General features: G+C 64.7%; 56 protein-coding genes (2 of these 56 running past the window's edge). 34 read left to right on the forward strand and 22 right to left on the reverse strand.

Annotated elements, in window-relative coordinates; all coding sequences use genetic code 11:
* From napA to ABIB99_RS10835, 4 genes are all read left to right on the forward strand, one after another.
* On the forward strand, positions 1–1,550 hold the 3' portion of the coding sequence (napA, locus tag ABIB99_RS10820) for a nitrate reductase catalytic subunit NapA (RefSeq protein ID WP_063981181.1). Its footprint begins 964 nt before the window's first position; only the last 1,550 of its 2,514 coding nucleotides appear in the window; its start codon lies beyond the left edge, outside the window; the stop codon is at positions 1,548–1,550.
* Positions 1,547–2,017, forward strand: coding sequence for a nitrate reductase cytochrome c-type subunit (locus ABIB99_RS10825; RefSeq protein WP_028151035.1), 471 nt, complete (start codon positions 1,547–1,549; stop codon positions 2,015–2,017). The genes napA and ABIB99_RS10825 overlap by 4 nt, the downstream gene beginning before the upstream one ends.
* Positions 2,014–2,667: a NapC/NirT family cytochrome c gene (locus tag ABIB99_RS10830; protein ID WP_063981180.1), complete on the forward strand. Its 654-nt coding sequence runs from the start codon at positions 2,014–2,016 to the stop codon at positions 2,665–2,667. Before ABIB99_RS10825 ends, ABIB99_RS10830 begins: the two co-directional genes overlap by 4 nt.
* 89 nt (positions 2,668–2,756) lie before the next feature.
* Positions 2,757–3,872: an ATP-dependent DNA helicase gene (locus ABIB99_RS10835; protein WP_063981179.1), complete on the forward strand. Its 1,116-nt coding sequence runs from the start codon at positions 2,757–2,759 to the stop codon at positions 3,870–3,872.
* 239 nt (positions 3,873–4,111) lie between these two features.
* Here ABIB99_RS10835 and ABIB99_RS10840 read toward each other — a convergent pair whose 3' ends face one another.
* A complete protein-coding gene (locus ABIB99_RS10840) occupies positions 4,112–5,797 on the reverse strand; it encodes a caspase family protein (RefSeq protein ID WP_063981178.1) in 1,686 nt (561 codons plus the stop codon).
* Between the two features lie 244 nt (positions 5,798–6,041).
* On the opposite strand from ABIB99_RS10840, the gene msrA reads away from it, so the two are divergent.
* The 4 genes from msrA (at position 6,042) to ABIB99_RS10860 (ending at position 7,991) form a co-directional block, all read left to right on the forward strand.
* Positions 6,042–6,746, forward strand: a complete 705-nt coding sequence (gene msrA / locus ABIB99_RS10845) for a peptide-methionine (S)-S-oxide reductase MsrA (protein WP_354175782.1) — start codon at positions 6,042–6,044, stop codon at positions 6,744–6,746.
* Positions 6,747–6,791: 45 nt separating this feature from the next.
* A complete protein-coding gene (gene msrB, locus ABIB99_RS10850; protein WP_063981176.1) occupies positions 6,792–7,211 on the forward strand; it encodes a peptide-methionine (R)-S-oxide reductase MsrB in 420 nt (139 codons plus the stop codon).
* A gap of 107 nt (positions 7,212–7,318) precedes the next feature.
* Positions 7,319–7,483, forward strand: coding sequence for a DUF3309 family protein (locus tag ABIB99_RS10855; RefSeq protein WP_014492503.1), 165 nt, complete (start codon positions 7,319–7,321; stop codon positions 7,481–7,483).
* 214 nt (positions 7,484–7,697) lie between these two features.
* Positions 7,698–7,991 carry a hypothetical protein gene (locus ABIB99_RS10860; RefSeq protein ID WP_063981175.1) on the forward strand — a complete coding sequence of 98 codons (294 nt, stop codon included), beginning with the start codon at positions 7,698–7,700 and terminating at the stop codon, positions 7,989–7,991.
* Positions 7,992–8,123: 132 nt separating this feature from the next.
* Here ABIB99_RS10860 and ABIB99_RS10865 read toward each other — a convergent pair whose 3' ends face one another.
* Together ABIB99_RS10865 and ABIB99_RS10870 are read right to left on the reverse strand one after the other, a co-directional pair.
* A complete protein-coding gene (locus ABIB99_RS10865; RefSeq protein ID WP_084794968.1) occupies positions 8,124–8,666 on the reverse strand; it encodes a DUF4112 domain-containing protein in 543 nt (180 codons plus the stop codon).
* A 67-nt stretch (positions 8,667–8,733) separates the two neighbouring features.
* A complete protein-coding gene (locus tag ABIB99_RS10870) occupies positions 8,734–9,153 on the reverse strand; it encodes a DUF5413 family protein (RefSeq protein WP_063981174.1) in 420 nt (139 codons plus the stop codon).
* Positions 9,154–9,323: 170 nt separating this feature from the next.
* On the opposite strand from ABIB99_RS10870, the gene ABIB99_RS10875 reads away from it, so the two are divergent.
* The 3 genes from ABIB99_RS10875 to ABIB99_RS10885 all read left to right on the forward strand — a co-directional run bounded on the left by ABIB99_RS10875 (position 9,324) and on the right by ABIB99_RS10885 (position 10,330).
* Positions 9,324–9,548, forward strand: a complete 225-nt coding sequence (locus tag ABIB99_RS10875) for a cysteine rich repeat-containing protein (RefSeq protein ID WP_371498100.1) — start codon at positions 9,324–9,326, stop codon at positions 9,546–9,548.
* Between the two features lie 37 nt (positions 9,549–9,585).
* Positions 9,586–9,807: a hypothetical protein gene (locus tag ABIB99_RS10880; RefSeq protein WP_283017548.1), complete on the forward strand. Its 222-nt coding sequence runs from the start codon at positions 9,586–9,588 to the stop codon at positions 9,805–9,807.
* 256 nt (positions 9,808–10,063) lie between these two features.
* Entirely contained in the window at positions 10,064–10,330 is a 267-nt protein-coding gene (locus tag ABIB99_RS10885; protein ID WP_028151045.1) for a hypothetical protein, read from the forward strand.
* A gap of 186 nt (positions 10,331–10,516) precedes the next feature.
* Here ABIB99_RS10885 and ABIB99_RS10890 read toward each other — a convergent pair whose 3' ends face one another.
* Both ABIB99_RS10890 and ABIB99_RS10895 read right to left on the reverse strand, forming a co-directional pair.
* Positions 10,517–12,142, reverse strand: coding sequence for a hypothetical protein (locus ABIB99_RS10890; protein WP_283017549.1), 1,626 nt, complete (start codon positions 12,140–12,142; stop codon positions 10,517–10,519).
* Between the two features lie 36 nt (positions 12,143–12,178).
* The gene (locus tag ABIB99_RS10895) at positions 12,179–13,471 is read right to left on the reverse strand and encodes an adenylosuccinate synthase (RefSeq protein WP_071909800.1); all 1,293 of its coding nucleotides are present in this window, start codon (positions 13,469–13,471) and stop codon (positions 12,179–12,181) included.
* A 366-nt stretch (positions 13,472–13,837) separates the two neighbouring features.
* On the opposite strand from ABIB99_RS10895, the gene ABIB99_RS10900 reads away from it, so the two are divergent.
* On the forward strand, positions 13,838–14,770 hold the full coding sequence (locus tag ABIB99_RS10900; RefSeq protein WP_247302469.1) for a DMT family transporter: 933 nt from the start codon (positions 13,838–13,840) through the stop codon (positions 14,768–14,770).
* A 100-nt stretch (positions 14,771–14,870) separates the two neighbouring features.
* Here the strand turns inward: ABIB99_RS10900 and ABIB99_RS10905 are convergent, their stop codons facing one another.
* On the reverse strand, positions 14,871–15,275 hold the full coding sequence (locus tag ABIB99_RS10905; protein WP_354120237.1) for a DUF1330 domain-containing protein: 405 nt from the start codon (positions 15,273–15,275) through the stop codon (positions 14,871–14,873).
* 105 nt (positions 15,276–15,380) lie between these two features.
* Between ABIB99_RS10905 and ABIB99_RS10910 the strand changes: the two genes are divergently transcribed.
* Both ABIB99_RS10910 and ABIB99_RS10915 read left to right on the forward strand, forming a co-directional pair.
* Positions 15,381–16,316, forward strand: a complete 936-nt coding sequence (locus ABIB99_RS10910) for a DMT family transporter (RefSeq protein ID WP_247302467.1) — start codon at positions 15,381–15,383, stop codon at positions 16,314–16,316.
* Between the two features lie 90 nt (positions 16,317–16,406).
* Positions 16,407–17,384, forward strand: a complete 978-nt coding sequence (locus tag ABIB99_RS10915; protein ID WP_028151050.1) for a Bug family tripartite tricarboxylate transporter substrate binding protein — start codon at positions 16,407–16,409, stop codon at positions 17,382–17,384.
* A 215-nt stretch (positions 17,385–17,599) separates the two neighbouring features.
* Here the strand turns inward: ABIB99_RS10915 and ABIB99_RS10920 are convergent, their stop codons facing one another.
* Positions 17,600–19,285, reverse strand: coding sequence for a methyl-accepting chemotaxis protein (locus tag ABIB99_RS10920; protein ID WP_354175783.1), 1,686 nt, complete (start codon positions 19,283–19,285; stop codon positions 17,600–17,602).
* A 261-nt stretch (positions 19,286–19,546) separates the two neighbouring features.
* Between ABIB99_RS10920 and ABIB99_RS10925 the strand changes: the two genes are divergently transcribed.
* From ABIB99_RS10925 to ABIB99_RS10940, 4 genes are all read left to right on the forward strand, one after another.
* A complete protein-coding gene (locus tag ABIB99_RS10925; RefSeq protein WP_028151051.1) occupies positions 19,547–20,590 on the forward strand; it encodes a C-terminal binding protein in 1,044 nt (347 codons plus the stop codon).
* Positions 20,591–20,677: 87 nt separating this feature from the next.
* Positions 20,678–22,021 (forward strand): ABC transporter substrate-binding protein, encoded by a 1,344-nt coding sequence (locus ABIB99_RS10930; RefSeq protein ID WP_063981165.1) that lies wholly within the window; start codon positions 20,678–20,680, stop codon positions 22,019–22,021.
* A gap of 169 nt (positions 22,022–22,190) precedes the next feature.
* Positions 22,191–23,147, forward strand: a complete 957-nt coding sequence (locus ABIB99_RS10935) for a carbohydrate ABC transporter permease (RefSeq protein WP_354175784.1) — start codon at positions 22,191–22,193, stop codon at positions 23,145–23,147.
* Positions 23,140–24,039, forward strand: a complete 900-nt coding sequence (locus tag ABIB99_RS10940) for a carbohydrate ABC transporter permease (protein WP_063981163.1) — start codon at positions 23,140–23,142, stop codon at positions 24,037–24,039. The genes ABIB99_RS10935 and ABIB99_RS10940 overlap by 8 nt, the downstream gene beginning before the upstream one ends.
* Before the next feature lie 6 nt (positions 24,040–24,045).
* On the opposite strand, the gene ABIB99_RS10945 is transcribed toward ABIB99_RS10940, so the two are convergent.
* Positions 24,046–24,939: a LysR family transcriptional regulator gene (locus tag ABIB99_RS10945; protein ID WP_063986097.1), complete on the reverse strand. Its 894-nt coding sequence runs from the start codon at positions 24,937–24,939 to the stop codon at positions 24,046–24,048.
* Positions 24,940–25,080: 141 nt separating this feature from the next.
* Here ABIB99_RS10945 and ABIB99_RS10950 point away from each other — a divergent pair, with 141 nt between their 5' ends.
* From ABIB99_RS10950 to ABIB99_RS10965, 4 genes are all read left to right on the forward strand, one after another.
* Positions 25,081–26,052, forward strand: coding sequence for an MBL fold metallo-hydrolase (locus tag ABIB99_RS10950; RefSeq protein ID WP_063981162.1), 972 nt, complete (start codon positions 25,081–25,083; stop codon positions 26,050–26,052).
* Between the two features lie 52 nt (positions 26,053–26,104).
* Positions 26,105–27,112, forward strand: a complete 1,008-nt coding sequence (locus ABIB99_RS10955) for an alpha/beta fold hydrolase (RefSeq protein ID WP_354175786.1) — start codon at positions 26,105–26,107, stop codon at positions 27,110–27,112.
* A gap of 19 nt (positions 27,113–27,131) precedes the next feature.
* Complete coding sequence (locus ABIB99_RS10960) at positions 27,132–27,590, forward strand: DUF6130 family protein (RefSeq protein WP_354175788.1); 459 nt, start codon at positions 27,132–27,134, stop codon at positions 27,588–27,590.
* Between the two features lie 80 nt (positions 27,591–27,670).
* Complete coding sequence (locus tag ABIB99_RS10965) at positions 27,671–29,026, forward strand: esterase-like activity of phytase family protein (RefSeq protein ID WP_354175790.1); 1,356 nt, start codon at positions 27,671–27,673, stop codon at positions 29,024–29,026.
* Between the two features lie 255 nt (positions 29,027–29,281).
* Here ABIB99_RS10965 and ABIB99_RS10970 read toward each other — a convergent pair whose 3' ends face one another.
* From ABIB99_RS10970 to ABIB99_RS10995, 6 genes are all read right to left on the reverse strand, one after another.
* Positions 29,282–30,109: a TonB family protein gene (locus tag ABIB99_RS10970; protein ID WP_354175791.1), complete on the reverse strand. Its 828-nt coding sequence runs from the start codon at positions 30,107–30,109 to the stop codon at positions 29,282–29,284.
* Entirely contained in the window at positions 30,109–30,555 is a 447-nt protein-coding gene (gene exbD, locus ABIB99_RS10975; RefSeq protein WP_063981157.1) for a TonB system transport protein ExbD, read from the reverse strand. Before exbD ends, ABIB99_RS10970 begins: the two co-directional genes overlap by 1 nt.
* A 3-nt stretch (positions 30,556–30,558) precedes the next feature.
* A complete protein-coding gene (exbB, locus tag ABIB99_RS10980) occupies positions 30,559–31,335 on the reverse strand; it encodes a tonB-system energizer ExbB (protein WP_063981156.1) in 777 nt (258 codons plus the stop codon).
* Between the two features lie 27 nt (positions 31,336–31,362).
* Positions 31,363–31,878 (reverse strand): heme utilization cystosolic carrier protein HutX, encoded by a 516-nt coding sequence (gene hutX, locus ABIB99_RS10985; protein ID WP_063981155.1) that lies wholly within the window; start codon positions 31,876–31,878, stop codon positions 31,363–31,365.
* A 30-nt stretch (positions 31,879–31,908) separates the two neighbouring features.
* Entirely contained in the window at positions 31,909–32,244 is a 336-nt protein-coding gene (gene hmuQ, locus ABIB99_RS10990) for a heme-degrading protein HmuQ (protein WP_063981154.1), read from the reverse strand.
* Positions 32,245–32,379: 135 nt separating this feature from the next.
* Positions 32,380–34,776, reverse strand: coding sequence for a TonB-dependent hemoglobin/transferrin/lactoferrin family receptor (locus tag ABIB99_RS10995; protein ID WP_354098299.1), 2,397 nt, complete (start codon positions 34,774–34,776; stop codon positions 32,380–32,382).
* Positions 34,777–35,025: 249 nt separating this feature from the next.
* Here ABIB99_RS10995 and ABIB99_RS11000 point away from each other — a divergent pair, with 249 nt between their 5' ends.
* Genes ABIB99_RS11000 through ABIB99_RS11015 form a run of 4 tightly spaced genes read left to right on the forward strand, consistent with a single transcriptional unit; the run spans position 35,026 to position 38,092 of the window.
* The gene (locus tag ABIB99_RS11000) at positions 35,026–35,232 is read left to right on the forward strand and encodes a hemin uptake protein HemP (protein ID WP_063981151.1); all 207 of its coding nucleotides are present in this window, start codon (positions 35,026–35,028) and stop codon (positions 35,230–35,232) included.
* Positions 35,233–35,238: 6 nt separating this feature from the next.
* Positions 35,239–36,189, forward strand: coding sequence for a heme/hemin ABC transporter substrate-binding protein (locus ABIB99_RS11005; RefSeq protein ID WP_063981150.1), 951 nt, complete (start codon positions 35,239–35,241; stop codon positions 36,187–36,189).
* Positions 36,186–37,280, forward strand: a complete 1,095-nt coding sequence (locus tag ABIB99_RS11010; protein WP_354175793.1) for a FecCD family ABC transporter permease — start codon at positions 36,186–36,188, stop codon at positions 37,278–37,280. Before ABIB99_RS11005 ends, ABIB99_RS11010 begins: the two co-directional genes overlap by 4 nt.
* Positions 37,277–38,092, forward strand: a complete 816-nt coding sequence (locus ABIB99_RS11015; RefSeq protein ID WP_063981148.1) for a heme ABC transporter ATP-binding protein — start codon at positions 37,277–37,279, stop codon at positions 38,090–38,092. The genes ABIB99_RS11010 and ABIB99_RS11015 overlap by 4 nt, the downstream gene beginning before the upstream one ends.
* 74 nt (positions 38,093–38,166) lie before the next feature.
* Here ABIB99_RS11015 and ABIB99_RS11020 read toward each other — a convergent pair whose 3' ends face one another.
* Positions 38,167–39,843: a mucoidy inhibitor MuiA family protein gene (locus ABIB99_RS11020; protein WP_063981147.1), complete on the reverse strand. Its 1,677-nt coding sequence runs from the start codon at positions 39,841–39,843 to the stop codon at positions 38,167–38,169.
* A gap of 185 nt (positions 39,844–40,028) precedes the next feature.
* On the reverse strand, positions 40,029–40,649 hold the full coding sequence (locus ABIB99_RS11025; RefSeq protein ID WP_063986095.1) for a response regulator transcription factor: 621 nt from the start codon (positions 40,647–40,649) through the stop codon (positions 40,029–40,031).
* Between the two features lie 202 nt (positions 40,650–40,851).
* On the opposite strand from ABIB99_RS11025, the gene ABIB99_RS11030 reads away from it, so the two are divergent.
* Positions 40,852–41,889, forward strand: a complete 1,038-nt coding sequence (locus ABIB99_RS11030; protein WP_354175796.1) for an AraC family transcriptional regulator — start codon at positions 40,852–40,854, stop codon at positions 41,887–41,889.
* 2 nt (positions 41,890–41,891) lie between these two features.
* Here the strand turns inward: ABIB99_RS11030 and ABIB99_RS11035 are convergent, their stop codons facing one another.
* Positions 41,892–43,103, reverse strand: coding sequence for an NnrS family protein (locus tag ABIB99_RS11035; RefSeq protein WP_166344379.1), 1,212 nt, complete (start codon positions 43,101–43,103; stop codon positions 41,892–41,894).
* Between the two features lie 140 nt (positions 43,104–43,243).
* Between ABIB99_RS11035 and ABIB99_RS11040 the strand changes: the two genes are divergently transcribed.
* Positions 43,244–43,954 carry a Crp/Fnr family transcriptional regulator gene (locus ABIB99_RS11040; protein ID WP_039153608.1) on the forward strand — a complete coding sequence of 237 codons (711 nt, stop codon included), beginning with the start codon at positions 43,244–43,246 and terminating at the stop codon, positions 43,952–43,954.
* A gap of 86 nt (positions 43,955–44,040) precedes the next feature.
* On the opposite strand, the gene ABIB99_RS11045 is transcribed toward ABIB99_RS11040, so the two are convergent.
* Both ABIB99_RS11045 and hemN read right to left on the reverse strand, forming a co-directional pair.
* On the reverse strand, positions 44,041–44,238 hold the full coding sequence (locus tag ABIB99_RS11045; RefSeq protein ID WP_014492467.1) for a DUF1858 domain-containing protein: 198 nt from the start codon (positions 44,236–44,238) through the stop codon (positions 44,041–44,043).
* 341 nt (positions 44,239–44,579) lie between these two features.
* Positions 44,580–45,932 carry an oxygen-independent coproporphyrinogen III oxidase gene (hemN, locus tag ABIB99_RS11050; RefSeq protein WP_354175798.1) on the reverse strand — a complete coding sequence of 451 codons (1,353 nt, stop codon included), beginning with the start codon at positions 45,930–45,932 and terminating at the stop codon, positions 44,580–44,582.
* A 159-nt stretch (positions 45,933–46,091) separates the two neighbouring features.
* Here hemN and ABIB99_RS11055 point away from each other — a divergent pair, with 159 nt between their 5' ends.
* The 3 genes from ABIB99_RS11055 to ABIB99_RS11065 all read left to right on the forward strand — a co-directional run bounded on the left by ABIB99_RS11055 (position 46,092) and on the right by ABIB99_RS11065 (position 48,564).
* Complete coding sequence (locus tag ABIB99_RS11055; RefSeq protein ID WP_166344383.1) at positions 46,092–46,298, forward strand: hypothetical protein; 207 nt, start codon at positions 46,092–46,094, stop codon at positions 46,296–46,298.
* A 237-nt stretch (positions 46,299–46,535) separates the two neighbouring features.
* Positions 46,536–47,633: a copper-containing nitrite reductase gene (gene nirK / locus ABIB99_RS11060; RefSeq protein ID WP_354175799.1), complete on the forward strand. Its 1,098-nt coding sequence runs from the start codon at positions 46,536–46,538 to the stop codon at positions 47,631–47,633.
* A 52-nt stretch (positions 47,634–47,685) separates the two neighbouring features.
* A complete protein-coding gene (locus ABIB99_RS11065; RefSeq protein WP_354175801.1) occupies positions 47,686–48,564 on the forward strand; it encodes a formylglycine-generating enzyme family protein in 879 nt (292 codons plus the stop codon).
* A 98-nt stretch (positions 48,565–48,662) separates the two neighbouring features.
* On the opposite strand, the gene ABIB99_RS11070 is transcribed toward ABIB99_RS11065, so the two are convergent.
* From ABIB99_RS11070 to ABIB99_RS11080, 3 genes are read right to left on the reverse strand one after another with little or no spacing between them, the layout of a single operon-like run.
* Complete coding sequence (locus ABIB99_RS11070) at positions 48,663–49,298, reverse strand: GNAT family N-acetyltransferase (RefSeq protein ID WP_354175803.1); 636 nt, start codon at positions 49,296–49,298, stop codon at positions 48,663–48,665.
* A 22-nt stretch (positions 49,299–49,320) separates the two neighbouring features.
* A complete protein-coding gene (locus tag ABIB99_RS11075; protein WP_011089829.1) occupies positions 49,321–49,971 on the reverse strand; it encodes a 3-oxoacid CoA-transferase subunit B in 651 nt (216 codons plus the stop codon).
* A gap of 16 nt (positions 49,972–49,987) precedes the next feature.
* Positions 49,988–50,695, reverse strand: coding sequence for a CoA transferase subunit A (locus ABIB99_RS11080; RefSeq protein ID WP_028151658.1), 708 nt, complete (start codon positions 50,693–50,695; stop codon positions 49,988–49,990).
* 272 nt (positions 50,696–50,967) lie between these two features.
* On the opposite strand from ABIB99_RS11080, the gene ABIB99_RS11085 reads away from it, so the two are divergent.
* The 3 genes from ABIB99_RS11085 to ABIB99_RS11095 form a co-directional block, all read left to right on the forward strand.
* A complete protein-coding gene (locus tag ABIB99_RS11085) occupies positions 50,968–52,857 on the forward strand; it encodes an AsmA family protein (protein WP_354176195.1) in 1,890 nt (629 codons plus the stop codon).
* A 208-nt stretch (positions 52,858–53,065) separates the two neighbouring features.
* Positions 53,066–54,451 carry an ABC transporter substrate-binding protein gene (locus ABIB99_RS11090; RefSeq protein WP_071909773.1) on the forward strand — a complete coding sequence of 462 codons (1,386 nt, stop codon included), beginning with the start codon at positions 53,066–53,068 and terminating at the stop codon, positions 54,449–54,451.
* Between the two features lie 97 nt (positions 54,452–54,548).
* On the forward strand, positions 54,549–55,037 hold the 5' portion of the coding sequence (locus tag ABIB99_RS11095) for a carbohydrate ABC transporter permease (protein WP_063981138.1). The gene runs 384 nt beyond the window's last position; only the first 489 of its 873 coding nucleotides appear in the window; the start codon lies at positions 54,549–54,551; its stop codon lies off the right edge, out of view.

The following is a 55,037-nucleotide window of genomic DNA, read 5'->3' on the forward strand; positions in this document are numbered from 1 at the left end:
CCAAGGCCAACGACTCCACCGACATGAGCTATGACGAATTCGTAAAATTCGTCTCGGACTACACGCTGGAGAAAGCTGCCGAGATGTCCGGCGTGCCGATGAACCGGCTCGAAGCGCTCGCCGAGCTCTATGCCGATCCCAAGACAAAGGTGGTCTCGTTCTGGACCATGGGCTTCAACCAGCACACCCGCGGTGTCTGGTGCAACAACCTCGTCTACAACATCCATCTCCTGACCGGAAAGATCTCCTCGCCCGGCAACAGCCCGTTCTCGCTCACCGGCCAGCCTTCGGCCTGCGGCACCGCGCGCGAGGTCGGCACCTTCTCGCACCGCCTGCCCGCCGACATGGTCGTCACCAACAAGGAGCATCGCGACAAGGCCGAGCATCTCTGGCTGCTGCCGGAAGGCACCATTCCCGACAAGAACGGCGCCCACGCCGTGCTGCAGAGCCGGATGCTGAAGGACGGCCTGATCAACGCCTATTGGGTGCAGGTCAACAACAACCTCCAGGCCGGTCCCAACGCCAACGAGGAGACCTATCCGGGCTTCCGCAACCCCGACAATTTCATCGTGGTCTCGGACGCCTATCCGTCGGTGACGGCGCTGGCCGCCGACCTGATCCTGCCGACCGCAATGTGGGTGGAGAAGGAAGGCGCCTACGGCAATGCCGAGCGGCGCACGCAGTTCTGGCACCAGCTCGTCAACGCGCCCGGCGAGGCCAAGTCCGATCTCTGGCAGCTGATGGAGTTCTCCAAGCGCTTCAAGATCGAGGAAGTCTGGCCGGAGGAGTTGATCGCCAAGAAGCCGGAGGTTCGCGGCAAGACGCTGTTCGACGTGCTCTACAAGAATGGCCAGGTCGACAAGTTTCCGACCTCGGAGATAGAGGAAGGCTACGCCAACACGGAATCCAAGGCGTTCGGCTTCTACGTGCAGAAGGGGCTCTTTGAAGAGTACGCCTCGTTCGGCCGCGGCCACGGTCACGACCTCGCGCCGTTCGAGGCCTATCACCGCGAGCGCGGCCTGCGCTGGCCCGTCGTCAACGGCCAGGAAACCAAATGGCGTTTCCGCGAGGGCAGCGATCCCTACGTCAAGCAGGGCACCGACGTGCAGTTCTACGGCTATCCCGACGGCAGGGCGCGCATCTTCGCCCTGCCCTACGAGCCGCCGGCGGAATCACCCGACAACGAATATCCGTTCTGGCTCTCGACTGGCCGCGTGCTGGAGCACTGGCATTCCGGCACCATGACGCGCCGCGTGCCCGAGCTCTACAAGGCGTTCCCCGAGGCCGTCTGCTTCATGCATCCCGACGATGCGTCGGAAGCAAAACTCCGGCGCGGCGACGAGGTGAAGGTGGAATCCCGCCGCGGTTTCATCCGCGCCCGCGTCGAGACGCGCGGCCGCGACCGGCCGCCGCGTGGCCTCGTGTTCGTGCCGTGGTTCGACGAATCCAAGATGATCAACAAGGTGACGCTGGACGCCACCGATCCGATCTCGCTGCAGACCGACTACAAGAAATGCGCCGTGCGCATCGAGCGGGTGAACCTGTCATGATGAAACGATTTGGCATAGCCCTGCTCGCGGTCGCGATCGCCGCGGGCGCGAGCTCTCTCACCGCGCAGACGGTGACGTCAGGCCTGCGGGGCCCGGCCCCCCTCAATGACGAGGGCGCGGCGCCACCGATGCTGCCGAACCGCAATACGTCCGAGAGAGAGGTGCGCAACTACCCGGAGCAGCCGCCGGTGATCCCGCACACCATCGACGGCTACCAGATCGACCTCAACGGCAACAAATGCCTGTCCTGCCATGCGCGGGCACGCATCGCGGAATCGCAGGCGCCGATGGTTTCGATCACGCATTTCATGGACCGCGACGGCCAGTTCCTGGCCTCGATCTCGCCGCGGCGCTTCTTCTGCACGGAATGCCACGTGCCGCAGAACACCGCGACGCCGCCGGTGAGCAACGATTTCATCGACATCGACACGCTGCTCTCGCGCGCCAGCCCCGGTGGCCGCCGATGACGACGGCTGCTGACGAGCCCAAGGGAAAGGTGGAAGCCAAGCGTAGCTTTATCCTGCGCTGCTGGGACTTCGCGCGCGAGCTCTGGCAGGTGCTGATCCGGCCGAGCTCGGTGTTCGGGCTCGGCGTGCTGGTGCTCGCGGGCTTTGCGGCGGGCGTGATCTTCTGGGGCGGTTTCAACACCGCGCTGGAGCTGACCAACACCGAAAAATTCTGCACCGGCTGTCACGAGATGCGCGAAAACGTCTTCGCCGAGCTGAAGTCGACCATCCACTTCACCAACCGCTCCGGCGTGCGCGCGACCTGCCCGGACTGCCACGTCCCGCACAACTGGACCGACAAGATCGCGCGCAAGATGCAGGCCTCCAAGGAGGTCTGGGGCAAGATCTTCGGCACGATCGACACCCGCGAGAAATTCTTGGACCACCGGCTCGAGCTCGCCGCACACGAATGGGCGCGTTTCAAGGCCAACGATTCCCTGGAGTGCCGCAACTGCCACAGCGCCGATTCCATGGACATCACGAAACAGTCGCCACGGGCCTCGGTGGCGCACCAGCGCTTCCTGTTCACGAAGGAAAAGACCTGCATCGACTGCCACAAGGGCATCGCCCACCACCTGCCCGACATGCGCGGCGTTCCCGGCTGGCAATAGGGGCGGCTGGGCCGCTTGAACCCTTGGGCCGAATGGTTAGTTTCGAGGGATGGCGAATCGCCTCGATTCTGCCCTTCCTCAAGACAGACATGGCCACTTTCACCCCGCATCAGGATGCCGCGCTCAAAGCCGTTGCCGACTGGCTCAAGGCAAAACCCGGCCGCAACGGCACGCCGCCGGTGTTCCGCCTGTTTGGCTTTGCCGGCACCGGCAAGACCACGCTGGCGCGGCACATCGCCGAAGGCGTCGACGGCGAGGTGAAGTTCGCCGCCTTCACCGGCAAGGCCGCGCTGGTCATGCGCAACAAGGGTTGCGACGAGGCCTCCACCATCCACTCGCTGATCTACCGCGCCCGCGAATCCGGCGAGGAGCAGCCGAGCTTCGAGCTGTGGGACGACGCGCCGGCCTCCAAGGCCAAGCTGATCGTGATCGACGAATGCTCGATGGTCGATGCCGAGTTGGGCCGCGACCTGATGTCGTTCGATTGCCCGCTGCTGGTGCTCGGCGATCCCGCGCAGCTGCCGCCGATCCAGGGTGGCGGCTTCTTCACCAACACCGAGCCCGACGCGATGCTGACCGAAGTGCATCGCCAGGCCCAGGACGATCCGATCGTGCGGATGTCGATGGATGTCCGCGAGGGCCGCGAGCTCGATATCGGCCGTTACGGCGAGAGCGAGGTGGTGTCGCGGAAAGAGCTCGATCCGGACCGCGTCATGGGCGCCGACCAGGTGCTTGTCGGCCGCAACAACACGCGCCGCGCCTACAACATGCGGGTGCGCCAGCGCCAGAACATCGAGGATGTCTTCCCGGTCGCCGGCGACAAGCTGGTGTGCCTGCGCAACAACCGCAAGAAGGGCCTGTTCAACGGCGGCCTGTGGCGCGTGAAATCACGCAACACCTCGCGCTCGAAATCCCGCATCCTCAGCATGCGGCTGTCGCCGGATGAAGACTTCGGTCACAAGGTGACAAAGGTCTCGGTGCGCGCCGATTGCTTCGAGGGCGGCGTCGAGGCGATCGCCTGGGAGCAGCGCAAGCCGTATGACGAGTTCGACTACGGCTACGTGCTGACCGTGCACAAATCGCAGGGCTCGCAATGGGACGACGTCGTGCTGTTCGACGAGAGCTTCGCGTTCCAGGATAGCCGGGCGCGGTGGCTGTACACGGGGATTACGCGGGCGGCGAAGCGGTTGAGTATCGTTGTGTGACGCTGCCGTAGGGTGGGCAAAGGCGCAACGCGCCGTGCCCACCATCTCTCCACACATTCAATAAGAATGGTGGACACGCTTCCGCCTTCGCTCTTCGAGCTACGGCGGACAAGTCGCTTTGCCCACCCTACGGCACTGTTGTAGCCCGGATGGAGCGAAGCGTAATCCGGGGGTCGGGTCCGCGCTCGCGATTCCCGGATTTCGCTGCGCTCCATCCGGGCTACGGTCTCTGCAACCCCTCACTTCCCCGCCACGAAATAAAAATCCTCGCGTCCCGGCGGCGAGCCGTATGAAAACGGCTGCTGCTCGTGCTTGGTGGCGGACCAGACGTCATCGCGGACGATGTCGAACAGTTTCCGGATCTCGACCTTCGGCACCTTGATCTCGCGGGCGAGCGCGGTGGCGAAGGGGCTGTCGGCGCCGCCATCGCCGTCCAGCGCAGTCTCGCCGTGCTTGGCGGCGTAGACCACCATGAAGCCGGCGCCGGGCTCGATGTTGGAAAAGCCCTTGTCCACCAGCTTGAGCGACAGCGTGCGCTGCATGGCCGGCGCAAAGGGATTGTCGCGGCAGGCATCCAGCATCACCAGACGCACTTTTCTCGCGGCGCCCACCGCTGCGATCACCTGCTCCAGCGCGACCGCCTGGGTCTCGGCGTCCCTGTCGGCGGCAAGTTTGGCGTCCACAGGGACGAGATAGTTCACGCCGCCGATCTCGAAACCGTGGCCGGCGTAATAGACCACCGCCCAATCCGCATTCTCCGCCTCAGTGGCAAACGTCTGCAGCGCTTCGAAGAACTTGTCGCGGGAGAGGTCGCTGACGGAGATCACGGTCTGGAAGCCGACATCGCGCAGCACGTTTGCAATCATTTTCGCGTCGCGCGGCGGATTGGGCAGGGCGTGGACGTTCTTGTAGGCGCCGTTGCCGATCACGAGCGCCACGCGGCGCCCGGTGGACCCGGCCGGCGCCTGCGGCGTCAGTGCGGCCAAGCGCTCCTGCGCGATGGCGCGGGCGCGCGCGACGTCGGGCTCGTCGAACCTCGTCAGCGAATAGGCCGCCGCGCGGTAGTCGGCGCGGGCCTGGGCGAGATCTTTCCTGCGCTCGTAGATCTGGCCGCGGCCGGAATGGGCGCGCACACTGTTCGGATTGAGCTGGATGACCGTGTTGTAGTCCTTCAGCGCGGCGTCGAGGTCGCCCTTCATCACGTTGACCTCGGCGCGATTGTTGATCGCGAAGGTATTCCTGGGCTGCTTCTGGATCAGGCCGTCGCAGTCGGCGAACGCCTGGTCGTACTTGCCCATCATGCCGTAGGTGATGCAGCGGTTGCCGGCGATCTGCGGCGCGGCCGGGTCGATCTTCTCGGCTGCCGCAAAGTCGGCAATCGCGCCGTCGAAATCCTTGTTCAGCGTGCGCATGCGGGCCCGATTGGTCCAGCCGAGCAGGAACGTGGGCGTGTATTTGATTGACAGGTTGAAGTCGTCGAGCGCGCTTTGCAGCGCGCCCCGGCGCAGATGGATGGTGCCGCGATTGTTGTAGGCATAGCCGAAATTCGCGCGCTTCTGGATGGCGAGATTGTAGTCGACCATGGCGAGATCGTCCTCGCCCTTGCGCTCATGGGAGAGCCCGCGCAGGTTGATGGCGCCGACATTGTCCGGATCGAGATCGATGGCGGACGACAGCGCCTCGATGGCGCGGTCATAGTCGCGCTTGTTGATCAGCGCATTGCCACGCACGACGAGCGCGAGCGACTTGTCCTTGCCGCCGAGCTTATCGGCCTTCAACAGATTGTCGCAGGCCGTCGCGCGGGCCTGGGCCTCCGCCTGGCGGTCGCGACAGGTGGCGAGGTCCTCGCCGGCTTGCGGCTCGGCCGCGGCGATCGCGGCATTTGAGATCAGGATGGCGAGGGTCAGGGGAATGACACGCAGCATGTTGTCAGGTCAGCTCCAGCCACCACATGATTGAGTCGAGCGCGATCGCGCGCGTTCATCTAGCCCGGAGTTCCCGGCCTCGCCAAGCCGCGCCGTCTGAGGCTATTTTTCACAGACTCGTGTCCGTTTCCCCGTAACAATCGCCGTCTGCGCCCGTATCTCAGATGTCCGAAAACGCGGCCAAACAGGCTGTTCGCCCGTCCCCGGCCGCCCTACACTGTCAGACCTTCCGAAGAGGATCGCCATGCGCCGCACCGCCCTCGCCTCGCTGCTCGCCGCCACCACCGCACTGACGCTGGCCTTCGCCGTGCCGTCCAGGGCCGCGGAGGATGCCGTCGTGATCCCCGCGCCCACCGCGGATGCGTCGCCCGCAACCGGGATCCAGACCGCCGTCATCGCGGGCGGCTGCTTCTGGGGCGTCCAGGGCGTCTTCCAGCACACCGCCGGCGTCGTCAATGCAGTCTCCGGCTATGCCGGCGGCACCAAGGCGACCGCCGATTACCAGACGGTCTCGAGCGGCCGGACCGGCCATGCCGAGTCGGTCGAGATCAAGTTCGACCCGAAGAAGATCTCCTACGGCAAGATCCTCCAGATCTACTTCTCGGTGGCGCACGACCCGACCCAGCTCAACCGGCAGGGCCCCGACTCCGGCACGCAATATCGCTCGGCGATCTTCACCACCTCCGATGAGCAGAAGAAGGTGGCGGACGCCTATATCGCCCAGCTCAACGGCGCCAAAGTATTCAGCAAGCCGATCGTGACCAAGGTCGGCGCGCTGGAAGCGTTCTACCCGGCGGAGGCCTATCACCAGGACTATCTGACGCTGCACCCGAACCAGCCCTACATCGCCTACAACGACATTCCGAAGGTCGAGAACCTGAAAAAGCTGTTCGCGGATAACTACATTGAAAAGCCGACGCTGGTGAGCGCCAGCAAGGCCACCAACTGATCGCAAGATCACCGAAAACAAGTTCACCAAACAAACGGGAGACCCATGCCCGACACCAAGACGAAAACCACCGACGACAAGGTCATCAAGAGCGAAGAGCAGTGGCGGAGCGAATTGTCGCCGATGCAGTACGCGGTGCTGCGCGAGAAGGCGACCGAGCGTCCCTTCTCCGGCGAATATGAGCACGACCACCGCGCCGGCACCTATGTCTGCGCCGGCTGCGGCAATGTGCTGTTCGAGTCCGATGCCAAGTTCGATTCCGGCTGCGGGTGGCCGAGCTTCACCCAGCCCGCGGTCGAGAGCCATGTCGACGAGGAGCACGATGCCAGCCACGGCATGGTCCGCACCGAGGTGCTGTGCTCCAAGTGCAGCGGCCATCTCGGCCACGTCTTCCCCGACGGGCCCGGCCCGACCGGCCTGCGCTACTGCATCAACTCGGCCGCGCTGAAGCTCGAGCCCAAATAACATTGCGCGCCGCCCGGTTCCGTCATGGAACCCGGCGGCGCGATGTGCTTTTCTCTTCCGGCGGTGCGGCCGATGCGCGCAATCCGGCAGCCGCCAGGGAGGATGCCATGACGCTTGGGACCATCCTGATCATCCTGGTGATCATCTATCTGCTGGGCGGCATGTCCGGCCGGTTCGGTGGTTACGGCTATGGCATGGGCCATTCCGGCATGGGGATCGGCGGCGTCGTGCTGGTGGTCCTGGTCGTGCTGCTGCTGCTTGGCAAACTGTAAACCATCTAACATATTGAAATTATTTGGTTTACGGCGCTCGCGGAGCTGCCATGCGCGGATTCATCATCTCCCATCGCGGGGGTCGCATTTCTGTCAAAACAGCCTATATTAGAGGGCGAAAATGACATGTGCGGCGGGCCCACTCGATGGTGGCCCCTGCCTTTCAAAACCCCACGCGCTTAAAGCCCCAGACAAGATCACGAGGTCTTTGACCATGCGTCCACTGCGTCCGTTCAACTTCAACACTTCTGCCGAGCTCTTCCCCGCCGCGATCCGCAAGAAGAAGCGTGCAGGCTTCACCTATCGCCGGTTCGGCACCGCGGCCGAAGCCGTGCAGTTCGCGATGGAGCAGTTGCCGACGGATTCGCTGAACGGCGCCTATCTCCAGGTCGAGGAAGCGCGCTTCGACCAGAACGGCATCCGCTCGCTCTACGAGAGCGAAGCCTTCCCGCTGCCCCGCCGCCCCCGGCCGGCGCCAGCCCCCGAGACCGACGCCGACGCGGCGTAAGTTTTCGCTCAACCCGATTTGCGCTGAAAGCGCGATGGCCGAAAGGCCGTCGCGCTTTTTGCGTTTGGAGCGGTGCTCTCTCTCCTCCCTCTCCCCGTTCTTACGGGGAGAAGCGACGCAAGAAGCGCCCCATTAAATCCGCGGCTGCTTGTCGAGCCAGCGGCGCAGCAGGCGGACGTTGCGCATGTTGGCGCGGAACATGACGTCGAAGGCATCGCCCGCGAACGGCACCATGCCGACCACGCCGTCGACCGCGACATTCCCGAGCATGCGCGCGGTGAGATACCACGGCGCGCCCAGCGCGCGGGCCTCGCGCACCAGCCACAGCGAGATCGCGGTGGTGATGATGTCGCCGACGATCGGGATCAGCCCGATCAGGCCGTCGATGCCATAGCGGATATTCGTGCCGGGCAGGATGAAGGCGACATCGAGCAGCTTTGCGATCGCCTCGATCCGCGCCACCCGCTGCTCCCGCGTCAGATTGCCGAACGGGTTTCCCTGGCCGAATTCGAAGCGAAACTCGCGAAACCCCTGCTCCAGTGTTTCGGGACGGATCTCGTGGCCGTCCTGGTCGATGATCGGCCCGCGCGCTTCGGTGTCCGAAAAACTCCCGCGCGCGCGGGACCCGGAACGGGGTCTGTGCGGAGCAAGAATGTCGTCATCGGACATGGTCATGGCCTTTGGAGAACGCACTGGCGTGGCGGAAGTTGCCGCGCCGCGCCCGAACGTCGCGCGTTCAGGTCTAAGCCGCAGCCGGCTGCGGCTCCTCGACATATCTATGCACGAGCCAGGATGAAAGCACCGCCGGCACGAATCCGACGAGGCCGTACAGGATGAATTGCACCGTGCCCGAATCCGGCCCGCGCGAGCTGTAGGTCAGCGACGCCAGCACGAAGGCGAACAGGCCGACCAGGAGCATCCGCAGCACCGGGCCGATCCGGCGGACATGGATCAGGATGTCGTCGACCGCACCGATCATCAGCGAGGGCAGGAAGCCGAACAGATAGCTGTATTGCAGCGATTTGAAGAACACCGCGAACAGCTTTCCGACCTCGCCGAGATTGGTCTGGGCCCAATAACCGGACTGATAGGTCGTCGTCAGCAGCAGCAGGAACCCGCCGACGAACGGACCGACCAGCGCAAACACCAGATAGCGTTTCATCAAGTATCCTCATCCTTCGCCGCTGTTATAGCAGCGACGCGGGAACCTTGAATAGCGGGGCGCCGGCCCGTCCTGACGGGAACAAGCGGCAAGGCGACGAGTTCAGACAGGACTGAAATTCATACCTGCAGTCAGATTGGAGTTTGTCGATGTCCCCGAAATCCGTCCTTATGGCGACGCTGGCCCTGACAGCCCTGAGCGGCATGTCGATCACGCCTGCTCTCGCGCAGGGCCACATGGGTACGCCGCAGGAGCAGAACGCCTGCTCGCGTGACGCCTCGCGGTTCTGCCGGAAGGACCTCGGCAATGACGGCGCTGTGCAGGCGTGCCTGCAGGCCAACCGGGCCAAGCTGTCGAAGTCCTGCAGCAAGGTGTTTCAGAGCCACGGCATGTAAGGCCGGGAACGATCCCCGGCGCACGGAGAGTGAAGCCATGTTGCGCGAGGAACAGCTCTCGATCCTGCGGGACATCAGCCAGTCGGTCGCCTTTGCCGACGACCGGCACGGCAAGATCGGCGAGTTGATCGCCGACGGCTACGTGATGAAGGACGGCGATCTGTTCGAGCTCACTGCGAAAGGCGTCACGGCCGTCGAGGAACACCCCGCAGCGAGCGATGCGGAAGAAGCGAACGCGTCGTCCGATCGGTTGATCTGATCTCGCGCCGCATGCTGCGTGACGGACACGCAACAATTGCGAATTCATTCGAGCGGACCATTGCGGCCGTGTGACAATCGCGCATACTCGAATCGGGCGGCGCAGCACTTTTCGATTCGAACACCACGAGAGATCGAGCGACCACATGCGGGACCAAAGTTCCCGGCGTGAAGGCTGTGACATGCGGCAGATCAAGCCGCGTGCGGCGCCCCAAAACCAAGTGGTTCAAACCACGGAACTCGGGGACGCATTCGTCATGACACGCTACACGACCATCGTTTCGCTCTTCGCTTTCGCAACCACCGCCATCGTACTCCAGACATCGCCCGGCCTCGCCTTCTCGTCCGAAGCACAGCAGATGTGCACAGGTGATGCGATGCGGCTGTGCTCCAGTGAGATTCCCGACATCTCGCGCGTCAGGGCCTGCATGGTGCAGAAGAAGGCGCAGGTCAGCCCTGGCTGCCGCGCCGTGATGGACCGCGAGCACGCGGCCGCGCGCAAGCGGGAGGCGGCGGCGCAGTAGCGCCGGTTCAATCCCGATCGGATCGTTTGAGAGTTCGATTCACCTCTCTCGTCTGGAGAGGTGAAGATCGGTCACGCGCCGGCCCTAGAGCCTTTCCCGTTCCTATGGAATCGGAACGGGGCTCTAGATTCTTGTTTTGACGCGTTTTCTTGACGCGAACCGGTATCCACTTCGCTCGAAAACGCTCTAGTCGCCCCACTGCGCGAACGCATCGTTGAAGGCGCGCTCGCCGGGTGCGCCCTTCTCGATGGCGATGATGGCGCGGCGCTGGTTGGCGTAGACCAGCGGCACGTCGAACCATGAGCGCTCCTTCAGGAGCTGGACGTTGCGGGCGCGGTCGGCGTCGACATTGGAGAGGCCGACCAGGAAGAAGCCGTCGGTGACCTTGACCGCGAGGCCCGCGAGCGGCGTGCCGCGCGCCTGTTCGTTCGACTTCATCAGGATGCCCGGCACGTTGGAGATGCTGCCGCCCGGAAAGTCCGGCGGCAGGATGAAGGTCAATTCCGCGGTGTGGCTCGCCGGCAGCGACGAGTCGGTGTTGCGGCGGAACGACATCGTCATCTTGAACTTGCGGTCGGGGATCTCGATGTCGGCGCGCACGGCGACGTCGGCCTTCTGGTTGCCCGAGGCCTTGATCGGCTCGAGCCGCCACACCACCGAGCCGACATATTGCTTGCCCTTCGGGTCGGACGGATCCTCGTCATAGAGCACGACCTTCTGCGCCACCGGCGCGACCGGCTGGTCGCTGGCCGAAGGCTGGCCGACGCGATCCGGAATCTTGGGCTTGCTCTGCGGCTGGGCCGGATCCTTCGGCGCCTCCACCACCTGGGTCGGCGAGGACTTGAACAGGCCGCTCACGGTCTGGATCAGGGGCTTGCCCCAGAGGATCCCGGCGCCGACCAGGATCAGCACGATGCCGACGGCGATCGCGCTCTTGAACGGGAAGGCGGAGCCGGTGCGGGCGCGCTTTTTGGCTTCGCGCTCGGGCGCGACGCGCGGGCGCGACGATGGCGGCTGCGGCGTGTAGCGCTCGGCCTCCTCGATCGACTCGTCGTATGAATAGGGCGCGTCCTGCTCGCCGGCGCGATTTTCGAGGCTCGGCTCCAGCCGGTCGAACTCCGGCGAGGGCGAGGGCACATTGGCGTAGGTGCGACGCGCGGCGCGGTTGGCCTGCGCGGCAGCGCTGCCGAGATCGTTCACGTCGGCGGTGATGTCGCGAAAACCGCGTACGCCCGGTGCCGGCGGCTGAGGCGGTGGCGGCCCGATGTCGGGCGGACGGCGCCCGGGCGGGCGATCGCGTCCGGCCGGGGGAGCAGCCGGCGGCTCCGGCATCGGCGGCGCTGCCGGGGGACCCGGCTGGCGCGGCGCGTCGAAACGCGGGGCCCGCGGCGCACGCGGGGCGTCGCCCTGGTCATCGACATTGAAGGACGGTCGGTCGGCACGCGGCGGCGGCGGAGCCGGACGGGTGCGCGGAGCGGCCGGCTGAGACGGCGGCGGGTTGCCCTCGGCGGCGCGGGTGCTGGCCCGGCGGAAGGCGTCCCCGCTGCCGCCGCTGCGGGCGCCGCCACCGGGACCGGGGCGCGAGGCCTCCCGGGCGCGCTGGGCGGCCTCCGATTCGACCTTCCGGACGGCCTCTTCCAGCGACAGCCGTTCGCGGGTGATCTCGGATTCGGAGAGCGGCGGCTGCACGCTGCGGAGCTGCGCGATCAGGGCCGTGCGCGCACGCTCATAGAGCGCGCGACGGCTTTCGCCGGGAGCGTTGGGGTCCAGGGCGGAAATAGCGCGGGCGATCAGCGGATAGTAATCAGCCATTTCAACTCAACTAGCGCACGTCCCGGTAAGATATCGTTAAGCCTCAAACGGATTTTGCACCAGAATAGTATCCTCGCGTTCCGGGCTGGTGGAAAGCAGTGCGACCGGGCACCCCACCAATTCCTCGATCCGGCGGACATATTTGATGGCCTGGGCCGGCAGGTCCGCCCAGGAGCGGGCGTTGGCGGTCGGCTCCTTCCAGCCCTCGATGGTCTCGTAGATCGGCTCGACCCGGGCCTGGGCGCCCTCGCCGGCCGGGAAGTGGTCGATCTCCTTGCCGTCCAGTCTGTAGCCGGTGCAGACCTCGATCGTGTCGAAGCCGTCGAGGATGTCGAGCTTGGTCAGCGCCAGGCCGTTGATGCCGCAGGTCCGGACCGCCTGGCGGACCAGCACGGCGTCGAACCAGCCGCAGCGGCGCGGACGGCCGGTGTTGGTGCCGAACTCGCGGCCACGCTCGCCGATCTTGCGGCCGGTCTCGTTGTCCTGCTCGGTCGGGAACGGGCCCTGGCCGACCCGGGTCGTATAGGCCTTGCACAGGCCGAGCACATAGCCGACCGCACCGGGGCCGAGGCCCGAGCCGGTCGCGGCCTGCGCCGCCACCGTGTTGGACGAGGTGACGTAGGGATAGGTGCCGTGGTCGACGTCGAGCAGCGCGCCTTGTGCGCCCTCGAACAGCATGCGCTTGCCTTCGCGCCGCTTGATGTCGAGCAGCCGCCACACCGTCTCGGCATAGGGCAGCAGCTCCGGCGCGAGCGCGGTCAATTCCTTCAGGATCACCTTGCCGTCGAACTCCGGCAGGTTGAGGCCGCGGCGCAGCGCATTGTGATGCGCCAGCAGCCGGTCGATCTTGTGCGGGAGGGTGTCGAGATCGGCGAGGTCCATCAGGCGGATGGCGCGGCGGCCGACCTTGTCTTCATAGGCCGGTCCGATGCCGCGGCGGGTGGTGCCGATCGCGGTTGCCGCATTGGCGGATTCGCGGTGCGCGTCGAGCTCACGGTGCAGCGGCAGGATCAGGGTGACGTTCTCGGCGACGCGCAGATTGTCCGGAGAGATCGCGACGCCCTGCGAGCGCAGCTTGGTGACCTCGTCGAGGAAGGCCTGCGGATCGAACACCACGCCGTTGCCGATCACCGACAGCTTCTGGTCGCGCAGCACGCCGGAGGGCAGCAGCGCGAGCTTGTAGGTCTTGCCGTTGATGACCAGCGTGTGGCCGGCGTTATGACCGCCCTGGAAGCGGACGACGATGTCCGCCTGCTCCGACAACCAGTCGACGATCTTGCCCTTCCCTTCGTCGCCCCACTGGGCTCCGACGACGACAACGTTGGCCATTCGCGGGTAATCCTCTGAAGATTTTAGATGCGCCAGCCCAGCTGACGGCCGGAGCCGTTCGCACGCGAGGCAGCCAACCGGATAAAGGAAGCAGCCTCTCTAGGCAAGCAAGAACGGGGCTTTTTCGGGGCTCAAGACGCACTTTAACCCTTTGATATCCCCGTAAAATCCAGAAGCCTTCCATGGCCATTTCGTAAGCTTCGGCCAAAGCGCGAGGCTGATCCGCCGCTGCATGGTCGCGATGCGTCCGCCCCCCGTTGATGCCACTTCGATTTCCGTGTCTTTGGGCATGCCGGGCTATCAGCCGGCCCGAGCTTGCCGGGCCGGTGCCTCGGCGTACTCCACGCGGGGGCCATAACAACCACAATGTCCGCCACCGGCCAGACCACGAGCACCGAATCATCCAGTCACGGCTGGATCGCCAACCAGCCATATCTGCTCCTCAGCATCACCGCGCTGTGCTGGGCCGGCAACGCCATTGTCGGGCGGCTGGCCGCCGGCCACATCCCGCCGGTGACGCTGTCGTTCCTGCGCTGGACCTTCGCCTTCCTGCTGGTGCTGCCGTTCGCCTGGAAACATCTCGCCCAGGACTGGCCCGCGATCCGCAGCAGGCTCGGCCTGATGATCGTGCTGTCGATCACCGGCATCGGCGCCTTCAACACGCTGCAATATTGGGCGCTGGAACATACCCAGGCACTCAACACGCTGCTGCTGCAGTCGGCCGCGCCGCTGGTCGTGGCGCTGTGGTCGCTGGCGATCCTCGGCGTCCGCCTCACCGCGGCACAGGCGTTCGGCGTGGCTCTCTCGATGTGCGGCGTGCTGACGATCCTGCTGCATGGCGATTTCACCACGCTGTCGAACATCGCGTTCAACAAGGGCGACCTCATCTTCATCGTCGCGCTGATCATCTTCGCGCTGTATTCGGTGCTGACCCTGAAGCGGCCGCCGATGCACGGCCTGTCGTTCCTCGCCTTCACCTTCGGCGCCGGCGCCGCCTGTCTCATCCCGCTCGAGATCTGGGAATTGTCCGCGCGTCCGGTGATGAAGCTCGACGGGCCGAACCTGCTGACGTTATTCTATGTCGCGGTGTTCCCGTCGACGCTCGCCTATCTCTGCTTCAATCGCGGCGTGCGCCTGATCGGCGCCAACCGCGCCGCGCCGTTCTTCCACGTCGTGCCGGTGTTCGGCTCGATCATGGCGATGGCGTTCCTCGGCGAACACCCGCAGGCGTTCCACTTCATCGGCTTCGCGCTGGTGCTGGCCGGCGTGTTCGTGGCGTCAAGGAAGCAGGCGACGTAACTCAACATCGTAGGGTGGGCAAAGCGAAGCGTGCCCACCATGCCAGTTGAAACGGGAAGGATGGTGGGCACGGCGCGCGAAGAGCGCGCCTTTGCCCACCCTACGAATCTCGGTGTGAACTCATCCTGAACTTGCTGTACGCTTCGTTCGTCGCGATGATCACGTGCTCGGCGCAGCCGTTGACGCGATGCGGATCGGCCTGTGTCTCGTAAGCCTCCGACGTCATCATGTCGATGAAAGCCGCAACCGTTGGGTAATAGACCAGCGCAACGAAATCCCAGTCGTTGCCAGCGTGCGGGCCGAGCGCGACCGCCTTCGCTTCGCCGGTCCACAGCAGCGTGCCGCCGCGTGCCCTGATCATGGGCACCGTGATCGCACTGTAACGAAGATAGGCGTCCCAGCCCGAACCGTCGCCGTCGCGCGAGCGCTGGTGAAAACGCATCAGGTTCAGCATCACCACCGGTGCATTTGCATCGAGCCGCTCCAGGCCCTCGATGTTCAACATATTAACCGCCAATGACACCTCCTCAAGCCATGCCTGCATTGTAGCCTTGCGGCCGCGAGACTTGTGTCACAACAAGAATCCGGCGCAAGGTCGCATCCAACGCCAATGACGATTGCTTCGCCCGCGCCAAAGGCCTCGAATCCGGCCAGTTGGCTCAACAACCAGCCTTACCTGCTGCTCAGCCTGAGCTCGCTGTTCTGGGCCGGCAACATCGTGCTCGCGCGCCATGTCGGCGCGCATGTGCCGCCGCTGACGGTGACCACCATCCGCTGGTTCGGCGTGTTCCTGATCCTGTTGCCGTTCGCCTGGCCGCATCTGAAGCGCGACTGGCCGAATTTGCGCAAAAGCCTGCCGCTGATGCTGTTCCTGTCGCTGGTCGGCTTTGCCTTCAACAACGCGATCTCCTACTGGGCGATGCAATACACGGAGGCGCTGAACGCGCTGCTGATCCAGTCGGCCGGACCGCTGTTCGTGGCGCTGTGGTCGCTGGTGCTGTTCGGCGTGCGGCTGACGGGTGCGCAGCTCGCCGGCATCGCGATCTCGCTTCTCGGCGTGCTGATCATCATCCTGCGCGGCGATCTCGCCGCGCTCGCGAGCATCAGCTTCAACAGGGGCGACATCATGTTCGCCTCCTCGCTGGTGGCGTTCGGGCTCTACTCCGCCTTCATCCCGCGGCGGCCGAAGATCCACCAGCTCTCCTTTCTCTCCTTCACCACCTTTTGCGGCGCGACGATGCTGCTGCCCGCCGCGATCTGGGAAGCCCTAAGCGGCCGTGTCCTGCAACTCGACGGGGTGACGCTGGCGACGCTGGGTTACATCCTGATCTTTCCCTCGACGCTGGCCTATCTCTTCTTCAACCGCGGCGTGGCGCTGATCGGCCCGAACCGCGCCGCGCCGTTCTTCCATCTGGTCCCGGTGTTCGGCTCGGCGATGGCGATCGTCCTGCTCGGCGAAAAACTCCAGCCGTTTCATTTGATCGGCTATGCGCTCGTGCTCGCCGGCGTCGTGTTCGCCTCACGCCAGGGTTCTGCGGTGAAATAATTCCGCGAGGTGGGCGACAAACTCCCGTCTTCCGATTTTTGCGAAGAGAAGCTAGGTTCCCCGCCAACGAAAAAGAGGGAACGTCCAGACATGCTGTCACCACTGATCCGCGCCCTGCGCGCTGCCGGCGCAGCCGCGCTTTGTCTCGCCGCCGCATCCGCCGCGCAGGCCGACAATTATCCGAGCCGCAACATCACGCTGGTGCTGCCGTTCGCGGCCGGCAGCGGCACCGACACCACGACGCGGCTGATCTCGCAGCATTTGTCGCAGGCGCTCGGCGTCGGCATCGTGATCGAGAACAAGGCCGGCGCCAACGGCATGATCGCCGCGACCTATGTCGCGCGCGCCGCCCCCGACGGCTACACGCTGCTGGTGACGACCAACACCACGCATTCGGCCAATCCCTATCTGCTCAAGAGCCTGACCTACGACCCCGTCAAGGACTTCACCCCGATCGCGCGCACCGGCGACCTGCCCTTCATGCTGGTGATTCACCCGGAGGTGCCGGCCAAGACCGTCGGCGAGCTCGTCGCCTACGGCAAGGCCAATCCGGGCAAGCTGAGCTACGCGTCGGGCTCGTCCTCGGCGATCGTGTCGGGTGCGACCTTTGCGCACAATGCCGGGCTCGATCTCCTGCACGTGCCCTACAAGAGCTCGCCGCCGGCGCTCAACGACGTCATGGGCGGCCGCGTCTCGATGATGTTCGTCGACATCCTGACCGGCCTGCCCCACGTCAACGGCAACGCGCTGCGCGCGCTCGCCGTCACCACCAAGGACCGCTCGCCGCTGGTGCCGAACCTGCCCTCGATGCAGGAGGCCGGCGTGCCGGATTTCGACATCTCGTCGTGGCAGGGCTATTTCGGCCCCGCCGGCATGCCCAAGGAGATCGTGACCAGACTCAACGCCGAGATCAGGAAGATCGTCGAGAAGCCGGAGATCAAGGCCCAGCTCGCCACGCTCGGCATGGACGCCTTCTCCGGCACGCCGGAGCAGCTCGGCACGTTCGTGAACGAGCAGCTCGTGCTGTGGGAGAAGCTGATCACCAACGCGAAGATCGAGAAGCAGTAGGGAGTCTAGGAAGGTGTCATCGCCCGCCTTGTGCGCAATTGCGCACTGGGGCGGGCGATCCAGTATTCCGAGACGTTGGTGATTGACCCGATGGGCCGCGGCGTACTAGATGCCCCGCCTTCGCGGGGCATGACAGCCGAACAGTTGAAAAAGAAAAAAGGTGGGCACGGCGCTTGCGCGCCTTTGCCCACCCTACGAATTCCGTGCGTTCGGCCTTACGCCGCGCGGACCTTGGCGAGGAAGCCGTCGACGGCGCTGCGCAGCGCGCCGGACTGGCTGTCCAGCTCGCGGGCGTTGGTGAGCACGTCGGTGGCGGCAGTTCCGGTTGCTTCCGCGGCCGAGGTGACGCTGCCGATATTGGCGTTGATCTCGTTCGAACCGGCCGCGACCGACTGGATGTTGCGGGCGATCTCGCGGGTCGCTTCGCCCTGCTGCTCGATCGAGGCGGAAATGCCGGCGGTGATCTCGCTCATCTCGGCGATGGTCTGGGTGATACCGGAGATCGCCGTGACCGCGTCGCTGGTCGAGGTCTGCATCGCCGCGACCTGGGCGGAGATTTCCTCGGTCGCCTTCGCGGTCTGATTCGCCAGCGCCTTGACCTCGGAGGCCACCACCGCGAAGCCGCGGCCGGACTCGCCGGCGCGCGCCGCTTCGATGGTGGCGTTGAGCGCGAGCAGGTTGGTCTGCGCCGCGATCGAGTGGATCAGCTTGACGACCTCGCCGATCTTCTCGGCGCCGGTCGAGAGCACCTGCACGGTGGCGTTGGTGCGCTCGGCATCGCTGACGGCCCGGCTCGCGACTTCGGTCGAACGCGTGACCTGGCGGGAGATCTCCGCAACCGAGCTCGACAATTCTTCGGCGGCCGCGGCAACCGTGCCGACATTGCCGGAGGCTTTTTGCGAGGCGGCGCCGACCGTCGCCGCACGCGACGAGGCGTCGCTGGCCGTCGCGGTCATCGACTGCGCGGTGCTCTGCATGCCGGCGGCGGCCGAGGAGACCGAGCGGACGATGCCGTTGACGCTGCGCTCGAAATCGCTGGCGATGCCCTCCATCGCGTTGCGACGTTCCGCCGCGGCACGCTCCTTGGCATCGGCCTCGGTCTTCTCGAGGCCGCGGATGCGGACCGCGTTGTCCTTGAAGATCTGGACGGTCGAAGCCATCGCGCCGACCTCGTCGCCGCGACCAACCCCGGGAATCTCACCCTCGAGCTTGCCGTCGGCGAGATCCTTCATGCGGGCGCCGAGCAGCTCCAGCGGGCGGCTGATGCCGCGGCTGATCAGCCAGGCAACGCCGCCGGCGACGATGACGATGCCGAGCATGGCAAGACCTAGCAGCCAGTAGACCGGGCCCATCTTGGCGTCGATGTCGCTGAGATAGGCGCCGGTGCCGAGATACATGTCGAAGCCGGGCACCGCGACGGCGTAACCGATCTTGCTGATCGGCGTCTCCTGGCCGGGCTTCACGTAATCATAATAGAGCAGGATCGAGCCGTTGGCCTTGACGCCGTCCATCAGCTCGACGGAGAGCTTGCGGCCGTTGGTCACGACATCCATGCGGTTGCTGCCGATCTGCTTCGGATCGGGCGCGAGCTGGGTGATGCCGTCATAGGACGTGCCGAACAGATAGCCCGAGCCGTTGTCGTAGGTCATCGCGTTGCCGTAGCGGCGAAGGTCGGCCAGCGCCGCATCCTTGGTCAGCTCGCCGGCATCGACGCGCTTCTTCAGCGCCGCGGCGTAGTTGCGACCGAGGTCGACGATCGATTTGGCCTGGTCGATGCGCGCATTGACCATCTCGCGCTTCATCAGATAGCCGGCGAGAACACCGGAGACGCAAAGGCCCAACAGGGTGACGCCGACAAGGATACCGAGCTTCGGGGCGATCTTCAGATTGCTCAACTTCACGGGACAGCTCCGGCAATAATGGGATACGGGCGCGCAAGGGAATCGATAAATTTGATTCAACTTTTAGTGTGTGACCTCTTATCAACCTGTTACGGGCGGCTCCGTAGAAGCCCGGACGGAAGGCCGAAACAGTCGAATAAATCGCCGCAGCGGCAACCGACGATTGTACGCGACCGCTCCGATTTCGCGTAAAAGACGCAAAGGCCCGCCCACAAGGTGCGGGTCACAACAAGAACCGACAGACCAAATCGGGAGCAGGAAATGCCGAAATACAGGGTGGTGACGCCGAAGGGCGCGAGCTTCACGGTCGCAGGCAGCGACTATTCCTTCGAGCGAGAGGCGCTCGATCCGATCGATGCCGAGATCGTCGAAGCCCCCGCCAATGAGGCCGAGTTCATCGCCGCCGCGAAAAACGCCGATGCCATCTACGCCAAGGGCATCCCCATCACCAAGTCGATCATCGACGCACTTGATAGCTGCAAGGTGATCACGCTCGGCTCGGTCGGCGTCGACAGCGTCGACGTGAAGGCCGCGACCGCCCGCGGCATTCCCGTTACCAACATTCCCGATACCTTCATCGAGGAGGTCGCCGACCACGCCATGATGCTGCTGCTCGCCGGCTTCCGCCGCCTGGTCGAGCAGGACAGGATGGTACGCGACGGGCGCTGGGCCGAAGGCCGGCCAGCGCTGCTGAAGATCCCGCGGCTGATGGGCCAGACGCTCGGCTTCATCTCGTTCGGCCGCGTCGCGCGTGCAGTTGCGAAGCGCGCCGCCCCGTTCGGCCTGCGCATGATGGCCTACGATCCCTTCATCCAGGAAACGCTGATGTACGACCATGGCGTGATCCCGGCGACGCTGAACGAGGTGCTGTCGCAATCCGACTTCGTCTCGATGCACGCCCCTGCAAGGCCCGAGGTGCATCACATGCTGACCGAGAAGCACTTCCGGCAGATGAAGAAGGGATCGGTTTTCATCAATACCGGCCGCGGCGCCACCGTCGACGAGGAAAGCCTGATCAAGGCGCTCCAGGAGGGCTGGATTGCCCACGCCGCCCTCGACGTGCTGGAGAAGGAGCCCCCCTCGCACAACAATCCCATCCTCAGCATGGAGAACGTGACGCTGACCGCCCATGTCGCCTCGGCCTCGGCACGGTTCGACGAGGCGCGCAAGCGCCGCGTGGGCTACGAATTGTCACTGGTGCTTCAGGGCATGTGGCCGGTAAGCTGCGTCAATCCGTCGGTGCTGCAGAACACCGCGCTCCGCCGCTGGCAGCCCGTCAGCATGGATCGCGGACCGAACAGCTAGGCGGCCGGCCGCAAAACGCGCCGGGAATCGGAACGGCCCTTCACCGGCGATCAACGCCGGGAAGGGAGACATCATAGGGAGGAACTGATGAGGAACGACATCACCCGTCGTGATGCCTTGGCTCTGGGCCTGTCCGCTACGGCGCTCGCGGCAACCGGTGTTGCAGCGCACGCTCAATCCGCGATCAAGGCCGCGGACGTCCCCGCACCGAAATTGCCGATCGAAAAAGGCGCAACCCTGCGCATGCTGCGGCCGGTGCGCTTCGTCCAGGCCGACGAAGACGTGTTCCGCGCCAATGCGGCAAAATTCACCAAGGAGACCGGGGTCGAGGTCAAGGTCGACTTCGTCGGCTGGGAGGACATCAACCAGCAGACCGCGGTGACCTCGAATTCCGGCGCCGGCCCCGACATCATCATCGGCTTCTCCGACGCGCCGCACATCTATGTCGACAAGCTGATCGAGCTGACCGACGTCGCCGACTATCTCGGCAAGAAGTATGGCGGCTGGCAGAACCTTGCGAAGGCCTACGGCAAAAAGGCCAAGAGTGATACCTGGATCGGGCTCCCGTTCGGGGCCACCGCCGGTCCCCTGATCTATCGCAAGTCCATCCTCAAATCCGTCGGGTTCGACAAGGCGCCGGAGGACCATGCCGGACTCCTCGACCTCTGCAAGAAGCTGCAGAAAGCCGGCAAGCCCGCGGGCTTTGCGCTGGGCAATGCCGTCGGCGACGGCAACGGCTTTGCGGACTGGATGATGTGGTCGCACAATGCCTCGCTGCTGGATGAGGAAGGCAATGTCACCATCAACAGCAAGGAGACCATCGCGGCGCTGAATTTCGTGAAGGAGCTCTACCCGACCTTCATCGCCGGTACGCCGTCCTGGAACGACGTCAGCAACAATCGCGCCTATTCCTCGCAGGAAATCGGGCTGACGGCGAACGGCGTCTCGCTGTATTTTTCGCTGAAGAACGATCCGGCGACCGCGGCGATCGCCGAGGATTCCGAACATCAGCTGCTGCCGAAGGGCCTTGCACCGATCTCGCCGATGTCGGGACTGACGCTGAACGCCATGGTGTTCAAGCACAGCCAGTATCCGAACGCGGCGAAGGCCTTCCTGCAGTTCATGCTGGAGAAGGACCAGTACGAGCCGTGGCTCAACGCCAACAGCGGTTACTGGTCGCAACCGCTTGCGGCCTACGCCGATGCGGCGGTGTGGAAGGGCGATCCCAAGGTCGCGATCTTCAGGGACACCATGAACAGCACGTATTACGCCGGCTTCAAGGGTCCGATTTCGACCGCCACCGGTGCTGTTCGCGCGGACTATGTGACGGTGCAGATGTTCGCCTCGGTCGCGACCGGTGCGGCGACGCCCGAAGCCGCGGCTGCGGAAGCGGAACAGCGCTGCAAGCGGTACTTCCGCAGACAGAGGTAGCGGCCGACGACAACGCGGCCGTCATTGCGAGGAGCGACGCGACGAAGCAATCCGGACTGCAACTGCGGAGACAGACTGGATTGCTTCTGCCTTCGCCAAAGCTACGGCGGACAAGTCGCTTCGCTCGCAATGGCGGTGTGGTAACAGCCTAGAACAGGACAACGACCCGATGTCCGTGACCACCCTCTCCTCCCCCGTACTGGTGCACCGGCAGCAATCCTGGCTGGTGCGGCTGTTCGACTACAAGCCGTTCCTGATCGTGATGTGCCTGGCGCCCGCGATCGGGCTCCTCGCGGTGTTTCTGACCTATCCGCTCGGTCTCGGCATCTGGCTCGCCTTCACCGACACCACGATCGGCCGACGTGGCGTCTTCGTGGGCCTTGAGAATTTCCAGTATCTGCTCACCGATCCCCTCTGGTGGGGCGCGGTGTTCTACAGCGTGTTCTATACGGCGGTCGCGACCTTCGGAAAGTTCGCGCTCGGCTTCTGGCTCGCGCTGCTGCTCAACAACCATTTTCCGTTCAAGAGCCTGCTCCGCGCCATCGTGCTGCTGCCCTGGATCGTGCCGACGGTGCTCTCGGCGCTGGCGTTCTGGTGGATCTACGATCCGCAATTCTCGATCATCTCCTACCTGCTGGTGGACGTGCTGCATTGGCGCACCACCAATATCGACTTCCTCGGCGCGCCCTGGCCGGCGCGCTTCTCGCTGATCGCCGCCAATATCTGGCGCGGCATTCCCTTCGTCGCGATCTCGCTGCTGGCGGGCCTGCAGACCATCTCGCCTTCGCTCTACGAGGCCGCGATGCTCGACGGCGCCAGCGCCTGGCAGCGCTTCCGCTACATCACCTTCCCGATGATGATGCCGATCCTCGCCATCGTCATGACCTTCTCGATCATCTTCACCTTCACCGACTTCCAGCTCGTCTATGCCATCACCCGCGGCGGGCCGGTCAATTCGACCCATCTGCTGGCGACACTGGCCTTCCAGCGCGGCATTGCCGGCGGCGAGCTCGGCGAAGGTGCCGCGATCGCGGTGTCGATGATCCCGTTCCTGGTGTTCGCGACGCTGTTCTCATATTTCGGCCTGGCGCGCCGCAAATGGCAGCAGGGAGAGAGCAATGACTGATACCGTCGCCCAACCTGCCGTGGCCGACGCGAAGGCGGCGCCCGATACCATGGCCTGGGATTCCGGGCTGCGGCGGCTGATGATGATCTACCTGCCGCTCGGCTGCTTCGTGCTGATCCTGCTGTTTCCGTTCTACTGGATGGCGATCACGTCGTTCAAGCCGAACGCCGAGCTGATGAACTTCAAGGATCACAACCCGTTCTGGATCACCTCGCCGACGCTGGCTCACGTCAAGCACCTGCTGTTCGACACCGCCTATCCGCGCTGGCTGTGGACAACGATGATTGTGGCGATCGGGTCGACCACGCTGTCGCTGATCGCGAGCACGCTCGCCGCCTATGCCATCGAGCGGCTGCGCTTCCGCGGCAGCCCCTATGTCGGCCTCGGCATCTATCTCGCCTATCTCGTTCCGCCCTCGATCCTGTTCATCCCGCTCGCCACCGTCGTGGTGCAGTTCGGCCTGTTCGACTCACCGCTGGCGCTGATCCTGGTCTATCCGACCTTCCTGGTGCCGTTCTGCACCTGGCTCCTGATCGGTTATTTCAAGTCGATCCCCTACGAGCTCGAGGAATGCGCGCTGGTCGACGGCGCCACGCGCCTGCAGATCCTGCGGCGGATCACGCTGCCGCTGGCGGTGCCCGGGCTGATCTCGGCCGGCATCTTCTCCTTCACGCTGTCCTGGAACGAGTTCATCTACGCGCTCGCCTTCATCCAGAGCGGCGCCAACAAGACCGTGCCGGTCGCGATCCTGACCGAGCTCGTCACCGGCGACGTCTACCAGTGGGGCGCGCTGATGGCCGGCTCGCTGCTCGGCTCGCTGCCGGTTGCGATCTTCTATTCGCTGTTCGTGGATTATTACGTCTCCTCGTTGACCGGCGCGGTGAAGGAGTAACACGAGCTAAGCGAGCCGCTCCTTAAGGCGCGGCGTGGCCCAGTCGAGAAAAGATCTGAGCTTGAGTGGCTCGGGCTTGCGCTCCGCGTAGACGATATGCACCGGCCATGGCGCCTGTTCGAATGGTTCCAGCATCAAAGCGAGCTTTCCGGCGCGCCGTGCGGCTTCCATCTTGTACGACATGACGCGGGTGATGCCGGCACCCGCGATCGCGGCTTCGACCGCAGCCTCGGAGTCGCTCAAAGTCAATCTCGACCGGATCGGCACCGCTACTTCGCGGCCGTCGATGACGAACTTCCAGTTCCGCTGAGCCGCGAGGCTGTCGATACTGATACAGTCATGAGCAGCCAGATCGGCAGGCACCTTCGGTTGGCCGTGCTTGGCAACATAACTGGGACTCGCACAGAGCACGAACCGTACCGAGCCGACTCGGGTCGCGATCAGGTTGCTGTCCGGGAGGTTGCCGATGCGGACCGAAATGTCGATATTCTCCTCGGCCGTGTTGACAATGCGGTCGGTCAGGACGAGCCGTAGCGCGATGTCTGGAAAGGCATCCATGAATTCGAGCGCGATCGGCAACAGGTGCATGTGTCCGAGCCCCCAGGGCGACGTGACCGCGAGATCTCCTTTCGGAATCCTGTACTCGCCGGAGACCTCGCGCTCCGCGTCGTCTACCTGCCCGATAATGCGCTTGCAGGCTTCGATGTAGGATCGTCCGACATCGGTCAGCTTCATCTGGCGCGAGGATCGCTGAAATAGTTGGGCCTTCAACCGCGCCTCCAGCTCGGCGACCGTGCGGCTGACTGTCGCGACCGGCGTGTTGAGGCGCCGCGAAGCGGCTGAAAAGCTTCCTGTCTCAGTGACCGCGACGATCACCGACATTGCCTCCAACCGGTCCATCGGATACGCTTTCCATATCTTGAGAAGGTGCTTCTCAAGCATACCGTCTGCTCCCTACAGCGACAATCGGCTACGCGGTGGATATGCGCAAAGCCGCCGTGCGTTTTGAATGCCGTCGCCCGGCCGTCAATCGAGGACGCTATGGAGTTAGAGACCAGAGCCCTGCTGTCGCGCCGCAATTTCTGTCTCTGCTGCCTGAGCGGCGCGACGATTGCCGCTACTAACGGTTGGCTTTCGCCGCGGCAGGCCTACGCTGAAGCGCGAGGCCTTGTCAGCCTGATCAAGGACAGTGCGGCGACATCGCCGATCACCACGCACAAACTCCGAGGCAACATAGCCGTGCTCGAAGGCTCCGGCGGAAATGTCGCGGTCCTGACCGGTCCCGACGGCAAGGTTTTAGTCGATGCCGGCATCCGCGTCTCGCGTCCCCAGCTCACCAAAGCGATGGCCGATCTCGGCGCCGATCCCGTCACCCATCTCGTCAACACCCACTGGCATTTCGATCACGCCGATGGCAACGAATGGCTCCATTCCGCTGGCGCCAGGATCATCGCGCAGGAGAACACGCGAAAGTACCTCCTCGAAGTTCAGCGCGTAGAGGACTGGGACTACAATTTCCTTCCGCTCGGCGCGGGCGGAATCCCCAGTGAAGTCTTTGCCGGCAACCACAAGCTCAGGCTCAATGGAAGCTCGATCGACCTGAAATATTACGGGCCCGCGCATACCGATAGCGACATCTCCATCACTTTTGCAGAAGCCAACGTCGTTCATGTCGGCGATACCTTCTGGAACGGCATCTATCCGTTCATCGACTACTCGACCGGCGGCAGCATCAACGGGATGATCGCGGCTTCCGAAGCCAATCTCGCAGCGACCGGACAGGATACGATCGTGATCTCCGGTCACGGCAAGCCGGTCGGCAACAGAGCCGAACTCCAGGCGTTTCGCGACATGCTGATCACGATCCGAGACAACGTCGCCCGTCTCAAGAGCCAGGGACGAACGCGGGACGAAGCCGTGGCCGCCAAACCGACCGCGGCCTTCGATGCGATATGGGGGCAGTTCGTGATCGATCCCGGCTTCTTCACCCGGCTGGTCTACGAAGGCGTTTGAAGCGGCGGACGAAGGACGTCTGCGAGCTATCGATTCTTGACAGGAGATCGACATGAAAAGTGCAGACGTCCCGCCGCCACAGAGCCACATTGATCGTCGTCGCCTGGTCGCCGGACTATCCGGAATGGCCGTTGCCACCGCTTCACCGGATGCATCGGCGAAACCGCAGCGCGACAGCCGCGGCGCCACCGGTTCTTATCCGGTCGTCTACTATCGAACCAAATCCGTCGACGGGATCAAGATCTTCTACCGCGAAGCGGGGCCCAAGGATGCACCGGTGGTGCTGCTGCTGCACGGCTTTCCGACCTCCTCGCACATGTTTCGCAACCTGATCCCGGCTTTGGCGGACCGCTATCACGTGATCGCTCCCGACTATCCCGGCTACGGCCAGAGCGACATGCCGCCGCGCACGTCGTTCAAATACACCTTCGATCGCTTCGGCGAACTCGTTGACGGCCTGCTCGGCCAACTTGGTGTCACCCGCTATGCGATGTACGTGATGGATTACGGCGCCCCGGTCGGCTGGCGGCTGGCGCTCAAGCATCCCGAGCGCGTCAGCGGCCTGATCGTGCAGAACGGCAACGCCTATGACGAAGGGCTGAAGGAGTTCTGGAATCCGATCAAGCAATACTGGGCCGACGGGTCCGATACCAGCCGACAGGCATTGATGAAACTGGTCACGCTGGAAACGACGAAATTCCAATACACCGACGGCATGTCGGATGTAAGTCGGATTTCACCCGACAATTGGGTACAAGATCAGGCGCTGCTCGACCGGCCCGGCAACAGCGATATCCAGATGGACCTGTTCTACGATTACCGGACCAATCTGCCGCTGTATCCCGCAGTGCAAGCCTACTTCCGCAAGCACAAGCCGCCAACGCTGATCGTCTGGGGCAAGAACGATTTTATCTTCCCGGCCGACGGCGCCCATCCCTACAAGCGCGACCTGCCGCAAGTGGAGTTTCACCTGATCAACACCGGTCATTTCGCGCTCGAGGACAGATTCGACGAGATGGTTCCGCTGATCCGCGACTTCCTCGCCCGCAAGATCGCCTGATAACCTGGAAGGAACGAACATGAATGCGGCCCTCGACGTCGTGGCCGCTCTGGCGGTCTCCACAATGTTTGCGGCAGCCGCCGTCGCCCAAAGCGCCCGCGACGTGCGCGGGCCCTCTCCGCTGGTTGCCATCGACAAGCAGGCGCCCGCCCGCCTGATCGTCGATCCACCGCTGGCCGAACAACTGGCGCAGGGCCTCGTCTTCATCCAGTACACCACGGAGAATCTCCGGGTCGTGCCGGTGTTCGGCAAGGGCGCGCTCGACGTGTCGCCGCGCATCGGTCACGTCCACATCACGGTCGACGATGCGCCCTGGCATTTTGTCGATGCCAGCGGCGAGACCGTGATCGTGGTCGGACTGCCTCCGGGCCCGCACAAGGTACTGTTCGAGTTGGCCGATCCCACGCACCGCGTGATCGACAGCAAGACCGTCAGCTTCGAGATTCCGGCGCGCTCTCCGACACCGCCGAAGCAATAGCTGCTGCGGCGTTTAGCCCGCTTTCACAAAACTGCAACATGCGATCCGCATAAGGCGTCGTCCACTAACAGGAGACGCACATGCGCGCGACTTTTCTTGCCTCCGTCGCAACGATCATTCTCACCGCGAGCACCGCGCTTGCACAGAACGAGGGTGAATTCCCGGCGAAGCTCGCCGGCCACGTGGTGATGCCGGCCGCGACCTTCATCGACGCGCCGGCCGACGCGCCTGCCGATCTCAAGACCTCGGGCAAATACACCACCGGCAAGCGCGTCGACGCGCTCGGCACTGTGATGGGCAAGTCCTATGAGCGTGCGACCGGCGTGTCGCTGCCGTTCAAGGGCCAGCCGCTGCAGGGCCATTCCGGCATCAAGCACATGCCCGACGGCAGCTACTGGGTCATCACCGACAACGGCATGGGCGCGCGCGCCAACTCGCCGGATTCGATGCTGTACCTGAATCGCTACAAGATGGATTGGGCGAGCGGCAAGATCGAGCGCCAGGAAACCATCTTCCTGCACGATCCCGACAAGAAGGTGCCGTTCCGCATCGTCCATGAGGACACCCAGAAGCGCTACCTCACCGGCTCCGATTTCGATACCGAGGGTTTCCAGATCATCGGCGACACCTTCTGGATCGGCGACGAGTTCGGCCCCTATATCCTGAAGGCCGACAAATCAGGCAAGATCCTCGGCGTGTTCGAGACGGTTGCCGACGGCAAGCCGGTGCGCTCGCCCGACAACTGGGCCGTGGCGACGCCGGGCGCGCCGGGCGCGACCTACACCAATGTCAACCTGCGCCGCTCCAAGGGCTATGAAGGCTTTGCGTCCTCGAAGGACGGCAAGTTCCTCTACGGCCTGCTCGAGGGCCCGCTGTGGGACGCCGACAAGAAGGACTGGGAAAAGGTCGACGGCAAGGAAGCCTCCCGCATCCTCGAATTCGACGTCGCAGCCGAAAAATTCACCGGCCGCTACTGGCAGTATGTGTTCGAGCAGAACGGCAACGCCATCGGCGACTTCAACATGATCGATCAGGCCTCCGGCCTCATCATCGAGCGCGACAACGGCGAAGGCACGGCCGACAAGGCCTGCCCGCAAGGCACCCGCGGCGAGAACTGCTTCCCCGACATTGCCAAGTTCAAGCGCGTCTACAAGATCGAGCTGACCGACGCCAATGTCGGCAAGCCCGTGCGCAAGATCGGCTATATCGACCTCATGAAGATCCAGGACCCCGACAAGAAGGCCCGCAAGCCGCTCAATGACGGCGTCTACACCTTCCCGTTCTTCACCATCGAGAACGTCGATCGCGTCGACGAGACCCACATCATCGTCGGCAACGACAACAACCTGCCGTTCTCGTCCAGCCGCGATCCCAACAAGGCCGACGACGACGAGTTCATGCTGCTCGAGGTCGCGGATTTCCTGAAGGCGAAGTAAGCCGACGCTCTCTCCTCTCCCTCTCCCCGTTCTTACGGGGAGAGGGAAGGAACCGACAGTGGCGCCTCACCCTCCGTCATTGCGAGCGCAGCGAAGCAATCCAGAGTCTCTCCGCAGAGGCAGTCTGGATTGCTTCGCTGCGCTCGCAATGACGAGGATAGAACTCCATTCCCGCACTCTCGATGAGTGCGCGGAGACCGCCCCTCACCCCTCCCTCTCCCCGTGAGAACGGGGCGAGGGAGCGAGAGAGCAACCTCACCGCACGATAAAGTCCACCGGAACGGTAAAGCTCATCGAGCTGTTCTTGATCTCCGCCGGGATCGGCGGGAACGGCGAGGCCTGGTGGATCATCGACGTGGCCTTGGCATCGAACGCGGCAACGCCAGACGAAGCGATGCGGCTGGACGTGACCTGGCCGTTACGGCCGATCGTGAAACTCACCCGGACCAGCCCGCGCTGACCGTTGCCGCCGGACGGATAGGAGTGAAGGCGCATCAGGTGCGCACGGACGCGCTGATTGTAGGTCGCAACCAGCGATGCGACCGCGCCCGCGCTCATGGCGGACGCTGCAGGTGCCTCCCGCTCGGCGCGCGGTGGCGCGCTGGTGCGAGGCGCGGGGCGCGCCTCCGACGGCTTCTTTGCCTCCGGACGAACTACTTTCGGCTTTTCGGGCGCCGGCTTTTCCTGCGGCACGATTTTCGCGGGCTCCGGCTTGTCCGGCGTCGGCTCGAGCTTCTGCTCCGGCGGCGCCACCACGTCGGGCTTCTCCTGCGGCGGTGTCGGCGCGATGGTCTCCTCAACCGCCTGCCGCTGCATCGGCTCCGGCGGTGAGGCATCGGCCTCCTTCATCACCGGCCCCGGCACCACGTCATCCGGCGTCGCCTGCGGCGCCGACGTGATCGGCGCCATATCGACCATGATCGCCGGCAGGGTGACGCCCTGCTCCGGCTGCGACCGCACCCAATTCATCGCGATCACCGCGGCGATGACATGCAACGCCACGATCACCGCGGCCGAAACGCCCCAACGCGCCGTTTCGCGCTCGCCGAGCGGTTCATGCAGGGCAAAAGCGCTCGCCGACATCAGCTGCGTCCGTCGAGGCCGACCAGGGCGACCTTGAGATAGCCGCCATTGCGCAAGGTGTTCATCACCTCCATCAGGTCGCCATAAGAGACAGCCTTGTCGGCGCGCAGATAGATCCGCTCGTCCTTGCGGCCCTTGGTGGCGGCATCGAGCGCCGTGACGAGGCCTTCGCGTGCCATTGTCTCCTCGCCGACGGCGACGGTGAGATCCGGCTTCACCGTCACGAAGGTGGGCTTGTCCGGCCGCGGCGCCGGCTCGGCGGCGGTGGCCGGCAGCTCGACGCCGATGTCGACGGTGGCGAGCGGGGCCGCCACCATGAAGATGATCAGCAGCACCAGCATCACGTCGATGAACGGCGTGACGTTGATCTCATGGGTGACGTCGAGATCGCCGGGGTCGCCGCGCCTCAGCGGCGATCCCCCGCGTGCGCCGAGCTTCGCGGCCATGGCCTACTCCGCCGCCCGCGCCAGGCGGAACTCTCTGTGGTCGCGCTGGCGGCTGACCAGCAGCATGAGCTGCGCCGAAGCGTCGCCGAGCAACGCCCGGTAATTTGCGATGCCGCGGACAAGCTGATTGTAGATCACCACGGCCGGGATCGCGGCGACGAGTCCGAGCGCAGTCGCAAGCAGCGCCTCGGCGATGCCGGGCGCGACCACCGCAAGGCTCGTGGTGTGGCTCTCGGAGATGCCGATGAAGGAATTCATGATGCCCCAGACCGTGCCGAACAGGCCGACGAACGGCGCGGTGGCGCCGATGGTCGCGAGCACGCCGGTGCCGCGCGCGATCTGCCTGGACATCGCGGCCTCGACCCGTTCCAACCGCAGCGCGACGCGCTCCTGGAGGCCGTCATCGACAATGCCGCCGGAGAGCTCCGCCTCCTTGGCGCAGGACTGGATGAGCTGGGCGACCGCATCATGCGCGTCGCCGGTCCGCTCCGCCGCCTCGGCCAGCTTCATCCTGCCCTCGAGCGCACGCGTCCGCTGCACGGCGAGCGCGCTCTTGCGGCGCAGCTCGATGGTCTTAGCGAGCCACACCGTCCACGTCACCAGCGAGGCGATGGCGAGCCCGACCATCACCGTCTTCACGATGATGTCGGCACCGAGGAACATGCCCCAGGGCGACAGATTGCGCGGCAACAGCGCTTCGTCGATCGCGAAGGCCGGGGCCGGCGCAAGCACCAGCCCAATTGTTAGGATCACATGCCGAAGCCCAAAATTGCTCTGCATCCTGATCTCCCGACAGACAGAAGGAAATTATGCCACGCCTTGCGCCGCGACCCGGTCCGCCAGCTGCCGGAATCGCACGAGCTGGTCCGCCCGCAGCGCCCGGGTCTCGTCGCGGCCGACGAAGACCTTGAACATGATGCCGCCGTCGGCATTGACGAACGCAACGAAGGCCGAGGTCTTGCCCATGAAGGGGCGTTCGACGAAGGCCAAGGCCGCGCAGCGCTCGTGGCGGAGATGGCCGTGCAATCCCTTCGGCTGCATCAGGTTGAAATAGCCGCGGCCGACCTCGCCCGCCGGGACCGCGCCCGTGAACTCGAAGATCGCGTCATCCGTGTGCACGATGAGCGTGACCTCGCCCCACGCGGCGATGTCCTGCATGGCGGCGGCGAAATGCTCGCCGCCACCAACGCGCACCATGGACGACGGCAGCGCCTCGATCACCGCCCGCGGAGTGACCTTGCGCTCGCGCGCAACGTCCTCGATCACCGCACCGGGATTGTCAGCCATGTACGCCTTGAGATCGGCGAGATCGGTGCTCAGCATGTCCGGCTCCCTTTCCTGATCCGCCGCGATCTAGGCGGCCGCGTTCGTCTTGCGCTCGGTCATGATGACCTCGAACCCTTCGAACTTGGGATGGCCGAGATAGAGGCTTTCGCCGGTCTTGTTGTCGGCGCGCGCGTGGGCGCGGCGGAATTCGTCCGACCGCGTCCAGGCCTCGAACGCCGCCTTGTCGACCCAGACCGTGTGCGAAGAATACAGCGTGTGGTCCTCGAGCGCCGGCCCCTTCAGCAGGTGGAATTCAACGAAGCCGGCCATGCTGCCGAGATAGGATTCGCGGGTGCGCCAGACGGTCTCGAAAGCAGCCTCCGAGCCGAGCTTCACCTGGAAACGATTCATGGCGATGAACATCAGATTTTCTCCTGTCAGTCTTGTTGATCGGCGAATGCCGAGCGGATGTTTCAGAACGTGCCGAAGCCACGCTGGGACATCAGCGTGGCTCTGGCGGTGAATACGGCGTCCCGTTTGCTGTCGTCGGCGTACTCCTTAGATGCCGCCGAAGTGGTACTTCAGGCCTCCCTTGACCACGAGCCCGGGGCCGGCGCTCGCCCATTTCACGTCGTTTTGCGTATCGCCCGTACTGCCGACCGGAATGGCGTAGGGCCGGTAGTACTGGTTGAGAAGATTTTCGACCGAGAAGTTGAGCGTGAGATCGGGCCGCGGCTGATACTGGGCGTAGAGGTTGACGAGATCGTACGACGTCGCCGGCGTATAGGTCGGCGGGATGTCGGTGTTCGCAATCACCGACGTCCACATCACCGAGAGGATCAGGGTCCGGTCCAGCAACCGCACGCCGGCGGTCGTCGTGACCTTCTGCGGCGGAACGCTGTACAGGCCAAATCCCGTCTGGAGGTTTTTGCCGTTCTGGTAACTGCCGGAGAGGCCGAAGAACCAGGTGTTCGCGTCGTACATCGCCTCGGCCTCGAAACCCTGGATGCGGGCGGACGCGACGTTCTGATATTGCAGGAACGGAAGCACGGTGATGGAGGGCGCCGGCGGCGGGCCGGTGGGGACCACCAGCGGATTTCCATAGGCGACCTGATCGATGAAGTCGGAGATGTCGTTGCGGAACACGTTGATCTTGCCGCGCAGCGTATCGCCCGCCGTGAACAGATCGTTCTTCTTGATGTTGAAGCCGATCTCCTTGTTCTTGCCGACCTCGGGCCGCAGATTCGGATTCGGGACGAAGCAGAAGGTCGAATCCGCTCCCGGACCCGGCGTGCCCGACGGACAGCGGAAGAACGAGTCGTTGACCGTCGCGCCCGAATGCGGACCGCTGACCAGCGTTTCCGTGATCGACGGCGCGCGATAACCTTCGGCGTAGCTGACATAGGGCGTCACGACCGCCGTGGGAACGAGCCCGACGGTGATCTTCGGCGACAAACGGTCGCCGCCGGACGACGAGGATGCCGAGGAGAGCTGATAATTGTCGTAACGAAGCGCGCCGATCACCTCGAGCATGGAGGTGTAATTGGCCTTCCACTGCACGAAACCGCCGGAGACCGTACGCTGACCGCCGGGCGTCGTCACTTCCGACGTGCCGGTCCTGTCCTGCGTCGACACCTTGTCCTGGAACGCGTCCAGTCCGTAGGTCACCGCGTGACGCCAGCTGCCGGTATCGAAGCGCGTGGTGTTGTACACGTCGACGCCGACCGTATCGAGCAGATATCCACGGTTGCTGCCGATACAGCCGGACACGGCATTGCCGGGCACGCCGCTGCAGAAGACCGACGGCGTCGTGCTGGTATGCGCGGTCTTGACCTGGTCGTTCTCGGTGCGATTCCAGTAGACCTTCGCATCCCAGTCGAACCACTGGTCATCCGGCTGCGAATATTTCCAGCCGAGCGTCGTGGTGTAGTTCTTGACGTCGGACCTGTAGATCGACGTGCCGCTCAGGTTGTTGGCGCCGTTCGCATTGGTCGAGTTGGGATCGCCGGCACGGCGTGGCGGCTGACCCACGCTGTAGATGTCCTCCTGGAAGATGGTGCCGAGCTTGATCTCGTGCCCATCGGCCGGGCGCACCGTCAGCTTGGCGATGCCGCTGGTGAGCCGGTTGCCGGTGTTGGCGACCTCGAAGCCGGTGCCGTCTTTGTAGCTCTCCTGCGTCGAATAGGTGCCGCCCGCGAACACGTCCACATTTGGATTGACGTGAACACCGCCGAAGGCCGAACCGAGCGCTCGCCCGTAATTGCTGCCAAGAATGGTCTTGACGTCAACACCCCAACGTTCGCCGGCACGCACGACGTCCTCGATATCCTTGGTGCGGAACGACGCCACGCCGCCGATCGCACCGGAACCGTAGATGTTGGCGGTCGGACCACGAACGATGTCGATGCCGCTGATCAGTTCGGGGTTGAGGAAGAACGAGCCGTTGGCGAAATGGCCCGTGCGCTGATAATTCTGCCGCGCGCCGTCGACGACGACGGCGACGCGGCCGAAATCCTGCAAGCCGCGGATATTGATCGAGGTCGACGGCTCGTCGCCGCGGTTCTGAACCCATACGCCCGGCACATTATAGATGAGATCGCCGACCGTGCTGGCCTGGCGGCTTTCGATCTGCGCCGAAGTCACGACGCTGACCGGTGCGAGCGCGTCGACCGCGCGCTCGTCGGTCTTGGAGGCGGCAGCCGTGATGGTGTCGAGCGCCTGAACACCGACGATCGCCTGCGCGCGTGCATCCCACACGCTGGTGCTGGCCTGCTGCTGCTGAACAGCTTGCGGCTTGGCCGGGTTGCGCTTGGCCTGCTTGGGCTTCGCCGGCTTGGATGATTGCGCGGTTTGATCCGCGGTCTGCGCAAAGCTGCTCACCGGCGACACCGCCGCAATTGAAACCACCGACGCGCCCAAAATCAGCGCGCGCGAATACCTAGCCCCGTCAGCCATACACCCAACCCAATCATGATATGTCTTGTTTGGCTGGCGTGCGCTCGCGCGGCGAGCGACTGGCTGGCTATTCTCTGGTGCAGGCCCCCCGGCCCGCATTGTTCCATTTGGTTACGTGGCAACACCCTGACGGTCAATGTCATCGGGTTGCAGTTTATATCGATTGTAAATTGCCGCCGTTGGAATGCGCCTGATGCCGCTTATACAAACAAGACGCATCTGAAATTTCGAAAGCGCATCACACCTACCATGTCAGCAACGTCCGGAGACAATAGCGGCGATGCGGCAGGGCCGACACAAAGCCCTTCTGCAACAACGAGAAGTTTGACCATACGCGGGAGCCGGATCGACAGCCGCGAGCTGTTTGCGGCGGAGCGCGAGATCATCATCGCGCATGGCGAGGACGCCTATCGCCTTCGCCTGACCTCGCAGAACAAGCTGATCCTGACGAAGTAACCTGCAATGACATTTTGTCGCACCCTCGCAAACCTCCTGCTCACCGGCACCATCGCGCTCGCCTCGACCGCGCACGCCGCCGGTATCACGGTGCATGATGCGCGCAATCGCGATGTCGCCGTTGCCGACTTCGCCCGCACGGTCTCGATCGGCGGCGCCATTACCGAGATCCTCTATGCGCTCGGGCTGGAGAGCCGCCTGGTCGGCGTCGACACCACGAGCCTCTATCCGGCAGCGGCGCTGCACGACAAACCCAATGTCGGCTACATGCGCCAGATTTCGGCCGAGGGCGTGCTGGGCCTCAACCCGACCCTGATCCTGGCGATCCAGGGATCGGGCCCGCGCGAGACCATGGACCTCCTGGAGACGGCGAAGGTGCCGCTGGTGCTGGTGCCCGAGACCTTCTCGGAGGAAGGCCTGATCGAGAAGATCAAGCTGGTCGGCCATGCCATGGGCGTCGATGCGCGCGCCGAATGCCTGAGCACCGCAGTGGCTACGGATCTTGCGCAGCTGCGCGCACTGCGTGCCAAGGTCACGAAGCCGGTCCGCGTGATGTTCGTGATGTCGCTCCTGAACGGACGGGCGATGGTCGCCGGTCACAAGACCGCCGCCGACGAGATCATCCAGCTTGCAGGCGCCACCAACGCGGTCGAGGATTACGACGGCTACAAGAACATCGGCGACGAGGCGATCGTCGCGGCAAAACCCGACGTCGTGCTGTCGATCGAGCGCGGCAAGGATTCACTGCAGGCCGACGCGGTCTACGCCCATCCCGGCTTCGCCTTGACGCCGGTCGCGGCCAACAAGAGCTTCATCACGATGGACGGGCTCTATCTGCTCGGCTTCGGCCCGCGCACGGCCGCGGCGGCCCGTGATCTCTCCGTCAAGCTCTATCCGGCATTGGCCGAGGGCGGCGCCTTCACGTCGGCTCTGTCGGCGGCGAATTGCCGGCAATGAGCGTGGCGATCGGGACGGACTCGCGGAGCCCGCGACGTGCGGGCGCAGGACGGCGATTTACGTCGATTGCCATTCCCCTGCTCCTGGTGATCCTCGCGGCCACCGCCATCGTCGCGCTGACCGTGGGCGCGGCCGGCATTCCCCTCTCCCGGCTGCCTGCTGCGCTCGGTCTCGCAGGCAACACCACTGCCGACGCCGTGACGACGCGCGACCAGCTCGTGTTGTGGTCGATCCGCATTCCCCGGATCGCGGCGACCGCGATGGTCGGCGGCCTGCTCGCCGCGGCGGGCGCCATCATGCAAGGACTGTTTCGCAACCCGCTCGCCGATCCCGCGCTGGTCGGCGTCTCCAGCGGCGGTGCGCTGGCGGCCGCAAGCGCAATCGTCTTCACCGATTCGCGCTTCGGCGAGACGCTGCGCTTCCTTCAGACCGAGCTGTTGCCGCTCGCGGCCTTTGCGGGCTCGCTGGCCACGACCGCGATCCTTTACGGCATCTCCAGCCCCGCGGGGCGGACCTCGATCGCGATCTTCCTGCTCGCCGGCGTCGCCATCACTGCCATCACCAATGCCGGCATCGGGCTTCTGGTGTTCATCGCCGACGACCGCCAGCTTCGCGACATCACATTCTGGCTGCTGGGCTCGATGAGCGGCGCGACCTGGACCAAGGCCGCCGTGCTCGCGCCGATCCTCATCATCGGGCTCGGCGCCTGCGCGTATATTGCCCGCGGCCTCGATCTGCTGGTGCTCGGCGAGGCCGACGCGTTTCACGGCGGCGTCGACGTCGAGCGTCTCAAGCGGATCTCGATCGTCATGGTCTCCGCCATGACAGGGGTCGCGGTGTCGATCAGTGGCGTCATCGGCTTCGTCGGCATCGTCGTGCCGCATCTGCTCCGTCTCGTTATTGGACCTGCGCATCGCCTGCTGCTGCCGGCCTCGGTGCTGCTCGGCGCGATCCTGATGGTCGGCGCCGACACGCTGGCGCGCACGATCGTGGCGCCCGCGGAGATGCCGATCGGCATCTTGACGGCAGCGGTCGGCGCGCCTGTCTTCCTCGGCATCCTGCTGCGCCAGCGCGGGCTCGCCTCGCTATGAGCGCCGTGATCGAGGCGCGACGCTTAAGCAAGCGCGCCGGCCGCGCCACGCTGCTCGATGGTGTCGGCCTATCGGTTGAAGCCGGCGAGATGGTCGCGATCATCGGCCCGAACGGCGCCGGCAAGTCGACGCTGCTGCGGCTGCTCTCCGGCGATCTCCGCCCGAGCGAGGGCGAGGTGCACCTGAAGCAGCGCGACATAAGCAGTTATACGCCGCGCGAGCTTGCCGCGCGCCGCGCGATGCTGTCCCAGCACATCAACGTCACCTTCCCCTTCACGGTCGAGGAGATCGTGCTGATGGGCGCGGGCGACCGCAGCCTGCGCGATGCCGTGTCGCTCGTCGACGCCGCGCTGGACGAGGTTGGCCTCGCACATTTCCGCGAACGGCAATTGCCGACGCTATCGGGCGGCGAGCAGCAGCGCACCCATTTCGCCCGCGTGCTGGTGCAGCTCGCCTGCGGCGAGGCCGAGCATGGGCCGGGGCTCCTGCTGCTGGACGAGCCGACATCGAGCCTCGACCTGCGCCACCAGATCGACCTCGTCGAAGCCGCGCGCCGCCGCGCGGCAGGCGGCACCGCTGTCATCGCGATCCTGCACGACCTCAACCTCGCGATCCGCTTCGCCGACCGGCTCATCGTCCTGAACGGCGGCAAGCTCGCTGCCGACGGCCCGCGCGCGGAAATCGTCACGCGCGAGACCATTCGCGACATCTTCGAAATCGACGCCGTCGTTCATCAGGCCGACGACGGCGTGCCCTACGTGCTGCCGCAATCGATGCGGGCGGCGGCGCGAGCCGAACTGCCGCCGCGGTGAAGATGCACTCCCTCGCCCCGCTTGCGGAGAGAAGTAACGAAGACGGCGCCGCGCCTCGGTTCAGACCGGGCGCATTACCCCGCCGGCACGATCACCATGCCCTTGTCCTTGGGCCAGCGGACGCGCCAGGCGAACTTGATCTCCTTGATCTCGCCGGGTTTTGCGTCGAACGCCCATTCCAGCACGCCGCGCCTTTCGCGCAGATTGGTGGTCGTGGGCGGCGTGGTCGAGGACAGCATCTCGACGCCAATATCCTCGTTCTCGCTGACCGGAAGCTGATCCTCGATCGCGATGCGGATCGGGAAGTCGTGCCCGTTGCGAACGACGGTGCGGAACGAACGCGTGTCGGTCTTGGAGGACGCGATCACCCCGGCCGTGCCTTCGTTCTGCCTGATGACGGTGCGCTCGATCTTGATCTTGTCGTCGGCACCGAAGCCGAGCCGGATCGCGTCGTTCCGCGCGGCGGTCGAGAATTTGCTGCGACCGACGAACGTGCCGTCGCGGAAGATCGCGACCTTGCCGGGCAGCAGATTGGTATCCTCGGCAAGCTTGAATGACGCCTCGAGGTAAGCGGTGGGATCCGCGACCGGGGCGGCACGGATGGCGAGGTCGGGCGTCACCGTCATGGAGGAGATGAGCAGGCTCTTGGCGCCCTCATTGGCACCGAGGCTGACGCGGCCGCTGATCTGATACACGGCCTGGAAATCGCCGATCTCGGCGTTGGCCTGCTGCTCGTCCGCGCGCTCACGCAGCTCGGGCTCCGCAGCTTTCGCCATCGCCGGAGATTGCGCCTGCCGCGTCATCGGCTGCGCGGGCACCGCCATGTCCGACGCCGTGCCCATTGCCAGCGGCTTCGGCAGTTGCGGATACCTCACAACCAGCGAATTCAGCTCCGGTGCGCTACCGCCGCGGCTGACGCGAACGGTGGAAACACCGAGGTTGACGTTCGACCAGTCTTCGCCGGTCGACTGCGTCACCTCGGCGCGGCGAACCAGCTCGAGCTGCGGCTTGCGGTCCTTGGCACCGGTGTCGAGCCGGGCATCATACAGCGGCAGCCAGCGCGCATTGCGGACTGCATAAGTCACCCGCAACGTCGCCTTCGTCGCGGCGGCGGCGGCAACATCGATGCGAACCTCAAGCTTGCTCGGCGGCTTGGCCGAACGCTCCGCTTCAAGTTGCGCGAGCTGCCGATCGATCTCGCGCTGCTTTCGCGTGGCGTCGCGGATCGCGGTATCGGCGGTCGCGATCTCCTCGGCGACCGCGGTAAAGGCCGCGCGCCATTCGGTGATCGGCCGAGCCTCGCCCTTCTCGCCAAGGCCGGCGGGAGAAGCCTCCGCAAAGTGCTGCGCGAATTTGCGCCGGGCGTTGGCCGCGTCGATATCGCCTTGCACATCGGCGCGCTGATCCTTCAACGCTTCGATGCGCTTATCGAGCTCGGGCAGATTGGCGGGTTGTGCCGCGCGCGGCGGCCGCGCGTCGATGGTCCCGATGGTCAGTTTTGCGCCCGCCTCGCCCTCGACACGGAGGGAGGACGGATCGAGCGAGAGCGGAAAGTCCTTGGCGACCAGCGTGCTGTCGCCGGAGGCGAGGTCCAGCGCGATGACACGGGTGACGGTGGCGCCATCCGGATAGACGGTGACGGTGTCGATGGCCGATGTGGCGTCCACATCGGCGGCCCATGATGGCGACGCCGTCGCCATGGTCACCAGAACCAGGCTCGTCGTTGCCAAACATCTTGCGGTGATGCGCATAAAGTCCCTCCTGCCGTATCGCCGCGCCGCCAGCCGGACGCGTGCGATCAAATGCCTCGCCAACATGGTTGGACGCGGCAGGGAAGGAACTGGTTCGATTGGGGTTTCCGTGGGGCGCCGCCGCGGCCGCACCAAGGCCGCGGAACGTGTCGTCGTCCCGTGGCGAAGCCGTTAAACTTAGGTCCTTAAACCGGGGTGGGCGAACCCTGGCCGAAGATGCGGCGGAGCAGATCGGTCACGTTGCGGGCGCCGGCCTTCTTCAGGATGCCTGCGCGGTAGCCTTCGACCGTCCGCGCACTCAGATGTATGCGCCGGGCGATCTCCTTGTTGGTCAGGCCGGCAGCAAGGTGCTCGAGCACATCGACTTCGCGCCCGGTCAGGGGCTCGCAGCCGGGCAGCCAGCGTTGCCGGTTTGAACCCGGCTGCGCGAACTCGTCGATGGCAGCATCGATCCGGTCGACGATGTCGCGGGTGCGGAACGGCTTCTCGATGAAGTCGGCCGCGCCGCTCTTGATCGCGTCGACCGCCATGGCGATGCTGCCGTTCGCGGAGGTCACCAGAACCGGCGCCATGCAGTTCTCCTCGCGCAGGCGCTTGAGCACGTCGAGGGCGGAACGATCCGGCGGCATCTCCAGCAACACGCAGGCCGGCATCCGGGCCTTGGCTTCCGACAGCAGCGACGCGCCGTCGGCAAAGCAGATCACGTCATAGGCGCTCTGTTGAAGCGCCATTGAAAGTTGTTCGCGGGAGGCCGCGTCAGTTTCAATGACGAATACCTCACCCTTGGAAAGCATGTTTCCCGGCATCATCCCGATCCAGCAATGTCTTGGTCAAATGGCCCGAGACGGCAGCGGGGCTTCGTCGCGCCGCGTCGTCATACGCACGGCATTCACGCCCGTGCTTCGGTTTCCCTTATGTATGTTCCATCCTGTTCCCGGATTTGACGGATCGGGACAGAAACTTTACATTTCGGGACATCTGCGGGAATGGCTGACTGGAACGGGTCGCATGACCGACCTCATGCGCAGCGCAGGCTTGAGCTACTACCCGGATGTCGCCCGGTCGGTCGGGCTCGACCCGAAACAGATGATGCGCAAGGTCAGGCTGCCACTGGCCGTGCTCGACAAGCCCGATACCCCCATTGCCGTGACCAGCCTGCGCCGGCTGCTCGAATTGTCGGCAGAGGCATCGGGTGCCGAAGATTTCGGCTTGCGGCTCGCCGAGCGCGGCGGGCTGACCAATTTCGGCGCGGTCGGCCTGATCGTGCGTGAACAGGCGACCGTCAGTGAGGCCATCGAAGCGTTCTCGCGCTTCATCCACGTTCATCACGACGGCATGAAGCTTGAGGTCACGCGCGATAAGCAGACCGTGACGGTCACACTGCATTTGCGCGGCCGGCAGCCGCCCGCGCCGCGCCAGTCGATCGACATGGCGCTCGGCAGCGTCCACCGCATCATCCAGTCGCTGTTCAGCAGCGACTGGCGGCCGCTCGAGGTACATCTGCATTATCCGCCGCCACACGACCGCAAGCGCTACCGCGACTTCTTCGGTTGCCGCGTCACCTTCAATGCCGATGACGATGCGATCCTGTTGTCGGCGCATGACATGGAGCGGCGGATCCCGAGCGCGCATCCGCTGATCGCGAGCTATCTGCGCAAACGGATCGAGGCGATCGAGACGCGGCCGGCAAGCTGGGAGGAGAAGGTCGACGAGGTGGTACGCATCCTGCTCGCAAGCGGCGACTGCACGGTCGAGCGCGTGGCCGAGCATCTCGCCTGCACCCGCCGCACCATCCATCGGCACCTCGCCGCATCGGGCACCAGCTTCTCGGCGATCCTCGACGCGCAGCGCGCCGATCTCGTGATCCAGCTGATCGACGACCCCGGCCGGCCGCTGGCCGATATCGCCACCCAGCTCGGCTTCTCCGCGCAGAGCGCGATGGCGCGCTGGTTCCGTGGCCGCTTCGGCTGCACCATCACCGCATGGCGCAAGGGCGTGCGGCCGCTGGCCAAGCGCGCCGGCGTTCCCTCGGCGTCCGCGGCCTAGGCTCAGCGTGCCGGAGCGGGCACGCCCATGATGGCAAGGGCGCGCCGGGGGCTGCCGGCGAGCAGTGGCCCGAACGCAATCGCAAAGCCGAGGAACGCGACGACCCATCCGCAGGCGGCGATGTGCAGCAGGACATCGCCATGCGCAGGCAACACCACGGCCGCGACCCGCGCCAGCGCCGCGATGATGATCGCAGCGTAAATCCCCTGCGTCGCGGGCGAGGCCGTCAACGCCTGTCCGGTATGCCCGAGGCTCGCGCGGGTCATCACCGCAAGCGTCATGGTTCCGGCCGCGCCAGCCATCCAGGCGTGAATGCCCGCGCTCGGCGGCAGCGCGCCGAAGACAGCTGCCGCATGCAGCAGGAAGCCCAGCGGCACGAAGACATAACCGATATGGAGGATCAGCAGCAGCCGCTCGCGCGTGGTGCGATCGCCAGCCCAGCGTGCAAGCCGGACCAGGTGCAGCACGCCGACCAGTGCCATCACCGCGCCGGTGACCGTGTTCAGCGGCGCCACGATCCATGCGATCAGCGCGAGCGCGCTCAATCCGATCACCGCGCCGTCGAAGCGCCCGAACGGCACCGGCAGGCGGCCGGGATTGAACTTGACCAGCCAGTTGCGGGTGAAGCTCGGGATGATGCGGCCACCGATCAGCGAGATCAGCAGCACGACCACACCGATGCCGACGCGGATGCTGACATCGGCCGCGCCCTCGAAGTGCGCTTCGAGATGGAAGGCGACGTTACCGGCGAGCAGCACCAGCACGAGCACCACCACCGGCAGATTGCGCCAATTGCCGCCCGCGATGATCTCGCGCGTGGCCGCAGCAACGACCAATGCCAGGAAGGCGGCATCGACGACGAGCGCGAACGCCCAACCGATATCGGCGGACAGGGTCACTGCAAAACGCCCGGCCAGCCACACGGCCAGCAGCGCGCCCAGCGACGTTCCCTGGATCGGCAGCCGCCCGGTCCAGTTCGGGATCGCCGTGAACAGGAATCCCGTGATCACCGCCGGCAGGAAGCCATAGAGCATTTCGTGGACGTGCCAGTCGCGCGGCGCGAACGCAGAGCTCACCGACAATTCGCCGTAGAACATCGGCAGCCATGCCAGGATAGAAAGCCCCGCCTGGATCGCGGCGAGCAGGAAAAACGGCCGAAAGCTGTTCGCAAACAGCGGCCAGCCCTCAAAATTACGGGATCGGGCGCCAGCCATGGGGGCAACTCCTGTGAATTCGGACCGTCACTTCGATCGTCATTTGGAAAAATACTGCCGTCCGGCCGGCCCGTTTTGCGCTATCGCAAACTGCCTGACGAATACAGGTGCCATCACACTCCGAGCGCCAAGGAGGCAGAATGGCCAAGGTCGACACATCGCTGGTTGCGCATTTGCCGCTGTTTTCAGGCGTCAAGCCCGAGGACCTCGAGGAAATCCTGCGCGAGGCCCGCTCGGCGCGGTACCCCAGGAACACCGCCATTTTCGAACAGGGCGCCGACGCGCAATCCTTCTTCCTGCTGCTGCACGGCCACGTCCGCGCGGCCAAGACCACTCCGACCGGCGAGCAGATCGTGGTGCGCTACGTCGCCCCCGGCGAGACATTCGGGCTCGCGATGGCGATCGGAGCCGCGCACTATCCGGCAACTGCGATGGCGGTCGACGACAGCGTGGTGCTGATCTGGCCGAATTCGGCCTGGCCGCGGCTGATCGAGCGGTTTCCGGCGATTGCCGCCAACACGCTGCAAACCGTCGGCGCGCGGCTGCAGGAGAGCCACACCCGCATCCTCGAAATGTCGACCCAGCAGGTCGAGCAGCGCGTCGCGCATGCGCTGCTGCGGCTCGCAAAACAGTCCGGCAAGAAGCTCGACCACGGCATCGAGATCGACTTCCCGATTAGCCGCCAGGACATCGCGCAGATGACCGGCACCACGCTGCATACCGTCAGCCGCATCCTCAGCGGCTGGGAGAGCCAGGGCCTCGTCGAGAGCGGCCGCCAGCGCATCATCCTGCGCGATCCGCACAAGATCGTCGTGCTGGCGGAGCGTACGGCGGACGGCAATTCTGCGTAAGATAGGGGTGAGGGCGCTTCCGCTTACGGCGCAAGCCTGCCCTCACCCGGGAGTCCGCGCGCGACCCGCGCGAACTCCGACTCGCCTCACGCCGGTACGCATTCGCACAGCGCAGCGAGGAATTTGTCGCGATCGATGCCATGCTCGCGGCAGGCGTCTTCCACGGTATGGAAGGTCGCGATCGGACAGCCGACGCAGGCCATCCTGAAGGCGAGGAACACGCGGATCGTGTGCGGTGCCGCTCGCATGATGTCATCGACCAGATCGTCGGATCGGAAGGGCATGGACAACTCCGTTCCGAAGTGACGATAGCCGGGTGGGTCCGAGCTTCTTTGTTGAAGCGCAAGCTGGTGGTTGCTTCTCCCTCTCCCCGCAAGCGGCAGGGCTATCGCATATGAGAAAAAACGTGGCGGGAAGCTCGCCCGCAGCCATCCTTCGAGACGCCCGCCTCCGGCGGGCCCTCAGGATGAGGACGGAGTACGTGGTCACTATTTCGACAGGCAAAGCCGCCGCTCAGCCTCATCCTGAGGAGACCGCGGAGCGGTCGTCTCGAAGGACGAGGCGCTCGCTCAGACCCCGCCAAGCTCATATGCAAAAGTCCCTGCCGTAGGCGGCGCGAGGTGAACTACACCGCCCTGCTGTGCAACTGCTTGCCCGGATCCAGATGCGCATCGAACGCCGCTGCAACACTGCGCACCAGGAAGCGCGAGTCGCTTGCGACCGCGAGACGGTCGCCGTCGAGCCTGACGATGCCATCCGAGATCAACGGCTTCAGGCGCGCGGCCGATTGCAGCATCGCTTCGGGTTCCGCGCCATGGCGCGCACAGATGTCGCCGAGATCGGCGCTGAACTCGCACATGATGCGCTCGATGATGTCGGCGCGGAGCCGGTCGTCGTCGGTGAGCCCGTAGCCCTTCGCGGTGGCGAGGTGGCCGGCGGCGACGCTCTGCGCGTAGGCGCCGATCTGCACCTGGTTCTGCACATAGCCCTGCGGCAGATGCCCGATCGCGCTCGCCCCGAAACCGAGCAGGACTTCGCCCTTGTCGGTGGTGTAGCCCTGGAAATTGCGCCGCAGCGTCCGTTCCTCGAAGGCCACGGCCATGGCGTCGTCGGGGCGTGCGAAATGGTCGAGCCCGATCTGGACGTAGCCGGCCTCCTTCAACGCATTGGCGATCGCGCAGGCCTGGTCATGACGCGCGAGGCCGTCGGGCAGCACGGCCTCGTTGATCATGCGCTGGTGCTTCTTGAAATCAGGCACGTGCGCATATCCGAACACCGAGAAACGATCGGGCCCGAGCTCGAGGCTGCGCCGAACGGTGTCCAGGCAGGAGGCGACGGTCTGGTGCGGCAGCCCATAGATGAGGTCGAAGTTGATCCCGTTGATGCCGGCGCGATGCAGCCTATCGACGACGGAGGCCGTCTGCTCATAGCTCTGCACGCGATTGATCGCGCGCTGCACGACCGGATCGAAGCTCTGCACGCCCAGGCTGGCGCGGTTGACGCCGGAGAGCCGCATGGCCTCCACCATCTCTGATGTCAGCGTGCGCGGATCGATCTCGACCGCGATCTCGGCCGAGGGCAGCACGAAGAACGCATGGCGCATCGCCGCCATCAACTCGGCAAAGGCCTCCGGCGCCATGATGGTCGGCGTGCCGCCGCCGAAATGGATGTGCTCGACTTTGATGCGTCGACCGATGGTCTCAGACACCTGCGCGATCTCGCTGCGCAGCGTTCGCTGATAGGCGGCGATCAGCCCGTCGCGGCGGACGATCTGGGTATGGCAGCCGCAGTACCAGCACATCTCGCGGCAGAACGGCACGTGCAGATAGAGTGACGCGCTGGCGCCTGCCGGGAGTCCGGCGAGCCATTCGGCATAAGTATCCGGGCCAATCGCCGGCGAGAAATGCGGCGCGGTCGGATAGCTCGTGTAGCGCGGCAATCTCTCTTCGCCATAGCTCGCTGCGAGATCGGTCCTCATATCTTACCCATTCGTAAATCGATGCCGCGCGGTAGCGCGGCAAATCCCGGATGGCATTGGATGCCCCGTTTTCGGGCGGACCACCTTGCGCTCGCTCAAAGTCCGAGCGCCGGATCGGAGCCATGATGACGTTCAATCATGACTCACTGGAGATAGGCCATGGCGTCGCTCGCGCTCGATCTCGTTCTCTGGCTCACCGGCGTTCGCGGTCATATCCCGCGCTTCGACGATTTCCGTCCCGTCCCCGCGGCACCCGCCGTCGGCGCAGGTTATCTCGTGCGGGTGCTGGCGATCACCGCCGCCATCTTTGCCGCGCTGTCGCTCGCGGTCTGGGGCACGGTCTGGATTGCGATCCAGCTTCTCTGATCGACAACCAAACATTCACAATCGAGCGCAGCTGAACATGCGAACGATTTGCCGCTGGCGCAACTGACGCCACGCGACGTCGTGCGCTTCGCACTGCCGATACGCGCTTCGGCAAACCTCCTAAGGATTTTACCGGAGGCGAATTCGGCAAAAGCTTGTCGCAGCGCAAACACTCTTGCCGTAACAGGCGCAGACTGCATCCGTCATCAAAACCCTTTCAGATGAAGGATGCTTCCGATGTTCACCCGCAGAGCCGCATTGATCAGCGCCGCCGCGACCGCCCTGATGCTCGCGACACCCACGTTCGCCGCCGGCGACCTCAAGCTGCCGCGGCAGAAGGTCGAGCTGGTCGCCCCGCCCTTCGTGCACGCGCACGAGCAAGCGACGACGCAAGGGCCCAAGATCGTCGAGTTCAAGCTCAACATCGAGGAGAAGAAGGTCGTCATCGACGACAAGGGCACCACGTTCCAGGCCATGACCTTCAACGGCTCGATGCCGGGCCCGCTGATGGTCGTGCATGAGGGCGACTATGTCGAGGTGACGCTGGTCAATCCCGCGACCAACACCATGCCGCACAACATCGACTTCCACTCCGCGACCGGCGCGCTCGGCGGCGCCGAGCTGACGCTGGTCAATCCCGGCGAGCAGGTCGTGCTGCGCTGGAAGGCAACGCGGACCGGCGTGTTCGTCTATCACTGCGCCCCCGGCGGCCCGATGATCCCCTGGCATGTCGTCTCCGGCATGAACGGCGCGGTGATGGTGCTTCCGCGCGACGGACTGAACGACGGCAAGGGCCACGCGCTGAAATACGACAAGGTCTACTATGTCGGCGAGCAGGACATGTATGTGCCGCGCGACGAGAAGGGCAAGTTCAAGTCCTATGATTCGCCGGGCGAAGCCTTCACCGAGACCGAAGAGGTGATGAAGAAGCTGATCCCCTCCCACGTGGTGTTCAACGGCAAGGTCGGTGCGCTCACCGGCAAGAACGCGCTGACGGCCAAGGTCGGCGAGAACGTGCTGATCGTGCATTCGCAGGCCAATCGCGACAGCCGTCCGCACCTGATCGGCGGCCATGGCGACTATGTCTGGGAGACCGGAAAATTCTCCAACGCGCCGGAGACGGGACTCGAGACCTGGTTCATCCGCGGCGGCTCGGCGGGAGCTGCGCTCTACAAGTTCCTGCAGCCCGGCATCTACGCCTATGTCACGCATAATCTGATCGAGGCCGCCGACCTCGGCGCCACCGCGCACTTCAAGGTCGAAGGCAAGTGGAACGACGATCTGATGACCCAGGTGAAGGCGCCCGCGGAGATACCGGCTCCCAACACCAACTAGACGCGACAAGGGGCCGGTCATCGCCGGCCCCTTCCTTCTTCGGGGGACGACCATGCTGATCGCATTCAAGCTGAAACTGCTGCTCGCCTGTGCCGCAGGGCTCGCAGGGCCGATCGCGATGGCGCCGCTGGTCTCGGACATGGCGGTCCATGGTACGGCGACGGAGCCTGCCATCGTCAGGGTCGCGCCGGGCAATCTCTCCTATCGCGAGGCCGGCGATTTCACCCGCGCGGGGCTACAGGCCGAAGTGCCGCTGCGCGCAATGCGCTTCAACCGGCCGCTGCAGATCATGCGGCACCAGGTCTCGTCATCCGACTATCAGCTTTGCGTGCAGGATAGCGCGTGCCGCGCGCTCGATCGCGGCGTCGCGATTGCGTCTGATCGTCCCGCGGTCCAGGTGAGCTGGCACGATGCGCAGGCCTATGCGGGCTGGCTGTCGCGCAAGACCGGCCACACCTATCGCCTGCCGAGCGACGCGGAATGGGCCTTTGCAGCCGGCTCCCGGTTCAGGGACGACGGCGCGCCTGTGGACGCAGACGATCCTTCAAAACGCTGGCTCAGCCGTTACGAGCGTGAATCCGAGCGCGACCTCTCCGACACGACGGCCTATCCGTTCGGCAAGTTCGGCGCGAACGAGCACGGCGTCGAAGACATCGCCGGCAATGTCTGGGAATGGACCTCGACCTGCTTCGTGCGCTCGCGGATCGACGCAGCCGGCAATGCGGGCCGCCCGACCGTGAATTGCGGCGTCCGCGTCGCCGAGGGTGCGCACCGCGCCTACGTCACCGACTTCATCCGCGACGCTCGCGCCGGCGGTTGCGCACAGGGCGTACCGCCCGCCAATCTCGGCTTCCGCCTGGTGCGCGAGGAGCCGTCATGGGTGGCGAGCGTGTCGGGGCGGCTCGGCAAGGTTTGGGCGGCGAGGTCGTAGGTATCGCCGAGTAGCCCGGATGGAGCGCAGCGCAATCCGGGATCGGACCATCCACGAGCACCCCGGATTTCGCTACGCTCCATCCGGGCTACGGCGCATCACATCGTTCGCGCAAACATGCGAAATCCGGGCGCGCCGATGATCGCCTCGAACGCGGGATCGCGCTTCTCTTCGGCGAAGACAAATCCTGCCTTGGCGTAGGCGCGTTCGGCCGGCTGATTGCCGATCAGGAACGATATCGTCGCGCGGGCAAATCCGGCCGCTCGTCCCTTATCCAGTGCGTGCGCAAGCAACGCCTGCACGAGGCCGCGACCGCCATAGGCGGGATCGGTCGCGACGTGCTCGATCATCCAGTCGCCCTCGCCGCCCTGAACCCAGCAGGCGCGCGTGTAGGTGCCGCGGCGACGGATGGCTTCCAGCTCCGGCGCGGCAAGCCCCGTCGCGGCACCGACCTCCTCGATGGCACGCCAGGCCGCAGGTCCCGTGCCCGCCGCCGGCAGTGCGCACAACGCGGCAGCAGGCTTGCCATCGATCTCGGCGATCAGGAATTGCGAGACATGCCACATCGACACCGCGTGCGCGGTCGTGATGCGCGCGATGAAATCGCGGCACTGTGCCTGGGGCCAGCCGAGCGCGACGTCGAACCAGCCGCGCGGCCGATAGCCGCGCTGCGACGACAGGATGGTTTGTGCGATGAAATCGGCGTCTTCGGGACGCGCAGACCGTATCGTCATGCGCGCCCCCGTTGCGACGACCTTACGTATTCTTCAGCGCGACGCGGAATTCGGCCTCGGTCTTGGCCTTGACCTCGTCGAGCGAGACGCCGTCGGCGAGCTCGATCAGCGCCATGCCGCCGTCGCCGTGCTTGTCGATGGTGAAGACGGCGAGATCGGTGACGACCATGTCGACCACGCGCTCGCCGGTCAGCGGCAGATTGCACTTCTTCAGCAGCTTCGAGCCGTCCTTGGCCGAATGCTCCATCACGACGACGACGCGCTTGACGCCGGCGACGAGATCCATCGCGCCGCCCATGCCCTTGACCATCTTGCCGGGGATCATCCAGTTGGCGAGATCGCCGTTCTGTGCCACCTGCATGGCGCCGAGGATCGACAGGTCCATGTGGCCGCCGCGGATCATCCCGAAAGAATCCGCGCTCGAGAAATACGAGGTCGACGGCAGCTCGCTCACGGTCTGCTTGCCGGCATTGATGAGGTCGGCATCCACCTCGTCCTCATAGGGGAACGGGCCCATGCCGAGCATGCCGTTCTCGCTCTGGAGGCTGACATCGACGCCATCGGGGATGAAGTTCGAGACCAGCGTCGGGATGCCGATGCCGAGATTGACGTAGTAGCCGTCGCGCAGTTCCTTGGCGGCGCGCGCAGCCATCTGTTCACGGGTCCAGGCCATGTGAGTCTCCTGACGCTTAAGCGGCGGTGCGCGGGCGGGTGTTGCGGAATTCGATGCGCTTCTTGGCCGTGCCGACCTCGACGATGCGCTTCACGAAGATGCCAGGCGTGTGGATGTGGTCGGGATTGAGTTCACCGGCCGGAACCAGATGCTCGACCTCGGCCACCGTGATCTTGGCGGCAGTCGCCATCATCGGATTAAAGTTGCGCGCGGTCTTGCGGTAGATGAGGTTGCCGGCCGTGTCGCCCTTCCAGGCGTGCACGATGGCGAGGTCGGCGAACAGGCCGCGCTCCATCAGGTACTTCTCGCCGTCGAACTCCTTCACTTCCTTGCCTTCGGCGATCAGCGTGCCGACACCGGTCTTGGTGTAGAAGGCCGGGATACCGGCGCCGCCGGCGCGGATGCGCTCGGCCAGCGTGCCCTGCGGATTGAATTCGAGTTCCAGCTCGCCGGCCAGGAATTGCTGGGCGAACAGCTTGTTCTCGCCGACATAGGACGAGATCATCTTCTTGATCTGGCGGGTTTCGAGCAGGCGGCTGAGGCCGATGCCGTCGACGCCGGCATTGTTGGAGACGACCGTCAGGCCCTTGACGCCGGACTCGCGGATCGCGTCCGACAGCTCCTCGGCAATGCCGCAGAGGCCGAAGCCGCCCGACATGATCATCATGTTGTCTTTCAGAACGCCTTCGAGAGCCGACTTGGCGTCGGGATAGACCTTGTTCATGCAAATAACCTTCGGGTGAACCTTCGGCTGGCAGGCGTCGCGCCTCATTGGCGGCGATTATTAGGCGAAATCCTCCAAAGCCGTCAATGATACGGGGTTCTCCGTTCCGCCCTCCGGTGATAGAAGCTGCCCACGCCGTGGGCAGAACCGTCCGCGGCCTTGAAAGCGACAAGAAAACCCATCAAGTTGCGGGGGTTGGGCGTGGGCACGCAGGTTTCCCGGTCCGCTCTTCTGGCTCCAGCGACCAACCCGATCAGGACATGCCATTGACCATGGCCCAAGGAATGAAGCGCCTCGGGACGCCGATCGCGGCGCTGCTCGGCCTCGCGCTGATCGCCCTGATCGCGACCTCCTGGCTCATCAACCGCGACGCGCTGCGCAAGGCGGTGGAAACGCAGATCCGCGACGTCACCGGGCTCGAGCTCAGCGTGGCAGGCAGCATCGACATTTCGCTGCTGCCGGCGAGCTACATTTCGTTCCATGACGTCGGCCTGAAGGGCGGCGGCACCAGCGATCCCGCGCTCCATGTCGATGTGCTCACCGCCAATCTCCGGCTGCTGCCGCTGCTGCTGCAGCGGTTCGAGATCGCCGACCTGACCCTGCTGCGGCCGCGCATCCATGTCAGCCTGAAGCAGGACGGCGAAAGCAACTGGACGCCCTTCATCCAGACCATTGCGCGCACCATGAAGCCGGGCGCCGAGAACCAGGTGTCGTTCTCCGAGATCAGGATCCAGGACGGTGTGCTCAATTACGAGGACGCCACCACCCACGCCGCCGAGAAGTTCGAGGACATCGACCTGTCGCTGGCCTGGCCCTCGATCTCGCGGTCCTTCGCCGCGACCGGACAATTCGACTGGCGTGGCGAGCGCGTCGACGGCTCGATCAGCTTCGCCGATTTCGTCGCCGCCCTCTCCGGCGACCGCTCCGGGCTGAAGGCGCGGATCGCCAGCGCCCCGCTCAAGCTTGCCTTCGACGGCAGCGTCGCCAACCGCACCAGCCCGATGATGGAAGGCACGCTCACCATCGACAGCCCGTCCTTGCGCAACGCGCTGCGCTGGACCGGTCAGCCGCAGCCCGGCAGCGGCGGCTTCGGCCGCTTCGCGCTGAAGGCGCGCGCCAATGTCGTCGGCGCCTCGATCGCGCTCACCAACGTCAATGTCGAACTCGACGGCAACACCGCCGAGGGCGTGATGACCTACGCCAATAACGGCCGGCAGACGCTGCAAGCGACGCTTGCCGCCGACGCGCTCGACTTCACACCTTATATCTCGACCTTCCGCCTGCTCGCCAGCGGCGCCCGCGACTGGAACAGGCAGCTGTTCGATCTCAACGGGCTTTCGACCACCGACCTCGACATGCGCCTATCGGCAGCAAGGCTGACAGTCGGGACGTCGAAGCTCGGCCGCACCGCGATCGGCGCCAACTTACGCAACGGCACGCTGGCGCTCTCGGTCGGCGAAGCTCAGGTCTATGGCGGCATCGCCAAGGGCTCGTTCGGGATCGCGCGCTCCGACACCGTCGCCGACGTCAAGGCGCAATTCCAGTTCACCGATGTCGATCTTCAGGCCTGCGCCTCCGAATTGTTCGGCCTCAACAAGCTGTCCGGCCGCGGCAACATCAACGTCTCGCTGCTGGCCTCCGGCTCCAGCCCGTTCGGCCTCGTGCAGTCGCTCGACGGCACTGCCACCGTGACCGGGCACGACGGTGCGATCTCGGGCTTCAACGCCGAGCAGCTCCTGAAGCGGCTGGAGCGGCGGCCGCTGTCGGGCGGCGGCAATTTCCGCAACGGCTCGACCCCTTATGACACTCTCACCATCGCGGTGAAATTCTCCGATGGGGTCGCCACCGCCGAGGACATCCGCATCGAGGGGCCGGCTGCGAAGATCACGCTGACGGGCACTGCCTCGGTGCCGACGCGCGAATACGACATGAAGGGCGTGGCGAGCCTCAATACGACGTCCGGCTTTCAGTTGCCCTTCATGGTGCAGGGTCCCTGGGACGATCCGCTGATCTTCCCCGACCCTGAAAGCCTGATCCGCCAGTCGCCTGCGGCGTCCCCCTTCCTGGACCTCCTGAAGCGGCGCATCACCGGCGAGAAGCACCCTGCGCCGCCAGATTCGCCGACGGCCGAGAACGCCAAGGAAAACGCGAAGTCCAACTGAGGACGGCGATCGTCCGGAGCTGCCGGACCATCGCGAATTGATCCGGCCGAATTGATGCGGCGATTGGATCGATGCGCGGATTAAGCATCTCCGCTGGCCCGACACCCCACGACCTATGTCTGACAAGATGCCGCTAGATCGGCTGACGGCCATGCGCTAGTGTTTTATACGACCGGTTAAAAACACCGGCCGTTTGAGGGAGAAAAACGTGAGATCCAAGGTTATTGGCGCAGTTTCATTGGCGGTCGCTGCGGTTGGGCTTTTTGCGGCCACTGCACCCGCCTTTGCGCAGCAGAAAACGATCACGGTCTGGTGGGGCAAGGGCTTCTATCGGTCCGAAGACGACGCACTGATCGAGACGATCAAGAAGTTCGAAGCCAAGACCGGCATCAAGGTCGAATTGTCGCAGTACGCGATCCAGGACATGATTCCGAAGACGGTCGCCGCGCTCGATGCCGGCACCGTGCCCGATGTCGCCTATTCCGATTCCTACGACGTGCAGGCGCAGGGCAAGTGGGCCTATGAGGGCAAGCTCGAGGACCTCACGGACGTCATGGAGCCGATCAAGGGCCGGTTCGTGCAGAACACGCTGGATGCGTCGATCCTCTATAACGACGTCACCAAGAAGAAGGCCTATTACGGCTTCCCGCTGAAGCAGCAGAGCATGCATGTCGAGATCTGGAACGACATGTTGGAGAAGGCCGGCTTCAAGCTCGCCGACATCCCGACCGACTGGGCGGGCTACTGGACGTTCTGGTGCGACAAGGTGCAGCCGGGTATCCGTAAAGCCACCGGCCAGCGCATCTACGGCGTCGGCCAGCCGATGGGCGTTGAATCCACCGACGCCTTCCAGTCGTTCTACACCTTCATGGACGCCTACCACGTCAAGCTGGTCGACGACGACGGCAAGCTCCTGGTCGATGATCCCAAGGTGCGCGAGAATCTGATCAGCGCGCTGAAGGATTATACCGACACCTATATCAAGGGCTGCACGCCGCCCTCTTCCACAACCTGGAAGGACCCCGACAACAACGTCGCCTTCCACAACAAGACCATCGTGATGACCCACAACTTCACGATCTCGATCGCGGCGAAGTGGTTCGAGGACTCGCAGAACCAGGCGCTCACGCAGGAGCAGCGCGACGCCGGCAAGAAGGCCTATGAGCAGGACATCGTCACGGCGTCCTTCCCGAAGGCGCCCGACGGTTCGACTATCCGCTACCGCTCCGACGTCAAGACCGGGCTGGTGTTCACCGCGGCCAAGAACAAGGCCGAGGCCAAGCAGTTCATCAGCTTCCTGCTCCAGGAAGAGAATGTTCGTCCCTATATCGAGGGCGCGCTCGGCCGCTGGTTCCCGGTGACGAAGGAAAGCCAGGCCAGCCCGTTCTGGCAGGCCGACAAGCATCGCAAGGCGGTCTACGCCCAGTTCACCGGCGGCACCGCCGCGTTCGACTTCACCAAGAACTGGAAGTTCACGATCCTCAACAACGAGAACGTCTGGGCCAAGGCGATGAACCGGGTCGTCAGCGAAAAGGTCCCGGTCGACAAGGCCGTCGACGAGCTGATCGTCCGCATCAAGCAGGTTGCAGGCTAAATCTTCTTTCTTCCTCTCCCCGCTGGCGCGGGGAGAGGCGAAACGCTAATACCGGCCGCCTCGTGCGGCCGGAAGTCCTTTCAAAGAGTCCTGAAGAATGGCGATTACGCTCTCTGGCGATCAGTCGATGCCCGCTCCGCCCTTGTCGTCGCGGCTGACCCCGGCGCAGGTCTGGGGCATCGTGCTGCTCGCGCCCTATCTGCTCGTTTTCCTCGCCTTCGTCGTCTATCCCGTCTGCTACGGGCTGTGGCTGGCGCGGGCCCCGTCGAATTATGTCGCGCTGTTTCACGATCCGATCTTCGCGCGCGCCGCGGTCAACACGCTGATCTTCCTGGTCATCGGCATCAACATCAAGATGCTGATCGCGTTGTTCCTGTCCGGCTTCTTCGCGCAGCAGCGCACCTGGATCAAATGGCTCTCGGTGATCTTCATCCTGCCCTGGGCGGTGCCTTCGATCCCGACCATCCTGTCTGTGCGCTTCATGTTCAATCCCGAATGGGGCGTGGTCAACCACCTCATCTTCTCCCTCACCGGCGATGACGGCCCGAACTGGCTGAACGACCCGACCGTGGCGCTGAGCATGGCG

The sequence above is a fragment of the Bradyrhizobium sp. LA6.1 genome (genome assembly GCF_040547805.1).
Classification (GTDB): Bacteria; Pseudomonadota; Alphaproteobacteria; order Rhizobiales; family Xanthobacteraceae; genus Bradyrhizobium; species Bradyrhizobium barranii.

Bases quoted from the DNA above. Each gene is read 5' to 3' on its own strand.
- ABIB99_RS10825 (WP_028151035.1), top strand. From the start codon at position 1,547: ATGATGAAACGATTTGGCATAGCCCTGCTCGCGGTCGCGATCGCCGCG.
- ABIB99_RS10830 (WP_063981180.1), top strand. From the start codon at position 2,014: ATGACGACGGCTGCTGACGAGCCCAAGGGAAAGGTGGAAGCCAAGCGT.
- ABIB99_RS10835 (WP_063981179.1), top strand. From the start codon at position 2,757: ATGGCCACTTTCACCCCGCATCAGGATGCCGCGCTCAAAGCCGTTGCC.
- ABIB99_RS10840 (WP_063981178.1), bottom strand. From the start codon at position 5,797: ATGCTGCGTGTCATTCCCCTGACCCTCGCCATCCTGATCTCAAATGCC.
- msrA (WP_354175782.1), top strand. From the start codon at position 6,042: ATGCGCCGCACCGCCCTCGCCTCGCTGCTCGCCGCCACCACCGCACTG.
- msrB (WP_063981176.1), top strand. From the start codon at position 6,792: ATGCCCGACACCAAGACGAAAACCACCGACGACAAGGTCATCAAGAGC.
- ABIB99_RS10855 (WP_014492503.1), top strand. From the start codon at position 7,319: ATGACGCTTGGGACCATCCTGATCATCCTGGTGATCATCTATCTGCTG.
- ABIB99_RS10860 (WP_063981175.1), top strand. From the start codon at position 7,698: ATGCGTCCACTGCGTCCGTTCAACTTCAACACTTCTGCCGAGCTCTTC.
- ABIB99_RS10865 (WP_084794968.1), bottom strand. From the start codon at position 8,666: ATGACCATGTCCGATGACGACATTCTTGCTCCGCACAGACCCCGTTCC.
- ABIB99_RS10870 (WP_063981174.1), bottom strand. From the start codon at position 9,153: ATGAAACGCTATCTGGTGTTTGCGCTGGTCGGTCCGTTCGTCGGCGGG.
- ABIB99_RS10875 (WP_371498100.1), top strand. From the start codon at position 9,324: ATGGCGACGCTGGCCCTGACAGCCCTGAGCGGCATGTCGATCACGCCT.
- ABIB99_RS10880 (WP_283017548.1), top strand. From the start codon at position 9,586: ATGTTGCGCGAGGAACAGCTCTCGATCCTGCGGGACATCAGCCAGTCG.
- ABIB99_RS10885 (WP_028151045.1), top strand. From the start codon at position 10,064: ATGACACGCTACACGACCATCGTTTCGCTCTTCGCTTTCGCAACCACC.
- ABIB99_RS10890 (WP_283017549.1), bottom strand. From the start codon at position 12,142: ATGGCTGATTACTATCCGCTGATCGCCCGCGCTATTTCCGCCCTGGAC.
- ABIB99_RS10895 (WP_071909800.1), bottom strand. From the start codon at position 13,471: ATGGCCAACGTTGTCGTCGTCGGAGCCCAGTGGGGCGACGAAGGGAAG.
- ABIB99_RS10900 (WP_247302469.1), top strand. From the start codon at position 13,838: ATGTCCGCCACCGGCCAGACCACGAGCACCGAATCATCCAGTCACGGC.
- ABIB99_RS10905 (WP_354120237.1), bottom strand. From the start codon at position 15,275: ATGTTGAACATCGAGGGCCTGGAGCGGCTCGATGCAAATGCACCGGTG.
- ABIB99_RS10910 (WP_247302467.1), top strand. From the start codon at position 15,381: ATGACGATTGCTTCGCCCGCGCCAAAGGCCTCGAATCCGGCCAGTTGG.
- ABIB99_RS10915 (WP_028151050.1), top strand. From the start codon at position 16,407: ATGCTGTCACCACTGATCCGCGCCCTGCGCGCTGCCGGCGCAGCCGCG.
- ABIB99_RS10925 (WP_028151051.1), top strand. From the start codon at position 19,547: ATGCCGAAATACAGGGTGGTGACGCCGAAGGGCGCGAGCTTCACGGTC.
- ABIB99_RS10930 (WP_063981165.1), top strand. From the start codon at position 20,678: ATGAGGAACGACATCACCCGTCGTGATGCCTTGGCTCTGGGCCTGTCC.
- ABIB99_RS10935 (WP_354175784.1), top strand. From the start codon at position 22,191: ATGTCCGTGACCACCCTCTCCTCCCCCGTACTGGTGCACCGGCAGCAA.
- ABIB99_RS10940 (WP_063981163.1), top strand. From the start codon at position 23,140: ATGACTGATACCGTCGCCCAACCTGCCGTGGCCGACGCGAAGGCGGCG.
- ABIB99_RS10945 (WP_063986097.1), bottom strand. From the start codon at position 24,939: ATGGACCGGTTGGAGGCAATGTCGGTGATCGTCGCGGTCACTGAGACA.
- ABIB99_RS10950 (WP_063981162.1), top strand. From the start codon at position 25,081: ATGGAGTTAGAGACCAGAGCCCTGCTGTCGCGCCGCAATTTCTGTCTC.
- ABIB99_RS10955 (WP_354175786.1), top strand. From the start codon at position 26,105: ATGAAAAGTGCAGACGTCCCGCCGCCACAGAGCCACATTGATCGTCGT.
- ABIB99_RS10960 (WP_354175788.1), top strand. From the start codon at position 27,132: ATGAATGCGGCCCTCGACGTCGTGGCCGCTCTGGCGGTCTCCACAATG.
- ABIB99_RS10965 (WP_354175790.1), top strand. From the start codon at position 27,671: ATGCGCGCGACTTTTCTTGCCTCCGTCGCAACGATCATTCTCACCGCG.
- ABIB99_RS10970 (WP_354175791.1), bottom strand. From the start codon at position 30,109: ATGTCGGCGAGCGCTTTTGCCCTGCATGAACCGCTCGGCGAGCGCGAA.
- exbD (WP_063981157.1), bottom strand. From the start codon at position 30,555: ATGGCCGCGAAGCTCGGCGCACGCGGGGGATCGCCGCTGAGGCGCGGC.
- exbB (WP_063981156.1), bottom strand. From the start codon at position 31,335: ATGCAGAGCAATTTTGGGCTTCGGCATGTGATCCTAACAATTGGGCTG.
- hutX (WP_063981155.1), bottom strand. From the start codon at position 31,878: ATGCTGAGCACCGATCTCGCCGATCTCAAGGCGTACATGGCTGACAAT.
- hmuQ (WP_063981154.1), bottom strand. From the start codon at position 32,244: ATGTTCATCGCCATGAATCGTTTCCAGGTGAAGCTCGGCTCGGAGGCT.
- ABIB99_RS10995 (WP_354098299.1), bottom strand. From the start codon at position 34,776: ATGGCTGACGGGGCTAGGTATTCGCGCGCGCTGATTTTGGGCGCGTCG.
- ABIB99_RS11000 (WP_063981151.1), top strand. From the start codon at position 35,026: ATGTCAGCAACGTCCGGAGACAATAGCGGCGATGCGGCAGGGCCGACA.
- ABIB99_RS11005 (WP_063981150.1), top strand. From the start codon at position 35,239: ATGACATTTTGTCGCACCCTCGCAAACCTCCTGCTCACCGGCACCATC.
- ABIB99_RS11010 (WP_354175793.1), top strand. From the start codon at position 36,186: ATGAGCGTGGCGATCGGGACGGACTCGCGGAGCCCGCGACGTGCGGGC.
- ABIB99_RS11015 (WP_063981148.1), top strand. From the start codon at position 37,277: ATGAGCGCCGTGATCGAGGCGCGACGCTTAAGCAAGCGCGCCGGCCGC.
- ABIB99_RS11020 (WP_063981147.1), bottom strand. From the start codon at position 39,843: ATGCGCATCACCGCAAGATGTTTGGCAACGACGAGCCTGGTTCTGGTG.
- ABIB99_RS11025 (WP_063986095.1), bottom strand. From the start codon at position 40,649: ATGCCGGGAAACATGCTTTCCAAGGGTGAGGTATTCGTCATTGAAACT.
- ABIB99_RS11030 (WP_354175796.1), top strand. From the start codon at position 40,852: ATGACCGACCTCATGCGCAGCGCAGGCTTGAGCTACTACCCGGATGTC.
- ABIB99_RS11035 (WP_166344379.1), bottom strand. From the start codon at position 43,103: ATGGCTGGCGCCCGATCCCGTAATTTTGAGGGCTGGCCGCTGTTTGCG.
- ABIB99_RS11040 (WP_039153608.1), top strand. From the start codon at position 43,244: ATGGCCAAGGTCGACACATCGCTGGTTGCGCATTTGCCGCTGTTTTCA.
- ABIB99_RS11045 (WP_014492467.1), bottom strand. From the start codon at position 44,238: ATGCCCTTCCGATCCGACGATCTGGTCGATGACATCATGCGAGCGGCA.
- hemN (WP_354175798.1), bottom strand. From the start codon at position 45,932: ATGAGGACCGATCTCGCAGCGAGCTATGGCGAAGAGAGATTGCCGCGC.
- ABIB99_RS11055 (WP_166344383.1), top strand. From the start codon at position 46,092: ATGGCGTCGCTCGCGCTCGATCTCGTTCTCTGGCTCACCGGCGTTCGC.
- nirK (WP_354175799.1), top strand. From the start codon at position 46,536: ATGTTCACCCGCAGAGCCGCATTGATCAGCGCCGCCGCGACCGCCCTG.
- ABIB99_RS11065 (WP_354175801.1), top strand. From the start codon at position 47,686: ATGCTGATCGCATTCAAGCTGAAACTGCTGCTCGCCTGTGCCGCAGGG.
- ABIB99_RS11070 (WP_354175803.1), bottom strand. From the start codon at position 49,298: ATGACGATACGGTCTGCGCGTCCCGAAGACGCCGATTTCATCGCACAA.
- ABIB99_RS11075 (WP_011089829.1), bottom strand. From the start codon at position 49,971: ATGGCCTGGACCCGTGAACAGATGGCTGCGCGCGCCGCCAAGGAACTG.
- ABIB99_RS11080 (WP_028151658.1), bottom strand. From the start codon at position 50,695: ATGAACAAGGTCTATCCCGACGCCAAGTCGGCTCTCGAAGGCGTTCTG.
- ABIB99_RS11085 (WP_354176195.1), top strand. From the start codon at position 50,968: ATGGCCCAAGGAATGAAGCGCCTCGGGACGCCGATCGCGGCGCTGCTC.